Consider the following 57,671-nt stretch of genomic DNA (forward strand, 5'->3'; position numbering starts at 1 on the left):
AATCGTGTGAACTGGTCAGACTGCTGAAAAAGCAAGGACATTCTGTTTCAGTAGTGATGACGGATTCTGCAACGGAATTTGTCTCTCCGCTGACTTTCCAAGCATTAAGCGGCAATCCCGTGTTATCGGATACCTATTCAGGCGCTTCCAATAATGGCATGGCGCACATCAATCTGACGCGCGAAGCCGACGCATTTCTTATTGCGCCTGCAACTGCCAATACGATTGCCAAAATTGCCAACGGATTGGCCGACAACCTGCTGACTACTTTGGCCGCAGCCAGAAAATGTCCTTTGGCCGTTGCGCCTGCAATGAATGTTGAAATGTGGAACAACCCTGCCAACCTGCGCAATATTGCGCAACTGGCTTCAGACGGCATTACCGTGTTTTACCCAAACAATGGCGAACAGGCTTGCGGTGAAACAGGTACGGGCAGAATGGTCGAAGCAGTCGATCTGGCAGATTTGCTAGAGGATTTATGGACACCCAAGCTGCTGAGTGGCAAAAAAGTTCTGATTACAGCAGGCGCAACGTTTGAAGCCATCGACCCTGTCCGCGGCATTACCAATATTTCCAGCGGACAAATGGGTATGGCTTTAGCGCGTGCGTGCCGTGCTGCCGGAGCGGAAGTCACACTGATTTACGGTCAAATTCAGACGGCCTTACCCGCAGGCTTGGCTCATTCTGAACAGGCTGTCAGCGCAGAAGCCATGTATCAGGCAGTTCACCGCCATATCCATGCGCAAGATGTCTTTATTTCCGTCGCAGCCGTTGCAGACTATAAAGTCAAAAATAGCAGCAACGAAAAACTGAAGAAAAACGGCAATCAGCCCCCGGTTATCGAACTGGCGGAAAATCCAGACATTCTCGCATCCGTAGCCGCCCTGCCTTCCCCACCGTTCTGTGTCGGCTTTGCAGCGGAAAGCCATCAAGTTTTGGAATTTGCACGGGCAAAACGTTTACGCAAAAACGTTCCAATGCTGGTAGCCAACCAAGTTTCCGTTTCCATGGGTAAGCCAACCAATCAAATCACCATTATTGATGACCTTGCCGAAACCTCCTTTCCGGAAACATCGAAACGCCAAGCAGCAGATGAAATCGTCAAACGCCTGGCTGAATTGTTGGCTTAATCAAACAAAAGGCCGTCTGAAAGTTTTTCAGACGGCCTTTGTTCAAACACATTACATTACAAACCCAATTCGCGCAGGAAACGAATATCGTCTGCCCAACCGGATTTCACTTTCACCCAAATCTTCAAGAAGACTTTGGTATCAAACAATTTCTCCATATCAAGGCGGGCTTCAGTAGAAATTTTCTTCAATTTCTCCCCCCCCTTGCCAATCAAAATCGCCTTTTGGCTGTCTTTATCAGCCAACACCGCGATATAAATGCGGAACAGTCCGCTTTCCTCTTCCTCAAACTGCTCCACTTCAACATTCATAGCATACGGCAGCTCTTCGCCCAAATAGCGGAACAATTTTTCGCGCACAATTTCCATCGCCAGGAATCGGCTGGATTTATCCGTCACCATATCTTCCGGATACATCGGGATACTTTCCGGCAGATACGGCTTGAGCAGCTCCAGCAGATTGGCAATACGCAGACCATGTTTCGCGCTGACTGCCTCGCTGGCGGCAAACTCAAACTCTTGGCGCACTTCATTGATAAACGCTTCAAGCGCAAATTTATCTTTGGCTTTATCTTTATCGATTTTATTGACCACCAATACCACGGGCGTATGCTTAGGCAACTGTTTCAACACCACGCGGTCGGCATCGGTAAAACGCATGGCTTCCACCACAAAAACCACCACGTCCACACCGCTCAACGCTTCGGTTACGTTTTGATTAAGACGGTCATTCAAGGCATTGCGGTGATTGGTTTGAAAACCCGGCGTATCGACAAACACAAATTGCGCCGTGTCGTCGGTGTAAATACCGGTTACACGGTTGCGCGTGGTTTGTGCTTTTTTACTGGTAATACTAATTTTCTGACCGATTAAATGGTTCATCAACGTGGACTTGCCGACATTCGGGCGACCCACGATGGCCACAAAGCCGCAACGATAATCCGTCGGGTGTTGTGACTCGTTTTGCAAAAAGGTTTCGATATCCATTTATATATGACTTTCTTGATTGTTTCAGACGGCCTTTGCATTTTCTCAAAGGCCGTCTGAAATATTATTTTTTAGATTTTTTCAAAGGAAACTTCTGTTCCAACCATTCCAAGGCTTCACATGCCGCTTTTTGCTCGGCCACTTTCCGACTGCTGCCGCGTGCATTGCAGATAAAGCCGAGTTCGCCCAAATCGCAGGAAATCACAAACATCGCATCGGCCGTCTGCTCCGCCTGCTCTTCGATTCGATATTTCGGCAGGGCAAAGCGGCGTGCCTGCAAGGCTTCTTGCAAAGCGGTTTTACTGTCTTTTTTGCCGATGTTCAAATCCGCACGTTTCACGCGTTCCGCAAACAAATGGCGAACCACTTTTTCCGCCGCAGAAAAATCAGCGTCAAAGCTGACCGCTGCAAACATCGCCTCCATCGCGTCGGCCAAAATCGAAGGCCGTCTGAAACCGCCGCTCTTCAACTCGCCGGCACCCAAATACAAACCGTCGCCGACATTCATTTCCAACGCGATTTCAGCCAATACGCCTTCATTCACCAAAGCCGCGCGCATCCGCGACAACTCGCCTTCCGACAATTTGGGAAACGCGTCAAACAACATCCGCGCCACGGAATAGTTCAAAATCGAATCGCCGACAAATTCAAAACGCTCATTGTGTTTGGCATTGTAGCTGCGGTGGGTCAAAGCCTGCTGAAGCAGCTCCATATTGCGGAACTCATAGCCCAGACGCTTTTGAATCGCTCGATGCGCCTGCTGTTTGAGCAAATCAGGTTTCATTCCATACTTTCAAAAAACAGCCCGAAAATACGCCTCATCCGCAGTGAAACAAAATAAAAAGGCTACATCGGCAACTTTTTTATTTTGGCTCATTGTTTCTCGCGTCCCTCAAGCCGATAAACAATCAAAAGCCGTCATGTTCAAACCTGACGGCACTCGACCGACATTGTACCATCAAACCGCCCCTGCACACATCCGTGCGGAAAAGCGGCGAATCGTGTAAAATCATGCCAAATCATCTCTTTGTCAACTCCATGAACAAATTTGCCCAAGCATTGGCCGCAGCGCTCGACCGCTGCATTGTTACCAACACCGTCGCCGAACAAGGCGAACCCGTCGGTTTCCTCTACCGCGAAGCCCCCGTATTTGAAAACGACAGCGGCTGGCGTATTTTCAGCGGCGACGAAACCGACGAATACACCGACAATCCCGACAACTTCAGTATTGTCAGCCTCTCCGCCATTACCGCAGACAATCCCGACATCGCGCCCCTGCTGACTCAGGCAGAAGGCAGCGCGTGGGAATTGAACGAAGACGGCGAGTTCCAAGCCGTTGCCGATTGGCAGCCGCAAGAATAATCTATCCCCATTTCATTTCAGACGGCCTTCCCTATAACCAGGCCGTCTGAAACCGAGCCGAATCCCTATTTCACCAATATTGAAGGAATCATCATGAACATTATCGAACCCCGCCTCGACGGTACCAACTTGCGCATCGGCATCGTTCAGGCCCGCTTCACCAACGAAATCGGCAGCGAAATGGTCAAAGTTTGTTGCCGTACCCTAAAAGAATTGGGCGTAGCCGAAGACAACATCACGCTTGCCACCGTCCCCGGCGCGCTTGAAGTGCCTATCGCGCTGATGAACCTCGCTTCATCCGAACAATTCGATGCCCTGATTGCCATCGGCGTTGTCATTCGCGGCGAAACCTACCACTTTGAATTGGTATCCAATGAGTCCGGCGCAGGTGTCAGCCGCGTTGCCCTTGACTACAACATCCCGATTGCCAACGCCATCCTGACGACCGAAAACGACGAACAGGCCGTCGCACGCATCGAAGAAAAAGCCTCCGATGCCGCCAAAGTTGCCGTAGAATGTGCCAACTTGGTCAACCATCTTTTGTCAGAACAATACGAAGACGACGAAGAATAAGCTTCTCCCCGTATTGAATACCGCATCTTTTCAGACGGCCTCCCAATCATGACATTGAGGCCGTCTGAATCATTCAATATTTAGCCGACAACCATCGGCCCTCTTCACAAGGAATACCCATGAAAAGCCCACGCCGCCGCGCACGCGAGCTTGCCGTACAAGCCATTTATCAAGCAGGCATCAACAAAACCGCCGCTCCCGAAATCGCTAAAAACATCCACGAACTGTCCCAATCTTCCAATATGGATGAAGAGCTGTTCAACAAACTGTTTTTCGGTGCACAAACCCATGCCGAAGAATACATGGAAAAAATCAGCCCCCTGCTCGACCGCGACGAGAAAGACCTCAGCCCTATCGAACGCGCCGTTTTGCTGGTTGCCTGCCATGAGCTGAGCACCATGCCTGAAACCCCCTATCCTGTCATCATCAACGAAGCCATCGAAGTCACCAAAACTTTCGGCGGCACCGACGGCCATAAATTCGTCAACGGCATCCTCGACCAACTGGCTTCCCGCATCCGCCCTGACGAACCGCGCCGCAAAGGCTAAGATTGACTTCACATTGGGTCAGGATTACCAATCTTTGCCCTGTATAAGCTAATGTGCTTATACAGCCAAACCATCCAAAAGGCCGTCTGAAATTCAGACGGCCTTTTATATTTCGATTTATTCCGATTTTGGTATTTCATAACCAGGGCAGTTTTGTTTATCGCTGTTTGCCCAGATGATGCCGCTGTCGTTGTAATAAACGGTACAAGTTTCATCGGCATTGGTTTCTTTATTGGGTACAGCCTTCAAAATATAACCTGAATCGGAAGGATTAGGCATAGAATCCGTACCTTCGGAAAAACTAATATTGAAATATTGATTCTGCTGTAAATTTCCATCAGGAAACCCTACAAATGTACTTTTTTGAGTGTAATAGCGTTCGAGCTGTTGGGCGTTATGAAGCATCTGTGTGCGGACGGATGCGAGACGCGTTTGGCGGATGTAGTTTTGATAAGACGGATAGGCGATGGTAGCGAGAATGGCTGCAATCAAAACGACTATCAGCAGCTCGATAAGCGTGAAGCCTTGTTGGTATTTCATTTTATTTGTGTCGTTAATAATTGGAATAAGACATGAATATTATAGTCGTTTTCTTGCGGCTTAAATGTTCAGATTCGGAGGGAGTTTGGGAATTTATGTAAACGAGGTACAAGTTCTGAAAAATATTTTCATCCTTTTATTTTTTATTTCAATAAGTTAAACTTCAATTTAAGCCGACTGTCTCTTGGTTGGCCTTAGTCTTTACAGTAAAATCCAGTTGTTTTTTTGTTTCTATCAATACATTTGTCGCTTGTCTGCGACGTTATTTTATTGAATTGGTTCCTTTTATATGTCTAAAGTTTTCAAGTGGGCGGCCGGTACGGCTGTTGTAGTAGCAGCGGCTTTCGGCGGCTGGTCTTTGATGAAGCCTGAGCCTCAGTCTTCTTTTATTACGGAAGTGGTCAAACGCGGTGATATCCGTCAAACCGTATCGGCAACCGGCGAAATCTCGCCTTCCAATTTGGTATCCGTAGGCGCGGAAGCTTCAGGTCAAATTAAAAAACTGTATGTGAAACTGGGCCAACAAGTGAAAAAAGGCGATCTGATTGCAGAAATCGACTCAACCAATCAGCTCAACACCTTAAATACCGAAAAATCCAAACTGGAAACTTATCAGGCAAAATTGGTTTCTGCCGAAATTGCGCTTTCCAGTGCGGAGAAAAAATATAAACGCGAACTTGCCTTATGGAAAGAACAGGCCACTTCCAAAGAAGATTTGGAATCTGCACAAGACTCTTTAGCCGCAGCCAAAGCCAATGTCGCCGAACTGAAGGCCTCCATCAAACAATCCAAAATCTCCATCAATACAGCCGAATCCGAACTGGGCCACACGCGGATTACCGCCACCATGGACGGCACCGTGGTCGCCATTCCTGTTGAGGAAGGCCAATCCGTCAATGCGGCGCAATCTACGCCGACCATTATCCAACTGGCTAATCTGGAAACCATGTTAAACAAAATGCAGATTGCCGAAGGCGATATTACGAAAGTCAAAGCCGGTCAGGATATTTCGTTCACCATTTTGTCCGAACCGGACACGCCGATTAAAGCGAAATTGGACAGCGTCGACCCCGGCCTGACCACCATGTCTTTAGGCAGCTACACCAGCAGCACGGACACGACTTCCAATGCGATTTACTACTATGCCCGCGCCTTGGTGCCAAATTCCGACGGCAAACTTTCCATCGGTATGACCACTCAAAACACAATCGAAATCAACGGCGTGAAGAATGTCTTACTGGTACCGACGCTGACTGTGAAAAAGCATAACGGCAAATCCTATGTCAGCATTTTGGGCGCAGACAATAAAGCGGTAGAACGCGAAGTGACCGTCGGTTTGAAAGACAGCATGAATACCGAAATCAAAAGCGGCTTGAAAGAAGGCGAAAAAGTAATCGTTTCTGAAATGAGCGCAGACGAAAAGAGTAAGAGCAGCGAACGCGCGATGATGGGCGGCGGCCCTCCCCGCTGATTGATTAAGGCCGTCTGAAAGGTTTGGCTGTGTTTCAGACGGCCTTGGTTTCTGTATGTCTATTTTTCGCCCGGAAAGATTATGAGTTTAATCGAATGTAAGAATATCAACCGTTTTTTCGGTAGCGGTGAAAACCGTGTGCACGTATTGAAAGATGTCAGCCTTTCTATTGAAAAAGGCGACTTTGTGGCGATTATCGGCCAGTCCGGCTCAGGCAAATCGACGCTGATGAATATCTTGGGCTGTCTGGATACCGCCACCTCCGGCTCTTATCAAATCGACGGCATCGAAACATCGCAAATGCAGCCGGATGAGCTGGCGGCTTTGCGCCGTGAGCGTTTCGGTTTTATTTTCCAGCGTTACAACCTGTTAAGCTCGCTGACCGCCCGGGACAACGTCGCCCTGCCTGCCGTGTATATGGGCATGGACAGCAAAGAGCGTGCGGAGCGTGCGGAAAAATTATTGGGCGATTTGGGTTTGCAAAATAAAGAAGGCAACAAACCCAGCGAGCTTTCCGGCGGTCAGCAACAGCGCGTTTCGATTGCCCGCGCGTTGATGAACGGCGGCGAAATCATCTTCGCCGACGAACCGACCGGCGCATTGGATACCGCCAGCGGTAAAAATGTGATGGAAATCATCCATAAGTTGCACGAAGACGGACATACCGTGATTATGGTCACCCACGATCCGGGCATTGCGGCAAACGCAAACCGCGTCATCGAAATCCGCGACGGTCAGATTATTTCGGATACGTCTAAAAATCCTGATATTCCGCCAAGCAAAGTAGAGAGGATTAAAGAAAAAGCTTCCTGGTCGTTTTATTACGATCAATTTATGGAAGCATTCAAAATGTCGGTACAGGCGATTATGGCGCACAAAATGCGTTCGCTGCTGACCATGCTGGGGATTATCATCGGTATCGCTTCGGTGGTATCGGTAGTGGCCTTGGGTAATGGCTCGCAACAAAAAATCTTGGAAGACATCAACTCGATGGGCACAAACACCATCAGCATCTTCCCTGGTCGTGGTTTTGGCGACCGTAGAAGCGGACGAATCAAAACACTGACGATTAATGACGCAAAAGCCATCAGCCAACAAAGCTACGTCGCCTCCGCCACTCCTCAAACCAACTCCGGCGGCACCTTGACCTACCGCAATACCGACCTGACCGCCTCGCTTTACGGCGTAGGCGAACAATATTTCGACGTACGCGGCTTGAAATTGGAAGAAGGCCGTCTGTTTGATGATGACGATGTAAAAACCGATGCCCAAGTCGTTGTTATCGACCAAAACACCAAAACCAAACTCTTTGGCGAAGGCGTCAATCCTTTAGGCAAAACCATCCTCTTCAAAAAACGTCCGCTAACCGTCATCGGTATTATGAAAAAGGATGACAACTCGTTCGGCAATTCCGACTCGCTGATGCTTTGGTCGCCGTATACAACGGTCATGCACCAAATTACCGGCGAAAGCTATACCAACTCCATCGTTGTCAAAATCAAAGACGATGCCAACACGCAGGTTGCCGAAAAAAGCCTGACCGAGCTGCTGAAAGCACGCCACGGTACAGAAGACTTCTTTATGAACAACAGCGACAGCATCAAAGAAATGGTTGAAAGCACGACCGGCACCATGACGCTGCTGATTTCTTCCATCGCAGTCATCTCTTTGGTGGTCGGCGGTATCGGCGTGATGAACATCATGCTGGTCTCCGTTACCGAGCGCACCAAAGAAATCGGCGTCCGCATGGCAATCGGCGCACGCCGCAACAATATTTTGCAGCAGTTTCTGATTGAAGCCGTCTTAATCTGTATCATCGGCGGCCTTTCGGGCGTATTGTTGTCCGCAAGCATCAGCCTGGTGTTCAACTATTTTGTTACCGATTTCCCGATGAGCATTTCCATGGCTTCCGTCATCGGCGCAGTCGTCTGCTCCACCGCCATCGGCGTCGCGTTCGGCTTTATGCCTGCCAACAAGGCTTCCAAGCTCAACCCGATTGATGCCTTAGCTCAAGATTGATTATGTTTCAGACGGCCTATTATCTTAAGGCCGTCTGAAATGCCGTTACCCGAAAGATTTTTTATGAAGACGAAACCTTTTTCCCAAGCAGCCTTGTCATTGGCTGTTGCCCTTGCCCTAAGTGCGTGCGCCGCGCCTAAAGCCAATCCGAACCTGACGCTGGAAGCAACCGGCCAAGTCATGAGTGCGGCTGAAACTGCCGAACGCTACGATGTAAACGGCAACTGGTGGGAAATCTACCAAAGCCAGCAGCTCAACGCGCTGATGGAGCAGGCGCTGGCGAACAATATCGATTTGAAACAGGCGGCCATCAGCGTCAACAAGGCTTTGTACCAAGCCAATATTTTGGGTGCGGATTTGGTGCCTTCGTTCAGCGGTTCGTTGGGCGCGAATGCTTCTAAAAACCTGAAAACCGGCAGCCACGGCAATACCTTCAGCAGCCAGCTTGGCTTGAGCTACGAATTGGATTTGTGGCGCAAACTCAGTGCCACTGCCGATGCGCAGGTATGGGAATACCAAGCCACGCATGAAGACATGGCCAACACACGCCTGACTTTGATTAATAATGTCGCCGATGCGTATTTCAATATTGCCTACCTGAACGAAGCCATCGAGTTGGCGCAAAAATCGCTGAAGCAATATCAGGAAATCAACCGCATTGCGAATGCCAAGTTCCGCTACGGCCGGGCCGATTCAAGCCAGCCGACGCAAGCCAAACAGTCATTGTTGAACGCAGAAAACAGCCTGTTGTCTTTGCAAAACAATTTGGATACGCAAAAACAGGTTTTGCGTAATTTATTGAATTTAAGGCCGTCTGAAAACATGGCCGCCGATCCGGCACAATTCCGTCTGTTGCCGGTCAAAGGCGTGAACTTGGACGTACCGATTACCGTTTTGGCCAACCGCCCCGACCTGCGAGCCGCCGAATACCGCCTGCAAGCGTCGCAACAATCGGTCAACGCGCAAAAACGCAGTTGGTACCCGTCGATTACTTTGGGTGCAAGTCTGAGTACGTCTTCCGATAAAGCGAAAAACACGTTCAATATCCCCATGTTGGGCGGTTCGGCCACCATCAATCTGCCTTTCCTCAATTGGCAGACCATGAAATGGAAAGACAAAACCGTACAGGCGGAGATGGATAGTGCCAAGCTGAATTTTGAAAAAGCCCTGACTACCGCGCTCAACGAAGTCAACACCAACTACCTTGCCTACAAAAACGCGCAGGCCGGCCTTGCTAATCAGGAACAGCGTTACCAGTTGGACAAGAAAAACAGCCATTACTATCAAGTCCGCTACCAGCATGGTAAAAACGAGATGAAAGACTGGCTGGAGGCTTTGAATACGGAATACAGCTCGGCGCAAAACCTGCTGAACCAACGCTATGAGGCTTTAAAATACGAAAATATGGTGTATAAAGCCATGGCGGGACGTTATACGCCGAAATAGCATTTTCAGACGGCCTTTGGTTAATTTCCGTCAAAGGCCGTCTGAAACCATTCAAGCAACTGAATTTTCATATATAATCGCGCGTTTATTTGATTTTATCCGGACAACATTATGGCCTTCGCCTCTCTCTTTACGCTTTTGGACGACATTACCGCCGTTTTGGACGACGTAGCGATGATGACCAAAGTCGCCGCCAAAAAAACCGCCGGCGTGGTTGGTGATGATTTGGCGCTCAACGCCAATCAGGTAACCGGCGTATCTGCCGAGCGCGAATTGCCGATTATTTGGGCGGTGGCAAAAGGTTCGCTGGTCAATAAGCTGATTCTGGTGCCGCTTGCGCTGTTGCTTTCCGCTTTCCTGCCTGCGCTGATTACGCCCTTGCTGATGATCGGCGGTGTTTATTTGTGTTTTGAAGGCGTAGAAAAACTGTTGCACAAATTTCTACACCGTAATGAACACGAAGACGGACACGATGCCGAGCCTGAAGTCACAGACGAAAAAACAAAAGTGAAAGGCGCAGTCCGCACAGATTTCATCCTCTCCGCCGAAATCATCATTATCGCGCTGGGCGTTGTCGAAAAATATGACCTGATGACGCGTTCTTTGGTTATGGCCGCCATCGGTGTCGGCATGACGGTGTTGGTCTATGGTTTGGTCGGCATTATCGTCAAACTTGACGACCTCGGTATGATGTTGATGCGCCAAAAAAGCGTTGCTGTGCAAGGTATCGGACGCGGTTTGATTTCATTTATGCCTTGGTTTATGCGCGGCTTGAGCATTGTCGGCACGCTAGCGATGTTCTTGGTCGGTGGCGGACTGATCGCCCACAACCTTGGCTTTTTGCACGATTTCCTCCACGCGCAGCATTGGGACAGCGGCATAATGGAACATATCGCCAATCTGGTGGTCGGAGTAGCCGCCGGTGCCTTGGCTTGCGCAATCGTCCTGCCTGCAATGAAATTGTTTCAAAAAGACTGATTTTGTTTCCCTGCCGTCTGAAAACTTTTCAGACGGCCTCAATACCATTTAAAGCATGAATATTTTCCGTAAACTCGAACAATATTGGCAACACCCGCTGCTTTACTGGCCGCTGGTCATCTTGATTGCCGCCGCGACACCGTTCACTTTCGCCCCGTATTATCATTTCTGGCTGATGCCGCTGTTGTTTGGCGCGCTGATACGCCTGATTGAATTGCGGCCGCGCTTTGCCGTCATGACTGCCTATCTGTTCGGATTAATCGGTTATACGGCGCAGTTTTATTGGATACACACTGCCTTGCATGATGTTTCGGGTTTGCCGGATTCATACGCCATCCCCCTCACCTTCCTGCTGCCGGCATTTCTTGCGCTTTATCCGGCTATCTGTTTTTGGGTGTGGAGAAAATGCAACCTATCTCGCTGGGCCAAAACCGGCCTGCTGTTGCCAATTTTATGGACGCTGGCAGAATTTGCCCGCGAACGCTTCCTGACCGGATTCGGCTGGGGCGCAATCGGCTATTCCCAAATCATCAAAGACAGCCCGTTGGCAGGTTTCGCGCCTTTGGGCGGCATTCACATGGTTACGCTGGCAACCGCGTTCCTAAGCGCATGGCTGGTGTTGCTGATTGACAACCATGGCCGTCTGAAACACCGCCTGATGCCCTTATTCCTTATCGTTGCGCTCTGCTCCGTCGGCTACATTTCCCAACAAACCGAATACACCCGCCCCGACGGCAGCACCAGCACCGTCGCCCTGATTCAAGGCAATATCGAGCAAAATCTGAAATGGAAAGAAGAACAAATCATTCCGACCATTCAGAAATACTACGAACAAATCAGCAAAACCAGTGCCGACATCGTCATCCTGCCTGAAACCGCCCTGCCGCTGATGCGCCAAGACCTGCCCGAAGGTATCTTGGAACAATTCGCCGAACAGGCTCAAAGCAACGGCAGCGCATTGGCCATCGGCATCAGCCAATATACGCCCGACGGCAACGGCTACGAAAATGCAGTCATCAATTTGAGCGACTATCACAACAGCACTTCCGATGTCATCCCCTACTACGCCAAGAACCACCTCGTTCCATTTGGCGAATACAAACCCTTGCCCGCTATTACCGAGCGTCTCTATAAAATGATGGATATGCCTTTGGCCGACTTTCAAAAAGGCGGCGACAACCAAGCGCCTTTGGTGATGAAAGATCAAAAAGTCGCCTTCAATATCTGCTATGAAGACGGTTTCGGCGACGAACTCATCGCAACGGCCAAACGCTCCACCCTGCTCGCCAACATCAGCAATATGGCGTGGTACGGCAAATCCAATGCCATGTATCAGCAGCTTCAACAGTCCCAAGCGCGAGCAATGGAACTGGGCCGCTACATGGTTCGCGCCACCAATACCGGTGCGACCGCCATTATTTCCCCTAAAGGTACGATTGTTGCTGAAGCCCAACCGGATACAGAAACCGTCCTCGAAGGCCACGTCAAAGGCTACATCGGCGAAACGCCTTACATGAAAGCAGGCGGCTCAACCTGGCTTATCAGTATTTTGGCCGTTATCGGCGTATTCCTTATCCTGATTGGCCGGAAGAAACCAGAATAAAAAATTTTTAAGGCCTTGTTATACAAGGTCTTTTTTATTACTAAAACTATTTACATACAGAAATGTTTGTAATATACTTACCTAAAACCTAGCAAATCACTCAAATTTTCTAAGACAATCAAACCTTGCGATTCAAGCAGTAAAAACTATTGAATCTATCGTTAATTTACAGAAAAAATCCAACCCATAACAAAACAAACCACAGGCAGTGTTATACTGCTTGTCACACAATAAACAAAAGCCGTTTTCAGACGGCCTAATCAAGGAGAGCATCCTTTTATGAATAAAGCTTTTGCATTACCCGTTATCCACAGCGGCAACGGTAGCCTCGAGCAATACATTCATACTGTCAACAGCATTCCCATGCTTACCGCGGAAGAAGAAACACAACTGGCCGAACGTCAACAAAAAGGCGATCTCAACGCCGCCAAACAGCTTATTCTGTCTCATCTTCGTGTCGTTGTATCCATTGCTCGCGGTTACGACGGCTACGGCCTCAACCAAGCCGACCTGATTCAAGAGGGCAATATCGGCCTGATGAAAGCCGTCAAACGCTATGAACCAAGCCGCGGCGCGCGCCTGTTTTCGTTTGCCGTGCATTGGATTAAAGCAGAAATCCACGAATTCATTTTGCGCAACTGGCGTTTGGTCCGCGTTGCCACAACCAAACCGCAGCGCAAACTGTTCTTCAATCTGCGCAGCATGCGTAAAAACCTGAGCGCCTTGTCTCCAAAAGAAGCACAAGAAATCGCCGACGATTTGGGCGTCAAATTGTCCGAAGTCTTGGAAATGGAACAACGCATGACCGGTCACGATATCGGCATTATGGCAGAAAACAACGATGACGAAGACAACTTCGCCCCTATCGACTGGTTGGCCGACCACGATGCAGAGCCTAGCCGTCAGTTGTCCAAACAGGCCCACTACGCCCTGCAAACCGAAGGTCTGCAAAACGCCTTGGCGCAACTGGACGACCGCAGCCGCCGCATCGTTGAAAGCCGCTGGTTGCAAGACGATGGCGGTTTGACCCTGCACGAATTGGCTGCCGAATACGGCGTATCTGCCGAACGCATCCGCCAAATCGAAGCCAAAGCCATGCAAAAACTGCGCGGTTTCTTGGCAGAAGAAGCAGAAGCCGTTTAAGCCTTTCATTATAAAAAGGCCGTCTGAATCTTTTCAGACGGCCTTTTCGATGGCAAACCTCATTGCATCTTCTCCCCCAACACATTCATTTTAAAGCCCACTTAAGCTATAATACCCACCACACACACTACCCGGTCATACCATAACCATGCAACTTACCGTCGTCGGACTCAATCACCAAACTGCGCCCTTGAGCATACGCGAAAAACTGGCATTTGCAGCTGCAAATCTGCCGGATGCCGTGTCCAACCTCGCGCGCAGTGAGGCGGCGGAAGAAGCAGTTATTCTTTCTACCTGCAACCGCACCGAGCTTTACTGCGTCGGCGAAACCGAAAAAATCATCGACTGGTTGGCACAATATCACGACCTGCCTGCCGAAGAAATCCGCCCTTACCTCTACACCTTGGATAATAATGAAACCGTCCGCCACGCCTTCCGTGTCGCCTGCGGCTTGGACTCCATGGTCTTGGGCGAACCGCAAATTCTTGGTCAAATCAAAGATGCCGTCCGCGTTGCGCAAGAACAGGAAAGCATCAATACCCACTTAAACGCCCTGTTTCAAAAAACCTTTGCCGTTGCCAAAGAAGTACGTACCGACACTGCTGTCGGTGAAAACTCCGTCTCCATGGCTTCTGCATCGGTCAAAATGGCAGAGCAAATCTTCCCTTCCATTTCCGATCTGAACGTCCTCTTTATCGGCGCAGGCGAAATGATTGAACTGGTGGCCACTTATTTTGCCGCCAAAAATCCCAAGCTCATTACCGTTGCCAACCGTACACACCAGCGCGCGCAGGAATTGTGCGACAAACTCGGTGTCAACGCCGAAGCCTGCCTGCTGAACGAATTGCCCGATATTCTTCACGATTACGACGTGGTTGTTTCTTCCACTGCCAGCCAACTGCCCCTTGTCGGCAAAGGCATGGTCGAGCGCGCATTGAAAAAACGCCACAACATGCCTGTTTTCCTGCTGGATTTAGCCGTGCCGCGCGATATCGAAGCCGAAGTCGGCGAATTGGAAGACGCATATCTCTATACCGTAGACGACATGATGGACATCGTCCAAAGCGGTAAAGATGCGCGCAAAAAGGCAGCGGCGGCGGCTGAAAGCATGGTGGAAGAGAAGGTCAGCGAATTTATCCGCCAGCAGAAAAACCGTCAAAGCGTTCCGCTTATCCGCGCCTTGCGCGACGAAGGCGAGCGCGCACGCCGCCAAGTATTGGAAAATGCCATGAAGCAACTGGCAAAAGGCGTGTCCGCCGAGGATGTCCTTGAACGCCTCTCCATTCAGTTGACCAACAAACTGCTCCACTCTCCGACACGCACGCTCAATAAAGCGGGCTCGGACAACAGCGAATTAATCGATGCCGTGGCGCAGATCTACCATTTGGATCAACACGATTGACTACAATTTAAAGGCCGTCTGAAAAAAGCGAACCGACCGACAGGTCATATTCCAAAGCTTTCAGACGGCCTTAAAACAATAAAATCCCAATTATCATTTTTTCATTTAAAATGAAATGCTTGAAAAAAAACTGTTAAAGTGTAAAAATCCTACCTTATACATTTAAACAGCATTCAAACAATAAAACTGCCTGCCGGCTCAAACGCATGCCGACAATACGATAGGCACCGGCAAAAGGAACTTTCGTGAATATTAAAACAAACACATATCTGGCCCTCGCTGTCCTCTCAGCTTCCCTTCTTTCAGGTTGCGACAAAGTCAGCACCTTTTTTGGCAAAGACGAAAACAAAGAACTCGTCCAACGCATAGAAACCAATACCGATGACGGAAAAGTCGGCATGTTGTTGCCCGACTTCGCCCAACTGGTGCAAAACGAAGGACAGGCCGTCGTCAATATTCAAGCGACACCGGCAAAACGCACTGCGACACCGGATGACGACCACAGCATGGACCTGAGCCAATTCCCCGACAACGATCCATTTTACGAGTTCTTCAAGCGCCTTGTTCCCAATATGCCCGACATGCCGCAAGAAGATACCGAAAGCGACGCTTTGAATTTCGGTTCCGGCTTTATTATCAGCAAAGACGGTTATATCCTGACCAATACCCACGTGGTTGCCGGCATGGGCAACATTAAAGTCCTGCTCAACGACAAACGCGAATACACGGCCAAACTGGTCGGCTCAGACGCCCAATCCGACGTTGCCCTCTTGAAAATCGAGCCGCAAGAAGATTTGCCGGTTGTCAAAATCGGTAATCCGAAAGATTTGAAACCGGGTGAATGGGTAGCAGCCATCGGCGCGCCTTTCGGCTTTGACAACAGCGTAACTTCAGGCATCGTCTCCGCCAAAGGTCGCAGCCTGCCGAATGAAAACTACACGCCGTTCATCCAAACCGACGTTGCCATCAACCCAGGCAACTCTGGTGGCCCGTTATTCAACCTCCGCGGCCAAGTAGTCGGCATCAACTCGCAAATTTACAGCCGCAGCGGCGGTTTCATGGGCATTTCGTTTGCTATTCCGATTGATGTTGCCATGAATGTGGCCGATCAATTGAAAGCCAACGGCAAAGTCCAACGCGGTCAATTAGGCGTGGTTATTCAAGAAGTTTCTTATGATTTGGCCAAATCTTTCGGTTTGGACAAAGCAAGCGGCGCGCTGATTGCCAAAATCATGCCGAACAGCGCAGCGCAACAAGCCGGTTTGCAAGTCGGCGATATTGTCCGCAGCGTAAACGGAGAAGAAGTCCGCGCCTCCAGCGATTTGCCGGTCATGGTCGGCTCGATTATGCCGGGTAAAGAAGTGACTTTGAGCATTTGGCGCGGTGGCAAACAAACCGATGTCAAAGTCAAACTTGGCAGTGCAGCCGAGCAAACGGAAACATCGGCCAAAGAGACCGAACACCCGCAACACGATGGCGGCCATGACGGATTTACCGTTGAAAACGCAGGCCTGACTTTGCAGGTTGAAAACGCAGACGGCAAACAACGCTTGATCGTTCTGCGCGTTAGCGGTGCGGCCGAACGTGCCGGCCTCAAACGCGGCGACGAAATCATTGCCGTCAGCCAAATCAGCGTCAATGACGAATCCACTTTCCGTAGCGCATTGGAAAGCTCAGGCAAAAACGTACCGCTTTTGGTACAACGCGAAGGCAATACTTTGTTCCTCGCGCTAAATCTACAGTAGTCCGATTTTTCAGACGGCATGATGATATGTTAGATGATAAAATACCCATCTGTCAGAGGCGGTGGGTATTTTGTTATCCGTCTTCCAACTTAGGCCATCTGAAAATATTTTACCGCTTATATACAATATAATTATGCAACTTATTAATTATTCAAATTCTATTTTATCCATCGTCCCGGCAGCCATTGCGCTCGCCTTGGCCATTGCCACACGCCGTGTATTGCTGTCCTTGGGTGTCGGCATTATCGTCGGCTCATTCCTGCTGGTAGGCGGTAATCCGCTTGATGCCTTGGTTCACTTGAAAGACATGGCCGTCAGCCTGACTTGGGCGGACGGCGATTGGTCTTTGGGCAAACCCAAAATCCTGCTCTTCTTAGTGCTTTTGGGGATTTTCACTTCCCTGCTGACGCATTCCGGCAGTAACCAAGCATTTGCCGATTGGGCAAAACAGCACATCAAAGGCCGCCGCGGTGCGAAGCTGCTGACTGCCTGCCTGGTATTCGTTACCTTTATTGATGACTATTTCCACAGTCTTGCCGTCGGCGCGATTGCCCGCCCTGTAACCGACAAATTCAAAGTTTCCCGTGCCAAACTGGCTTACATCCTGGACTCCACTGCCGCACCGATGTGCGTTTTGATGCCGGTATCCAGCTGGGGCGCATCGATTATTGCTACTTTGGCCGGCCTTTTGGTAACGTACAACATCACAGGCTACACACCGATGGGCGCATTCGTGGCCATGAGCCTGATGAATTACTATGCCGTCTTCGCATTGATTATGGTGTTTGTCGTTGCCTGGTTCTCTTTCGATATCGGCTCAATGGCTCGCTTGGAACGCGCCGCTTTAAACGAAATTCATGATGAAACCGTTGACACCGGCCATCCCAACGGCCACGTATTCGCGCTGATTGTACCGGTTTTGGTACTGATCGCCGCCACGGTTTCCGCCATGATTTACACAGGTGCGCAAGCTTCTGAAACCTTCTCTTTGCTCAGCGCATTTGAAAATACCGATGTGAACACTTCCCTCGTGTTCGGCGGCACTTGCGGCGTATTGGCCGTCATCCTCTGTACCATCGGCACCATCAAAACCAGTGATTACCCCAAAGCCGTTTGGCAGGGCATCATCTCTATGCGCGGTGCCATTATCATCTTGATTTTGGCATGGATCATCAGCACCGTTGTCAGCGAAATGCACACCGGCGAATACCTCTCTACCTTGGTGGCAGGCAATATCCACGCAGGCTTCCTGCCCGTGATTTTATTTCTGCTCGCAGGCGTGATGGCCTTCGCTACCGGTACAAGCTGGGGTACATTCGGCATCATGTTGCCGATTGCCGCCGCCATGGCTGTCAAAGTCGAACCAGCGCTGATTATCCCCTGCATGTCCGCCGTCATGGCCGGTGCCGTATTTGGCGACCACTGCTCGCCGATTTCCGACACCACCATCCTCTCTTCTACCGGCGCACACTGTAACCACATCGACCACGTTACCTCGCAATTCCCTTACGCACTGACCGTTGCCGCCTCTGCCGCTATCGGCTACCTGATTTTAGGCATGACCGGCTCTGCGCCTTTAGGTTTTGTGGTAACCGGTATCGTGATGGTTGTGTTGATTTTCATCTTAAAAGACAAGAACAAAGCAACTGCCTAATTCAAAACCAATATTCAGACGGCCTGAGATATTCCGAAACACTCAGGCCGTCTGAATATTGCAATTACCCATATATCCATTATTCAGGACAAAACAATGAATACGCCCCATCTTCCACGCGGCCCCGTCATGGCCGACGTCGCCGCCTACCATCTGACCGAAGAAGAAAAACAACGTCTGCTCGACCCTGCCGTCGGTGGCGTTATTTTGTTCCGCCGCAACTTTGAAAACGTCTCCCAGCTCAAAGCTTTGGTTCAAGAAATCAAAGCCGTCCGCACCCCTGAACTCATCATCGCCGTCGACCACGAAGGCGGACGGGTTCAACGTTTTATTGACGGCTTCACCCGCCTGCCGGCCATGAACGTATTGGGCGAAATTTGGGACAACGAAGGCCAAGAAGCCGCCTGCGCCCAAGCAGAACAAGTCGGCTGGGTTTTGGCAACCGAACTCTCCGCCTGCGGTATCGACCTATCCTTCACGCCTGTATTGGATTTGGACTGGGGTCAATGCGCCGTTATCGGCAACCGCAGTTTCCACCGCGACGCCAACATCGTGACCCAGCTTGCCCTTGCCTTACAAAAAGGCCTGAACAAAGGCGGCATGAAATCTTGCGGTAAACACTTCCCCGGCCACGGCTTTGTCGAAGGTGACAGCCATCACGTTCTGCCTTGCGACGAACGCAGCCGCGAAGCGCTCGAAGCCGCCGACCTTATCCCCTTCCGCGCACTGAGCCAGGCAGGCATGGCCGCAGTCATGCCTGCCCACGTTGTATACCCGCAAATTGACAGCCAACCTGCCGGCTTCTCCGAAAAATGGCTGAAACAAATCCTGCGCCAAGAAATCGGATTTAACGGCGTTATCTTTTCAGACGACCTGACCATGGAAGGCGCATGCGGTGTCGGCGGTATTAAAGAACGCGCGCGACTTTCTTTTGAAGCAGGCTGCGATATTGTACTGGTGTGCAACCGTCCGGACTTGGTCGATGAATTGCGAGACGGTTTTCACTCGCCGGCAAACGCCGACTTGGCCGCACGTTGGCAATACATGGCCAACACATTGACCGTACAAGAAGCTGCCGACATCATGGCAACCGAAGCATTCCAAGCCGCCCAACAGGCGACCGCCAAACTGGCAACGCCCAAAGACATCGCAGGCGGTGTCAAAGTCGGCGAAGCATTCTGATTCAAGTCTGTCTGAAACATTGACGGCAAATAAAAAAGGAAGACTTGAAAAAGTCTTCCTTTTTTGATTCAAACCGATTAACGGTGTTGCGGATTGTAACGGCTTTCCAATCGCAGGAATACCCAACCCAAAACGCTTGTCAGCACCAAATAAATCAGCGCAATCGTATAAAGCGGTTCTTCATAGACAGAATAGCGGCCGGTAATCGTGCTTTGTACATAAGCCAACTCAGCCACGCCGATGACGGACAACAATGAGCTGTCTTTCAACAAAGTAATAAATTCACTGGCCAGTGGCGGCAACATACGGCGCAACGCTTGAGGCAAAATCACATAACGCATTGCCTGAGTATAGGTCAGACCCAAAGAACGTGCAGCTTCCATTTGGCCTTTATCAATTGATTGAATACCGGCACGGAAAATTTCACAAATATACGCACCCGAGTTCGCAACCAAAGCCAAAGAGCCGGCAATTAGCGCGCCATAAGAACGGCGCAGATCAACAGCTGCTTCGCCGCTAATCAGCACACCGTCGGCCGGGTGAACGAAAAATGGGAACCAAACATAAGCCCAAATCACAATTTGTACAAACAATGGCGTACCGCGGAACAGCGTCACATACCAAAAAGAAATCTTACGCAATACCCAAGCCAAAGCACGCATCGGTGCACCGGCTTTTTCCGGATTGATCAAACGCGCCAATGCCAGCAGCAAACCCAAAACCGAGCCGCCTGCCGTTGCAACCACCGTCAGTCCCAGGGTCGTCAACACACCGTATAAAAACATCCAGCGGTATTCATAAATAATATCAAAACGAAAATCCATAAATCTTCCGTCGGTCAAAATCGGTAACTAATCCGAATATTTTTTAAAATGAAGCTTGATATTTTACAAGAAAATACATTGCTTGAACGGTTTTTTGTTAAATTATTCCGCCCAACCCTGCTTTTTTTACATTTCCAATGAATTGCAGCCCCTTTTCGCCTTTGCCCATCTAGGACATTTTCCGTATAAAAAACAAAGCGCAAACCCGAGACAAAATTGACCGAAACGCAAAAACAGCGGATAATCCGCCCATTCTTCAAACATCTTTCAGACGGCCTTCTCTCTTCCCTTAAAGGCCGTCTGAAAACATTTTAAAAAGCATAAAACATGAAAGCACCCGAACTCTTATTACCGGCAGGCGGCCTCGAACGCATGCGTGCCGCCTACGATTACGGCGCAGATGCCGTTTACGCTGGCAGCCCGCGTTACTCCCTGCGCGCCCGCAACAACGAATTTGCCAAACTCGACGTTCTCGAGCAAGGCATTAAAGAAGCGCACGAGCGCAACAAAAAATTCTTCCTGACCGTCAACACGCTGCCGCACAACTCCAAGCTCAAAACCTTCGTTTCCGATATGGAACCCTTGATTGCCATGAAACCCGACGCGCTGATTATGGCGGATCCGGGTTTGATCATGACCGTGCGCGAAAAATGGCCGGAAATGCCGATTCACCTGTCCGTTCAGGCAAACACCACCAACTACTGGGGCGTGAAATTCTGGCAAAACATCGGTGTCGAACGCATTATTCTGTCGCGTGAATTGAGCATGGAAGAAATCGCCGAAATCCGCCAAGAATGCCCCGACATCGAACTCGAAGTCTTCATTCACGGCGCATTGTGTATCGCCTACTCCGGCCGCTGTCTGCTCTCCGGCTACTTCAACCACCGCGACCCCAACCAAGGCACCTGCACCAACTCTTGCCGTTGGGACTACAAGGTCCACAACGCCGTCGAAAGCGACGCGGGCGATGCCCAGCTTCTGCAAGGTTTCAACTTTGAAAAAGCCCAAGAAGAAGCCAACCAAAACTTCGAAGGCATCAACGGTCAAAAACGCCATCCCTACGCCGACAAAGTTTTCCTGATTGAAGAGTCCAACCGCCCGGGCGAAATGATGCCGATTATGGAAGACGAACACGGCACCTACATCATGAACTCCAAAGACCTTCGCGGCATCGAAGTGGTTGAGAAACTGGCCAAAATCGGCGTGGACAGCCTCAAAGTCGAAGGCCGTACCAAATCGCTCTATTATGTTGCACGCGTGGCCCAGTCCTACCGCAAAGCGATTGACGATGCCGTTGCAGGCCGTCCGTTTGATTACAGCCTGTTGAGCGAACTCGAAGGCCTTGCCAACCGCGGCTACACCAGCGGCTTCCTCGAGCGCCACCAAACTCAGGATTACCAAAACTACCTGACCGGCCACTCCATCGCCAAACAAAGCCAATATGTCGGCCACGTTACCGAAATCGATGAAAACGGCTGGGCGACCATCGAAGTTAAAAACCGCTTTGCAGTCGGCGATTCACTCGAAATCATCCACCCGAGCGGCAACCAAACCATCAAATTGGAACAAATGACCCGCAAAGGCCAGCCTGTCGATGTTGCCCCAGGCAACGGCATTCAGGTCAAAATCCCCAATATGCAGGGCAAAGAAAAAGCTTTGGTTGCGCGGATTATGAATCCTTAAGCATCAACCAAACAAAGGCCGTCTGAAAGTTTCAGACGGCCTTTTAAATGATCTATGCTGTTTTAAGCTTGTTCTTGCAATACGGCGGCGATCAATTCTTCCGCACCATCATCTGCCAGTTTCTTGGCGACAGCGCGACCCAAGGCATCGGCGTATTCGGCAGGTGCTTGCGCGTCCGCCTGCAAGATTACCGAGCCGTCGGGATGGCCGACCAAGCCGCGCAAGGTCAGCAAGCCGTTTTCTTCAGTGCAATATGCGGCCAGCGGCACTTGGCAGCTTCCGCCCAAAGCACGCGCCAATGCGCGTTCGGCCGTCACGCAGGCGTGTGTGGTATCGTGGTTCAGCGGCTTCAAGACTTCGTACAAATCTTCGCGATGCGCTGCAATTTCGATACCCAATGCGCCTTGTCCGGCGGCAGGCAGGCTGTCGGATTCCGACAAAATCATGCGGATGCGTTCGTCCAATTCCAGACGCTGCAAACCGGCGGCGGCCAAGATAATCGCGTCGTATTCGCCGTTATCGAGTTTGGACAACCGGGTTTGCACATTGCCGCGCAAAGGTTTGATGACCAAATGCGGATAGCGCGCGCGCAACTGGGCTTCGCGGCGCAGGCTGGATGTGCCGACGACGGCGCCTTTGGGCATTTCTTCCAAACGCGCGTATTGGTTGGACACAAACGCGTCAAACGGATTGGCGCGTTCGCCAATGGCTGCAAGCGCGAAACCTTCAGGCAAATCCATCGGTACGTCTTTAATCGAATGCACGGCCAAATCAGCCCGGCCGTCATACAAAGCCTGTTCCAACTCTTTGACAAACAAGCCTTTACCGCCGACCTTTGACAAAGTTCTATCCAAAATCTGGTCGCCGCGCGTGGTCATGCCCAAAATCTCGACTTCGCAATCGGGATACAGGGCTTTCAGACGGCCTTGGATGTGTTTTGCCTGCCACATGGCAAGCAGGCTTTCGCGACTGGCGATAACGAGTTTTTTCGGGTTCATAATGGTTGCCTGAAAGATGGAAAACGGCATGAAGTCTATCATATTTTGGGCGGTTTTTCAGACGGCATGGGGGTGAATATGTTATATTTACACCTAAAAACCAAATTTTCCGGACAACATGAAACGCGCCAAAAAATATCCTTTTTTATCCTTACAGCGGCAACGTTTTCATCTGAACTTTGAAAACGCCTCTTCCGCCGTTGACCTTCCGAGCGAACGTAATTTTTACCGCTGGGCATGGTCTGCCTTGAAAAACGAATACCGCCGCGCAGACATCAGCCTGATTCTTCTGGACGAAGAAGAAGCCCGCGCCTACAACCGCGACTACCGCGGCAAAGATTACGCCACCAATGTATTGAGTTTCGCGCTCAACGAAGGCGAAATCCTGCCCGACCAGTTTTCAGACGGCCTGTATGGCGATTTGGTGATTTGTCCGCAAGTGGTTTTGAAAGAAGCCAGCGAACAAGGCAAAACACCCGAGCAGCATTTTGCCCACCTGACCATACACGGCACTTTACACCTGATGGGCTACGACCACATCGAAGACGATGAAGCCGAAATAATGGAAGCCGAAGAAATCCGCCTGATGCTGGCGGCAGGTTTCCCCAACCCCTACCAAGAGGACGAATATTAAAATGGACGGTACGCAGTCGAAACCCAAGTTTTTCGAACGCCTGATCTCCCGACTTGCCGGCGAGCCAGACTCCGCCGAAGACGTATTGACCCTGTTGCGCCAAGCGCACGAACAGGAAGTTTTTGATGCCGACACACTGACCCGGCTGGAAAAAGTATTGGACTTTGCCGAACTGGAAGTGCGTGATGCCATGATTACGCGCAGCCGCATGAACGTATTGAAAGAAAACGACAGCATCGAGCGCATCACGGCCTACATCATCGAAACCGCCCATTCGCGTTTCCCCGTCATCGGCGAAGACAAAGACGAAGTTTTGGGCATTTTGCACGCCAAAGACCTGCTCAAATATATGTTCAACCCCGAGCAGTTCCACCTTAAATCCGTCTTGCGCCCTGCCGTTTTCGTTCCCGAAGGCAAATCACTGGCCTCCCTTTTAAAAGAATTCCGCGAACAACGCAACCACATGGCGATTGTCATTGATGAATACGGCGGCACATCCGGCCTGGTAACCTTTGAAGACATCATCGAGCAAATCGTCGGCGACATCGAAGACGAGTTTGACGAAGACGACAGTGCCGACAATATCCACGCCGTTTCTTCCGAACGCTGGCGCATCCACGCCGCAACCGAAATCGAAGACATCAACGCCTTTTTCGGTACGGAATACAGCAGCGAAGAAGCCGACACCATCGGCGGCCTGGTCATTCAAGAATTGGGGCACCTGCCCGTACGCGGCGAAAAAGTCATCATCGGCAACCTGCAATTTACCGTCGCACGCGCCGACAACCGCCGTCTGCACACCCTGATGGCCACACGAATTAAAGAAAACACGGATAAACCATGATTATTCTGGATCACGTCTCCAAACACTATCAAACACGCGACAACAAAGACTTTGTCGCCGTCGAGCCGACCAGCCTCGAAATTAAACAGGGGGAAATCTTTGGCCTGATGGGCTATTCCGGCGCAGGCAAATCCACCCTGCTGCGCCTGATTAACTTATTGGAACGTCCGGATACAGGTACCGTCAGCGTATGCGGCCAAGAGCTGACCGCGCTCAACGCCACGCAACTGCGCCACGCCCGACAAAACATCGGCATGGTATTCCAACAGTTCAACCTGTTGAGCAACCGTACCGTTGCCGAAAACGTCGCCTTTCCTTTAGAAATTGCCAAATGGCCGTCTAAAAAAATCCAAGCGCGTGTTGAAGAATGTTTGGAAATCGTTGATTTGCAAGACCGTGCCAACCATTACCCGTCCCAACTTTCCGGCGGTCAAAAACAACGTGTCGGCATTGCCCGCGCGCTGGCGCCGCAACCTCAAGTCATCCTTGCCGACGAACCCACTTCCGCCCTCGACCCTGCCACTACGCGCAGCGTTTTGAAGTGTTTGGAAGACATCAACCGGCGTTTCAACGTAACCATCGTCATCGTTACCCACGAAATGAGCGTTATCCGCCGCCTGTGCGACCGTGCCGCCCTCTTGGACAAAGGCCATCTGCTGGAAATCGTTGAAGTACACGGCAACCAAATCCATGCCCAATCCGAAATCGGGCAAGAACTGATTCGAGAGGACTAATATGGCAGATTTAACATTTGAAAGTGCTGTTGCGACCATCGTCAGCATGAAGGGCGAAATTATCCAAGCCTTGGGCGAAACCTTTATTATGGTCGGCCTATCGACTACTTTCGCCGTTATCTTCGGTACGGTTTTGGGCGTATTGCTGTTTGTAACGTCTAGCCATCAGTTGCACTACAACAAACAGCTGAATTTGTTTTTGGATAACCTGGTCAACCTGATGCGTGCCTTCCCTTTCGTCATCCTGATGATTGCCATGATTCCTGTTACACGCGCCATCATCGGCACAACCATCGGCCCGGTTGCCGCCTCATTGGTATTGAGCGTATCCGGCTTGTTCTACTTCGCCCGCCTGGTCGAGCAAAACCTGCGCGAAGTGCCTAAAGGCGTGATTGAAGCGGCCTCCGCAATGGGAGCCTCCCCCATGAGCATCATCTGCAAAGTGCTTTTGAATGAAGCACGCGCAGGTATGGTTTCCAGCATTACCGTACTGGCTATTGGCCTTCTGTCGTACAGCGCGGCGGCAGGTATGATCGGCGGTGGCGGCTTGGGCGACCTTGCCATCCGTTACGGCTACTACCGCTATCAAATGGAAGTCATCATCTTCATTGTTGCCATCCTGGTTTTACTCGTTATCCTGATTCAAGGCATCGGCAACAGATTGGCACGCAAACTGGACAAACGTTAATTAAACCTGGCCGTCTGAAATAAACTTACTATTTTTCAGACGGCCTGTTCTCTATTTAGGACATATATTCCCATTAAGTTTACAAAAAAGCATCCTCATATTTCCAAAATAGATTTACAATCCCTCTTTTTTGACGGCGGCAGCTTGAGGCCGTCTGAAACCGTTTTATCATCCATCTGGAGCAAAATTATGCGAATCAACCCATTCTTCAAAACCCTTTCTGCTGCTGCGCTGGCCATCGTATTGGCTGCCTGCGGCGGTCAAAAAGACAGCGCGCCGGCTGCCTCTGCCGCTTCTTCTTCCGACAACGGCACAGAGAAAAAAGAAATCGTCTTCGGTACAACCGTCGGCGACTTCGGCGATATGGTAAAAGACCAAATCCAACCGGCTTTGGAGAAAAAAGGCTATAAAGTCAAACTGATTGAGTTTACCGACTATGTGCGCCCCAACCTTGCTTTGGCTGAAGGCGAATTGGACATCAACATCTTCCAACACAAACCTTATCTGGACGACTTCAAAAAAGAACACAAGTTGGACATCGTTGAAGCCTTCCAAGTACCGACCGCACCTTTGGGCCTGTACCCTGGCAAATTGAAATCTTTGGACGAAGTGAAAGATGGCGTCAGCGTTTCTGCACCTAACGACCCGTCCAACTTTGCCCGTGCATTGGTTATGTTGAACGAATTGGGCTGGATTAAACTGAAAGCCGACGTTGATCCGCTGACCGCATCTAAAGCAGATATTGCCGAAAACCCTAAAAATATCCAAATCGTAGAACTTGAAGCCGCCCAACTGCCGCGCAGCCGTGCCGACGTTGACTTTGCCATTGTTAACGGCAACTACGCCATGAGCAGCGGCATGAAACTGACCGAAGCCCTGTTCCAAGAGCCAAGCTTCGCCTACGTTAACTGGTCTGCCGTCCGTACTGCCGACAAAGACAGCCAATGGTTGAAAGATGTAACCGAAGCCTACAACTCTGACGAGTTCAAAGCCTACTCACAAAAACGCTTTGCTGGTTACAAATACCCTGCGGCATGGGGTGAAAACGCAGCAGCAGGTGCTCAAGCCGAAGCCGCCTCTACTGCTTCTGCAACCAAATAAATCTCTCTTTAAAAAAAGGCCGTCTGAACGTTCAGACGGCCTTTTTCTATCATCACTCACAAAGTCAAAAAATTATTTTTTATTGATAACAATCACTTATATAATTTATTATATTAAACCGAATCAACTGTTGTAAAAATATTCAATAAAAATCTATGTTTTTATTCAATATAATCAATCACTAAATGAATTATTCTACTTTTTTATAATATTCACTGGTAATGTTCCGCTTATCCTGATATTATACCGTTTATCTAAAGACATCCGGTTATCTGCTTTTTAGACCGCTCATCTTAATTGCTTTAAACCACTTTGTCGGATTTTCCCATAATGTTGTGTTTCTCCGTTTCGAAGGGGTTTGAGCGGTCGAAATACCGTATTGCTTAGATATTAAAGCTTCGTGCTTTGAAATGAGTGAATTTTTGTTTTAAGTGTCGTAATCTCTTGCTAATTACTCCCAGCTGCAAGAGTTTCAGGGTTGTCTATTTGGACAACCCTTCTTTTTTATACTCCATTGTTTCAATAACTTAGACTTTCCCTTATTCATATATTCAAACCAACTGGCAAAACCATTCTTTTTCCCACCTCAAATCTTCTTCAATTCATTATTCGGCATTACCAGCCAAACCTGTGCATTTTTGACTTGGGCCGCTGCTCGGATGGCCGCTTCATCCATAATAGAAAATGCAGTCGAAAAAGCATCGGCAACCGCCGCACTCTCCGCCATAACGCTCATGCTTTTATAGCGCGGCTGGCTTCCGCCTGTGCGCGGGTCAAACAGATGGGTAAATTTGCCTGCCTCGTCCATTACCGTGCCATAGCCGCCCGATGTGGCAAACGCTTGATTTTTCATGGCAATGGTGGTCAGAATTTGGTCTTCTTGGTCAGGATTGCGGATGCTGACATTCCACTCGCGCTGGTTGGCATTATCAAAGCCGTAAATCTCCCCCATATCAATCAATGCCTGAGAAACGCCTTGCTGCTTCAACAATTCGGCTACTTTGTCGGTAATATAGCCTTGGGCAATGCCGTTAAGCGACAAGCCCATGCCTTTTTGGGCAAAACGGATTTCTTTGGTATCAAAATCGACTTTATTGAAGTCCACCAATTTAAGCGTATCTTTGATGCTGCGTTCGGACGGCGGCGTTTCGGTTTTCGGATTCCGTCTGAAATGGTCGGCATACAGATTCCACAAAGGCTGAATGCTGGGATCAAATGCACCTTGCGTCAGCCGATGAATATCCCGGCTGATACTGAGCAGCTGCAAAAAATCGGATGGCGGATTTTTCAGACGGCCTTCTCGGTTTAAGTGGCTGATCAGGCTGTCGTCCCGATACAGGCTGAAGATTTTTTCCAATCGTGAAACTTCCGCCAATACTTTGTTGATCAGTATCTCTGCCTGCCTGCGCTCAACGCCGAACAAACGCAATTCCGCACCCGAGCCTAATGCAATCCCTTTCCAGATAACAGGCTGCCCTTCTTGATTCGGCCCGGCTGAATGAGTCGGCTGATTGGTTTTTCGGCTGATGACAAAGGGAATGCCGGCACCGGCGGCAAGTGTGGCGGCGATGGCAATGAAGCGGCGGCGCGTTAAAGGGGTGGACATGGCGTATTCCTTGGATTTTTTATTTTTACATTGAAAGCCTGCATCATTAAATATCAATCGGCAGCCTTCAACACAAAGGCCGTCTGAAATGGTTTCAGACGGCCTTTATTGATTGTTTTATTTGAAAATATATTCGTCGGGCATCTCTGCGAAACCGACAACTCTGCCGCCTTTTTCTTTGGCGAATTTTTCAGCTTGTGCCTTGTCGGCAAAAGGAAGCGCATCTTCCGCCCCCATGCCGCCGATAAAGCTGCTTTCGATAACGTAATAGGCCTTTTTCGCATCTATCCATTCGGTGTCGGCATTGGGTTTTTCCCAATCTTTGACTTTACCCATATCGGTAACATAGATGACATGAATGCCTTTCGGCTCTTCAGGCAGCTTGGTGTAGCCGAACATCTGCTTGATGGTGGAAAACCAAACTGGTTTTTCAGGTTTGCCGTTCAAGAAGATTTGCGCTTTAGGGCCGTTGTGTTCAGTTAAATTCATGCTGCAGTAATGACCGACCGCACTGTCGCTGATTTGTTGGGGCGCAGGCGGAGGGCTGTTGTCCTGCTTGCTGCAGGCTGCCAATGCGATGAGTGTGAAGGTAGTCAATAATATTTTTCTCATATTTGTCGCTTTCCGAAAATCCAGGCGGCTAAAATCAAAGGAATGATAACCCATAATACCTGAGCCGTCAGCAAAACAGGCATACTCAGGCTGATTTGTTCGCTCAAACCCGCCATGCCGGCATACATGGCTGTATTTTCGTAACCCGTCAGGTTCAGCAGGCGATAAATGTCTGCGGGGTTGAACAAAAGAACGGTTTCCACTATAGGCGCGGTAATGACTTGTTCGGTATCGGCAACCAAAACACCCAAAAGCGCCATATCGAAAATAACGACAAAAAACAGCCATACGCCGATGGCGATACCGGCGGCGGTACCACGTTCTTTAACTTTTGCGCTGATCAAATAGCCCATGGACAAAAAGGCTGCGCCAAGAATCACGCTGGCAGCAATCAAAAGGGCGAAAGGCTGCCATGCGGCAATATCAAAACCGCCGTTGGCAAGCTGAAGGGTAATACCTGCCAACCCGTAACCTGCCGTGGTAGCAAGGGCAAGGATGATGAGGTGGCCGATAAATTTACCGGCAAGGATTTGGTTGCGCGAGATGGGGTAACTTAACAGCAACGCCATTGTACCGCGCTCGATTTCGCCAATCAGTGCATCATAAGAGAGCAACATTGCAATCAGCGGAATCAGGAAAATAGACAGGCTGGACAGGCTGACTACAGTTACCGTCAAGGGATCAACCTTGACCGAACCGGTAGGCGAGCTACCGAGAAAGCCTAATGACAGTGCCAATGCGGCAAGCAAAAGTGCGGCAGCAAGAACCCAACGGTTGCGCAGGCTGTCGCGGACTTCTTTGCCGGTAATAATCCAAACGGGGTTCATACGTCTTCCCTCTTCAAGAATTGCGCGTACATATCGTCAAGTGTAGGCGTGTGGATATCGATGTAGGCAAGACTGCCCAAATCACCCAATTCGCTCAAAAGAGCCATGCGCTCTTCTGCTTTACATTGCGCTTGGTATGACAGGCCGTCTGAAAGCGGATGCCAACGCTCGCTCAACGGGCGCGCTTCTTTCAAGCGGACGTTGACGGTCAGCGGCAGGCCGCTTTGAACATGCAACTCATCCATGCTGCCGTCGGCAACTTTCACGCCGTTTTTCATGACGATGATGCGGTCGGCGTGGCCGTCAAGCTCGGCCAGTGCGTGGGTGCTGAGCAATACGGTTGCGCCGCGCCCATTGAGTTCGCGCACAACTTCGTAAAACATTTGACGCGAAGCCGGGTCAAGGCCAGTAGTCGGCTCGTCAAACAGTAAGACTTTAGGTTCGCCCAACAAGGCTTGTGCCAAAGCGAGGCGTTGGCGCATACCTTTGGAGTAAGTGCCGACACGGCGGCGTGCGGCCTGGGAAATGCCAACACGCTCGAGCAATTCACGGTTTTTACTCAGGGGCTGTTTTTTAAGTTTGGCATAGAAATCCATGGTTTCGATACCGGTCAATGAAGGGTGCAATGCAACCGTTTCAGGCAGGTAACCGATTTGGCTGCGACGCTGCGCCCCTGCTTTACTGCCGGTCGGTTCTCCCAAAAGCATCACTTCGCCCTCGGTCGGCGTAATCAGGCCGAGTATCAGCTTCATAATGGTGGACTTGCCTGCACCGTTGTGTCCTGCCATGCCGACGCTCTCGCCAGCCTTGAGAACCAGATCGACTTGGTTGACGGCCTTTTGGCTGCCAAACTGCTTGGTCACGTTTCTCAATTCAACGTGGTTGGTACTGCTCATGGATATTCCTCTAGTGAATGTTTCAGACGGCCTTTGATATTGGGCCGTCTGAAAGGTTACATATTGGCATTTCCGCCTGTCAGCGCACCGTTTTCGGCATTACCCCATTCGGATTGGTGCGTTTTTGCTTCATGCAGCAATTCGTCCTTCATGGCTTCGTATTTGGTTGTCGTTTTATTGCGGACGGGGTTCATCAAAGGCTTGCTGTCAATTACGCCGCCGGGCAGGATGGCGGGAAATTGCGATTGCGCCCATTTGACAATGCTGATGGCAGGGCTGTTCATCAATAACCGGGCAACGGGTGCGCGCCAGATGATTTGGTCGATAATCCCGTTGGGACGGTAGGCACTGTCGCCGAAGCCATCGCCGTCAAGGTCAAAAGCGCTGTTATCGCTCCAATAGTTGCCGCGACCACCCTCGCCCCAATCGAGGAAGCGGGTGCTGACATATTTAACCTGGCTTTCGTTGTTAATAAATGAATTTTCGTACAGGGTTGTGCCTTCGATGGCTGCGGTGAAGTGGATACCGATTTGGCAGTTCTCGAAATGATTGGCAAAGATTTTATCGTAGTTGGCATTGTAGGCAAACACGCATTTGCCTGCCTTGTTGATCACATTATCGTGAATTTCGGAATAATTGACGTAGTTGAGCATAATGCCTTGGTCGCGACTGCCAACGGCAATGTTACCATACACTTTCAGGCGTTCAGAAAACATCAGCACATAACCCATATTGTTGCCGACGGAGATATTGTTGCTGACTTCGCTGTCATTGGTGTACATATAATGGACGGCAAAGCGCAAGTCGCTAAAGCGGTTGCCTTTGTAGGTATTATGAGTGCTGGTATTTGAAAAAATACCGTCACGGCCTTTGGAAATATCGTTATCGACCACTTGCGCACCGGGCGCATTCCAGACGGTTACGCCGTTGCCACGTTCGTTGACGCGCAGGGTTGCATCGCCGATGATTTTATTTTCCCGCACCATGGATTCTGCCGCACCGTGAATATACACGCCGACAGAGTTGTCGATGATGTTGTTATGCTCCACCAGCGCGCGCGTTGCCGTCTCTTCTAAATAGATACCGGCATCCATTGCCGGCAAACTCATGCCGGAATGGGAAACGGTCAGATTGCGCAAAGTTACATCAGGAGCATGAACGGCAACCGTCCTCCCGCTCCGGTCGCCGACAATCTTGGCGGAACGGTCGGCAGGGCCTTCGATGGTAATGGGTTTGTTGATATAGAGTTTGGTTTTGTATGTACCGGAGGCAAGCTTGAGCGTATCGCCGGCTTGAGCGCGCGCCAAAGCATCATTGAGATTGTCTTGTGCGGATACGTTGATGACTGCGGCAAAGGCCGTCTGAACCATGCTGCCAAGCAGCAATACGAGTGCGGCACGTTGCCATTTGGAACGATGGATTTGTGTGTGCGTCATAATCATATCTCTGTTTCAGACGGCCTGCTTGCCGCATGATAAACCGATGCGGAAACAGGTATTTTGGTGTTATAGCAAAGCTGTCTGATGATGGCTTTCATTTTGTGGACATATCGGCCGACAAACAACTTTGCTATAAAGGCCGTCTGAAAGAATGTTTTTTCAGACGGCCTGAAGAATTAAATCATCAAACCGAAATTATTTTGGTTTAACAATCATTTGGCCAGACATTTCCATGTGCAATGCGTGGCAGAACCATTGGCAGTAGTACCAGTGTACACCTGGACGGACAGCCTTGAAGGTTACAGAAGATGTAGCTTGCGGGCCAATCTCCATAGCAATGCCATAACCTTCCAAAGTAAAGCCGTGAGTCAAGTCTTCAATGGTCTCAACGTTGGTTACATATACGGTAACTTCGTCGCCTTGGTTCACTTCAAATTGAGGAACGCTGTAAGCAGGCGCAACGGCAGTCATATACACGCGTACTTTGTTGCCTTCGCGTACGACTTTGGCAGCTTTTTCCAGCTCAACACCGTCTTTTTGAGCTTGTTCCAGAGCTTCTTGCCAGAACCATGGGTCTTTGCGGTCCCAAGTTTTGCTTGGGTTCACTTTAGACGCAGCAACCAAGCACAAGTCGTGCGGTTCGGCAAAAGTCGGATTGTCATGCACCAGACGCATTTCGTCGCCGGAGATGTCGATCAATTGGTCACACTCAGGTTTCAAAGGACCGGCATTCAAGAAGCGGTCTTTAGAGAACTTGTTCAAAGATACCAACCATTTACCGTCGGCTTCTTTGGTTTCGCCCATGGTAGTGTGGTTATGGCCAGGTTGATAGTGAACGTCGAGTTTTTGTTTAATCGGATCAATTTTCTCGCCTTTATAGGCTTTAATCGCGTCATCGATGTTCCATTTCACCATTTGGCTGTCGATAAACAATGTAGTATAGGCATTGCCGCGACCGTCAAATGCAGTGTGTAATGGGCCAAGACCCAGTTGAGGCTCGGCTACGACAACATCGCGCTCTTTGATTTTGCCTGAAAACAAGTCATCCAGTTTGCTGACATCCAATACGGTAACGGTTGGAGACAGTTTACCGTTGAGCATGATGTATTTGCCGTCAGGGCTTGCATTACAGCCGTGAGGAGAGTTAGGAACCGGGATGTAACGAGTATATGGAGAGTTGGCTTCTGCACGGCCGTCCAACATTTTCACGCCGTTAACTTCTTTGAAGTCGCCTTTTTTGATGCCTTCTTCGATGGCGGCCAGGTTAAATACCACACACCAGTCTTGCTCGTTAGAAGAAGCACCTTGTACAGTCAGAGCGCGCTCAGAGTTATAGCAGGTAGAGAAAGAGTATTTACCTTGGTAGTCGGCATCGCCATTATCCAAGTTACCGTCTACCAATACTTGCCATGCGATGTCCATGGTTTCGCCGTCAATTGCTGTATAAACGGCATTCCAAGTTTTAGGATCATCCCATTTGCCTACGCCGTCAACAGGAACGATATGCTCGCCGTTGGCAAAAACGTAACCGGTTTTCGGATAACGTTGCGGACGCAGACCGTGGATACCTGAAGCATTAGGAATATCGATGATTTTATCGGTTTTCATTACATCCAAGCGGATACGGCAAACACGGGTGTTTGCTTTATCGTTGGCATATGCATAGCGACCGTCGTAAGTCTGATCGGTAAAAGACAAGTGCGGGTGGTGCAAGTCGCCGTTAGGGTAGCAGCGCAGACCGCTGTCTTGCAGGAATTTACGGGTTTCCGGCGTAATTTTTTCATTCAAAATACGCAGGCTCTCGTTGGTACGCCCCCAACCGGTAGCGCTGTCCATATTGAATACAGGGATACGCATCAACTCACGCATAGAAGGTACGCCGATCAAGCGCATTTCGCCTGATTGACCGCCTGACAAGAAACCGTAGTATTGGTCAAGCTCGCCCGGACCGACTTCGGAAGTTTGTTTACCCGGCTCGGCAGAATGAGCAGCGGCTTTTTCGGCAGGTGCAGCACCGGAAGCAGCAGCTTTATCACCCTCGCCGTTAGAGCAACCGGCCAAGCCCAACAAACCGGCACCGGCAATACCTGCACCGGAAGCAGCGGCAGTACCTAAGAATGAACGACGGCTTAAGCCGTTTTGTTCTAATTTTTCGTCTGACATACGACACTCCTTGGATAAAATCCGGCGGCCGATTTTTCAGACGGCCTGCCGATGAAAAACTTTCTAAGTCGGGCTGCCGATACAGCCCTCTTTTTTATTGATAAATTACTACTTGTCGACACTGATTGCCGATTCTTTTTTAACAAACTGGACGACTTGTTCTTGGGCATTTTGCGTTGATGCCGCATCATGCTGATCAGCTTTTGCCGCCGCTTGTTTTTGTTTTTTCTTATTCGTTGCCACTACTTGAGGACAACGCGTATCGTGATGATACATTACCTGACAATGCAGACATTGGATACATTCGTTCGGATGAATGTCGCCTTCAGGTGCGATTGCCTGTACTGGACATTCGTGTGTACAAATCTGGCATGGATTACCGCACATTTTATAACGGCGCAGCCAATCAAACACACGGAAGCGACCCGGCAATGCGATACCTGCACCCAAAGGACACAGATAACGGCAGAAGAAACGTTCGATGAACAAGCCTGCAATCAGCAAAGCGGCAGCGAACAGAACAAACCACCATTCACGCATGAATTTCAAAATAATTGCAGTTTTGAAAGGCTCAATTTCAGCAAATTTTTCAGCCGTACCCAAATCGTACAGGGAAATTGCCAACAAGGCGAAGAAAATTACATATTTAATCGCACTCAGACGGGTATGCAACAAGTGTGGCACGGTAATTTGTTTCAGACCCAATTTTTTGGCGATACGGTTGGTTAACTCTTGCAATGCACCGAAAGGACACAGCCATCCACAGAATGTACCGCGGTTCCACAACAGCATGGTCGCCGCCGTAAAGAGCCACAGAATGAATACCAGCGGATCCATCAGGAAAAATTCCCAGTGGAACTCAGTCAAAACAGCTGAGAACAACGTCAAAGTATTCACTACCGATAATTGTGCCTGAGCATACCAGCCGATATAAAACAGCGTAAAGGTCAGGAAACAGAGACGGAATCGGTCATACCATTTTTCGTAACGGACAATCCAATCTTGGAACAGGAATACCAACAGAAGAATTGTCAAAGCAATACCGACAACCACGATTTGACCTTGTTTGGCTTTCCAAACCTGTTTCCAAAGTTGGTTGGATACGCCCTCCTCAGCCGTTGCATCCTCTGCAATACCTGTACTTTCTTCAGGAGCAGAGGCTGCCGCAGCCACCGGCTCAACCGGTGCGCTTATTTCAACCGGCGGTGCTTTAGGATCGTCAACGTAGTAGCCTTTTGGCAATTCATAATCCAAATCGGCAGTTACAAATGCCTTATCATTTACGCTCAATACGCGTTGAATCATCAATTGCAAACGCCATGGCTCAGCACCATCAAATTCCACACCTTCGGGGATAGTGAACCAAGAAACTTCTTTAAATGCAGGCGCACCTTCGGCGGATAAAGCAACTACACGTTCATGTTGCGCATCGGTAAAGCGGAAGCTGGTATCGCCTTGAATCATTTCAATACGGTCAAAGATACCGCCGCGGACATAACCCGAACCTTTCCAAGAATAGCGACCCTCGCCGGCCACCATCACGGCTTCTTGGCCCGGTTTCAAACGTTTTTGCAGGTTGTTCCAACCGGCTTCACCTAAAAGGCTTTTACCGATGGAAGGTTGGCTGACCAAGGCAACATACAGATCAATAAATGTATCGTTACCATCGCCCTGCTCTGCATGATCTGCCACACCCGCTTTACCGCTTTTCTCAAACAGTTTATTGATTTCGTCGATAGAAATATGCAAATGACCGACGGCTTTTTGTTCCAAAAGCGCATTCCATGACAGGATATCTTGTTTATCTTGATTGGCAACGCGACGCGGACGGGTTTGAACGGCAGGCTCGGCAGACTGTTCGCCGGAAGCAGCTGCCGTACCGGCTTGAACCGCTTTATCTGTACCCAAATGATATTGATGGATTACTGCTTTAACAGAGCGCTGAATACTGTCATTGATAACCATCAGGGTTACAGTCGCGCCACTAATAATATCCCCTGGTGCAACACCTGGTTGAGGCGGGTTTTTAATAAAATTTAAGCCGATATATTTGTAAATGAATTTATCGACACGGGATTGCGGGATACCGATCAGCATAATCGGCTCATGGTGTTCAACCAATTTCGCGCCGGCAATAGTGCCATCATTGGCCAAGGCAACCATCGTATCGATCGGTTTGCTCGAATAACCGCGCGTATTGACCACGTCAGTCGTGATATAAACCAAGCCAAGCTGCTCTTCGCCCTTGTACACGCGAGCAACCAAGGGCTTACCTTCAGGCTTACCGTAGCGGTCAGCACCTGGGAAAATTTCAGACGGCTGAACTTTTGCCAAGAAATCAGGCAAGCGTTCCGCGTAAGCAGGCAGGCTTACCATCATCATGAAAAATACAGCGAACAGCATAAGGATTCGTTTCCAAATGCCACTTAAACACTTTACTTCAAGGCAGGACATGGCTATTCCCGATATATCGATACTCTAAACACTGATATTATATGAATCATCTATCAGCAATAATTTGATTAAAATCAAAATTACAAATCTTAAAACCAGATTCTATATGCTAATAATACTTTAGAACTATATTGAACAATCCCATCTTCGGTAGACATGAAACATAGGAAAATCAACCCGATTCAACAAATCTTCTTATATTATTAATTTATTTATAATAATACTCAAAACAATTCCCAAAATTCTATTCAGCATATATTAAAGCAGAATACAAAGATTCGATTTTAATTTCAATAGGCCGTCTGAAAATAATCTAAAAAACTTTAGTCCCCCATTCTTTCAACACAAAATATACTTTCCGTACAAACAAAAAGAGCCTGTATAACACAGGCTCTTTTTTCAGACTAATCTTAAGTCAGATTAGAATTTGTGACGCAGGCCAACAGTACCAGCAGTTTTCTCGTATTTATAGTCGCCTTTGCCTTCTTTCAACCAACCAGCTGACAACAGGGCAGAAGTGCGTTTAGAGAAGTCGTAGTCAGCACCAACGATAACTTGGTTGTAAGCGCTGTTCTTTTGTTTCACGCCTTCTTCTTTAACTTTGAAGCCGTGAGCGTAAGAAACACGAGGAGTCACGTTGCCGAAGCGGTAAGCAGCAGTTGCACCAACTTCAGTACGTTCGTTTTTCTTAGCACCAGCTACGTCAGCTTTGAAGCCTTCGTATTGACCTACAACAGCAACCATCAGGTTGTTAGCATCATAACCAGCAGTCAGACGGTGAGCTTGGTGATCTTTGTAAGTACCAGCAGCCAAAGTAGTGTTGTGGTTGAATGCATCCAGGTAACCAGAAGTCAAGTCAGCACGTTTAGCATAAGAACCAGCGTAGCGACCGAAGAAACCAGAATTTTCGTAGTTCAAGCCCAAGTCGTAAGATTCACGGCTTTTTACAGCGTGATCGTATTTATCGCTAGGATTAGCATTGTCGCGAGGTTGGTATTGTACGCTTGCGCTGAAACCACCAAACACAGGAGTGTCGTAACGTACAGATACTTTACGAGTATCTACACGTTTGATTTTACCCAATTGCAGAGCGTCTGCGTTAGCATTACTAGATTCCCAAGGGTCGAAGCTGTCGCTGCTGTTTTTCAGAGAAGTATCCAATTTACCAGCACGAACTTTACCGAAACCGCCTTCCAAGCCCAAGAAAGATTCACGGGTCGCGAAACCAGAATCACCACCGGCGATAGAAGTGTTTTGTTCAACTTGCCAAATAGCGTTCAGGTTGCTACCCAAGTGTTCGTGGCCTTTGAAGCCGATGCGAGAACCATAGTCAGCAATCTCAGTAGCAGTTTTAGAAGTAGTCTTACCTTCTTTTACTTTAGAAATTTCAACGCCGGCTTTAACTTGACCGTACAGAGTCACATCAGCCATAGCTGCAACAGGCAGAGCTGCCAAAGTCAGAGCAATCAGAGATTTTTTCATTGCTGTATTCCTTTTCTATTGTGAAGAAATAACTTAAGCAGACCGGACAATCCGCTTAGGCTTACATTATCGCTGGAATCAGCGATTCCATGACTGTTACTATAATTGCTCCTCTCTAAAAAAACAAACTTTATTCAATCCACCCCCACCACCCTTGAAACCCAGCAAAGGCAAACACAGCCTAAAAAAAGGAAATTTATTATTTAAAATCAATGATAAATTTCTTTTAAAACCAATTGTGCATTTTTACAACACTTTATTAATTTACACATCAATCACGCTATTTTGTTGCTTTTATACCAACAGTCCGCAGTCAGGCCGTCTGAAAACCATTACCCAGAACACTCATCCACTCGGGTAGAGATAGTTGCGTCACGCCAAATTCACCAGGATAGTCAACACCGGTTAAATACAGGCCATCAGACATAAAAGTTGGCGGAGCCATCAATCTACTTTTTGCGTGAAAGACCGACTCAAACTCATCTACACTGATTCTGCCGCTACCCACATACACTAATGCCCCCATAATATTGCGTACCATATGATGTAAGAATGCATTCCCATGCAAATCAAGGCACAGATAACGAGAAGTTCCACTAATCTTTGTACTATATAGTGTCTTTATAGGGGATTTCGCCTGACATTCGGCCGCTCGAAAGCTAGAAAAGTCATGTTCACCCTCCAATAAGGCAGCAGCCTGCCTCATTAGATTTAAATCTAATTTCAAATGCGTCCACCCCACCCTGCCGACTAACAACGGAGAGCGAACCGGAGATGACTCCAGTAAATAACGGTAATGCCGGCCATAAGCATCAAATCGGGCATTGAAATGCGGTGCAACTTTTTGTGCAAGCAATACAGCCACACCGTCAGGCAAATGCGCATTGACTCCACGCACCCACGCTTGCTCCGGACGGCTTACAGATGTATCAAAGTGTACAACCTGAGCTGTCGCATGCACGCCCGTATCCGTCCTTCCCGCAACAATCGTATTAATCCGCTCTCCTGCTATTGAAGTTAATGCCTGCTCTAAGGCCGTCTGAACAGTCGGCAGGTCTCCGGCCTGTTTTTGCCAACCATAAAAACGGCTTCCGTCATAAGAGAGGGTTAAAGCCCAACGCTGAACGGAACTTCCTGTTGTATTCGTTTGTTCGGTCATTTTTGATACTTCTTATAAATTGATATTGTTGTCCACGCTCAAATAACAAATATTAAAAGGCGTGATCATCACACGCCTCTCATCATGTATTTCAGACGGCCTTTATCTTCGTTCACCATATAGAACTGCCATGCAATACTGTCATATCTAAAAATGGATTCGGCCCAAATCTCATCTTTTAATTTACCATAAAAAAGATGCCGTCTGAAACGGCATCTTCATTTGACTGACACTTATGCGCCAAGTTCTTTCATCAGTTTTTGGGCTTTATGCAGAATATCGCCTTCAGCTTCTTCAATCAGCCCTTGCAATGTTTCTCGGGCTGCCTCAGGATCACCAATCTCGATATACATCTTAGCCAAATCATATTTAGCCTCGAGCGGAGCAGTCATACCGACTGATTCTGAAACAAAGCCTCTTTCGCTATTGCTTTTATCGGCAGCCACTGAAACATCTTCAGCTTCCCATTCCAATGCACCTTCTTCAATCACAAACTCGGAAGCAGCTTCTTTTTTCTCTGCTTCTTCTTTGGTTTCTTGAATTTGCACGTCCTGATCTTGCTTGACATCAAATGGCAGCACATGGTCGTCTGAATTTTCAGGCGTTTCTACTGTAAACTCTAGCGGCTCTTCATTTCGCTCAGGCATAACAACAGATACCGGCTGATACGGATTTTCCGGCTCAGGCTCGTACACGCTTTCTGTCGACTCAATATTGTCCCAATCCGCATGACGGCGTTGCTCTGTTTCTGCATCATGCGTTACCGCACTGGAAAGAATGCCTGCCTGACTATGGTCAATTTTACCCAAGTCGAGTTTGACATCGTCAACATTGGAAGATTCTTCTACTTCATTGATAACGATATCATCTTCAAAATCATCTTCGACAAGCAAACCTTCTTGAGTTTTTTCAGACGGCATTACTTTGCTTGCGACAACCGCAGCAGCGGCTGAAGCAGCAACACTTTTCTGTACAGGCTTTTCTTCACCCTTACGACTTACAGACTCGGCTTTCGGTTCGTCTTTACGTTTACCGGCAGCTCTCAACAACAGCCAAGCAGCAATAAGGGCTGCACCGCCTGCCAACAGCCATTTCCACAAATTGCCGTCTGATTCACTCTCTGCCGGCTCTGCAGCAGAATCAGTCGTAGCAACAGGTTCTGAAGCCAATACATTCTCTTGATTATCGGAAGCCATAACATCTTGAACATCAGAAGCAGGAGCTGCTGATGCTGCATTTTCATTGACAGCCGCAGATGCTGCTTGCTCTGTTTGCGCAGCTGAAGCTTGTTTCACTTCTTCCTGTTGCTGAAGATTTGCGCCGGCATCTTTAACCTGAGTTTCAGTCTGAGCATCAGGCGGAGTAACAGGTTTTTCTGTTTTAGCTTCTGTCGCATTGGCGGCTTCATTGCCTTTTTCCGGCGCCGTATCGGCTTTAACAGGCGCAGATGCAGCCAAGCGTTGCAACTCACTACGGCTCGGGATATTCAGCACTTTACCTGCCAACATACGGTTGGCATTGTTATCAATAAACACATCCGGATTGGCATTAACCAACGCTTGAATGGTTTGATCCAAGGTCATACCTTGCGGACGGATGCTGGACGCAATGGCAATCAGGGTTTCACCCGTACGCACCAAATGCTGTCTGCCTGAACGTACGGCCATATCGTTTTTAGCAGAGGCCGTCTGAACTTGTTTTTTCTCAGCCTTACGTTGCACATCTTTACGCACTTGAGCTACCTGATTGCCTGCTGCTTTATTATTTTTTGTTGCAGGCTGTTGGGCATTGCGTGTCGGCTCGAAGGATTGGGATTCGGCAGCCTGACGGGTGCGGACGGATGCCGCATCTTTAGCGTCGTATCCGGCCGGATCAATGATGGCAGTGTATTCACGCGATTGCGCGCCGACACCTACTTGGAAAACCAAAACAGGATCTTTAATGGCTTTGGAAGAACGAATCGTAACGACTGCCTTATCGCCTGATTTGCGTACTGCCGCACGCAAATTGCCATTTGAAATAGTGGCCTTGCCGCCGTTAAGCAGAGCCTGGGCTTCCTCGCCTGTTACGGTAATACTGCCTGTAAAAGGTTCGCCCAGATGAGATTGGACATTCAAGCCGCCCAAACCTGCTGAAGCACCGAGCGATGTCATCAAAGCGATAGAAGCTGTAATTAATTTAATATTGTGATGTTTTTTCAAAACTGATCCCCTGTTCGGAAATTATGGTACTGACCAATGTGCGCGCATTTAACCATATATTTACTAGATATTACGTCATGATATATTTTTAACCCATTTCTGCCAAGCAATACAGGCCATTCAGCCTGAAATTCCTTGGTAAATCTATTACTTTTGCATGCTTGTGTTTCTTTTTTACAAATTTCTCCGACCCAAAACAAATATTTTATATAAATATATGCGGCATTAAAGTCATGAGGGAAGGTGCAAAAAAACACATCTGCCTGTATGATTAGCATTTACTCAATTAGTTTCATCATTAACATATGAAAGTTTTGAGCGACTTATTCGCCGTATTCTTATTTTTCATTACATACATCATCACCAAAGACATGATTGCCGCAACGGCTGTTGCGGTTATAGTTGGCATTGCCCAAGCTGCGCTGACCTTTTGGAAACACCGCAAACTGGACACCATGCAATGGATCAGCCTGATTTTGATTGTCTTTTTTGGCGGTGCAACGATTTTACTGAAAGACAACCGCTTCATCATGTGGAAACCGACCGTTCTGTTTTGGATCGGCGCGATCGTCATGCTGTTTAGTCATCTTGCCGGTAAAAACGGGCTAAAAGCCGTGATGGGTAAAGAAATGCAGCTTCCTGATTTTGTATGGACGCGCCTGACTTATGCATGGATTGGCTTCCTGATTTTTATGGGGGCTGCCAATCTCTTTGTCTTTACGTATTTTCCAGACCAATGGGTCAATTACAAATTGTTCGGCACATTGGGTTTCACAATCATTTTTTCTATCGCACAGGGCATGTATCTGATGCGTTTCCAGCCTAAGGAGGATCAATAATGGAATATTTCATGCTTTTGGCCACTGATGCCGAAGATGTCCACGAAGCACGCATGGCGGCACGCCCCGCGCATTTGGCACGTTTGAAAGAATTGAAAGCGCAAGGCCGTCTGCTGACTGCCGGCCCCAATCCCCTGCCGGATAATCCGGAACGCGTCTCCGGCAGCCTGATTGTGGCTCAATTTGAGTCTTTGGACGCCGCACAAGAATGGGCCGAACAAGACCCTTACGTCGATGCCGGCGTATACGCCGAAGTCTTGATCAAACCCTTTAAAGCCGTGTTCAAATGAGCAATATGCGTCAAATGATTGAAGAACGCCTGCAGGCACTTGAGCCTGAGTTCTTCGATTTTGAAGATGAGAGCCATCTGCACGCCGGCCATGCCGGCAATAAAGGCGGCGGGCATTATGCGATATTGGTGGTCAGCAACGCATTTGAAAATATCGGCCGCCTCCAACGGCAACGTATGATTAAGCAGCTTTTACAAGACTTGTTTTCAGACGGCCTGATTCATGCGCTCAGCATCAAAGCAGCCACGCCGGATGAATACTTCCATTAAGATTACCGCCCAAACTTTGATTTCCAATCATTAATTTAGAAGAGAAATACGATGAAAAAAACCTACTTTGCTTCAGCCTTGATGCTCGCTCTGACTTCCGGCACTCTGTTTGCCCAAACTTTGGTTACCGTCAACGGTCAAGCCATCGACAGCAGCGTTATCGATGACCAAGTTGCTTCCGTACGCGCCAGCAACCCGAACATTCAAGATACGCCTGAATTGCGTCAAATGCTGACTGAACGTCAAGTTATCAGCACTGTGGTTACCCAAGAAGCCAAAAAATTAAAGTTGGATCAAAGCGCTGAATTCAAAGCGGCACTGGAGCAAGCACGTGCCGATGCCGCCAAGCAAGGAGCGGATAAAAAGCCTACATTCAAAACCGAATGGGCGGCTTTTGAAAATGACTTGCTAGGCCAAGCTTTCGCGGCACACATTATCCGCCAATTTCCTGTTCAAGAAAAAGATGTCAAAGCCGCTTACAACGATTTCAGCAACTTCTATAAAGGCACCCAAGAAGTCCAACTGGGTGAAATCGTAACCGACAGCAACAGCAATGCCCAAAAAGCCATTGCCGACTTGGACGCGAAAAAAAGCTTTGTTTCGGTATTGAACCAATATTCAATTGATGAAGCAGCCAAAAAAGCCGGCGGCATCCCTAAAGCTTATGTTCCGCTCAAAGATTTGCAAGAATCAGCACCTCCGCTTTATGAAGCCGTCAAAGACCTGAAAAAAGGCGCGCACACTAAAACGCCGCTGCAAAACGGTAATCTGTATGCCGTCTTCTACGTCAATGACCGCCGTAACGTTACCGTTCCTTCTTATGAAGCCTCTAAAAACGAGATTGGCAGCGATTTACAGGGTGCCCGTGTCAATGCGGCCATTCAATCATTGCTGAAAAAAGCCAGCATCAAAGTCAACAAATAATATAACGTGCCCGCCGTTTATAGCGGCGGGCAATAAGGAATCCACATGAACATCAAGCCCAAAACTGCCGTTTTGGCCATCCTTACCCTGTCAACGATCGGTTTGGCAACCGCCAAAGCGCCTGATATCGATCCTGCCCGCATCGACAGCATGGTTGCCGAAGTATTGAGACAGGCCGACCAGCATCCCAACCAGACTGCCAAACCCGATGGTCAGGCAATCCGCAAAGATGTGGTTACACGCTTGCAGACTTTGGAAATCTTGAAAAATGAAGCCTTTAAAGCTGGTTTGGACAAAGATGCGGAAGTGCAGAATCAATTCAAAAACGTTGAAGCTGAGTTCTATGCCAACCAATACGCTGTTTATCTAGAACGTCAAACCGCAGTTGACGATGCCGAGTTGCGCCGTTTCTACGACCAGCAAACACGCATTATCAAGCTGCAACAAGTCAGCTTTGCCTCAGCCGACGAAGTACGCGCCGCGCAAGAACTGCTGCTCAAAGGCTTGTCATTCGAAGAGCTGATGAAGCGCTATCCCAACCCCGAACAAAAATTCGACGGCTTCATTTCTCCGCAACAGCTTCCTCCCCAACTGGCCGTTGCTTTTGCCGACATGACCCGAGGCGACGTAACGCATGAGCCGATTCAGATGGAAAACCGTTTTTATCTGTTTAAACTCAGTGCAGTAGAGCATGATCCGAATGCCGAACCTTTCGAGCTGGTACGCAACCAAATTGCCCAAGCTGTCAAACAGCAAAAAGTTAATAATCAGATCGAACGCATCTTAAAAGAAAACGGCATTAATCCGTAAATTGATTCAATGGTTTCAGGCCGTCTGAAACCATACTCCAAACCAAAGGGCGTGTCTTTTACGCCCTTTTTTACAAACTTTTTTTATTCAAAAACATCATGCGCGCCGTTATTCAAAAAGTTACCCAAGCCAAAGTTGACGTTTTGTCCGAAAACTCCCGCGAAACCTGCGGCAAAATCGACAACGGATTTATGATATTGCTCGGTGTTACCCACGCCGATACGGAAGCAGACGCCAAATACATTGCGGACAAAACCGCCAACCTGCGTATCTTTGAAGACGAAAACGGCAAATTAAATTTATCGCTCAAAGATGTCGGCGGCTCGATATTATTGGTTTCCCAATTTACTCTTTACGCCGATGCGCGCAGCGGCCGCCGTCCGTCCTTCTCCAATGCCGCCCCTGCCGAACAAGCGGATAAACTCTATCAATATACCGCGCAACTTTTGCGCGAACATGGACTGACTGTCGAAACCGGCAGATTCCAAACCCATATGCAGGTTTCTCTTTGCAATGACGGGCCGGTTACCTTATTGCTTGATTCGCAAAAAACATTCTAAATCCCATCAAAAAAGGCCGTCTGAAAGATTTCAGACGGCCTTTTCATTTCTAATCATCACTAAATCAAGCCTTGCGCTTTTACCCAGTTCACAATATCTGCCTCAACGGCTTCAGGCGAACCCGGATTGTCGATTTTAACTCCGTACTCATCCGCACCCAGCTCTTCCAAAATCTCCAGCTGCGAATCCAGCATTCCGGCTTTCATATAATGCCCCTGACGCGACAGCATACGCTCTAGATTGATTGCTTGAGGCGGAGTCAGATGGATAAAAGCCACCTTCCCTTCCGCACCACGCAGAATATCGCGATAGTGATGCTTGAGTGCGGAACAAGTAACGATGGAATATTTTTCCCCGTTTTTTGCCTGCTCTGTCATCCAGTCACGCAAATTGCCCAGCCAAGGATAGCGGTCTTCGTCCGTCAGCGGAATACCGGCACCCATTTTGTCGCGGTTGGCTTGAGTATGGAAATCATCGCCTTCGGCATAGGGACATTGATCAAGATATTTTTGCAACGAGAGTGCGGCCGTGGTTTTACCGCAACCGCACACACCCATCATGACAAAATGTGTCGTCATTTTTCTACTCCTTGTTTATCTGGATTTTAACGGTATTTGAAAACAGGCGGATTGTGTTATCTCAAAAACACTATCCGCCGGCCGTTTTCGATTAAACCAAGATAAACAACACTGACGATAAAGCAAAACCGATGAGTGCGATAAGTGTTTGGTTGACCGTCCATGTCTTCAAGGTCGTCGGCACATCCATATCCAACAGACGGCCGACAAGCCAGAAGCCTGAGTCGTTAAAGTGGCTGCAACCGACGGAACCCGCTGCCGTCGCCAATACCACGCAAGTAATCTGCCAATCGCTGAAACCTGCCGCCGCAACGGCCGGTGCCATCAATGCGGCAGCGGTAGTCAGGGCAACAGTCGCAGAACCTTGCGCAATACGCAAAGCCAAAGCCACCAAGAAACAGCCCAGTAAAACAGGAATACCCAAGTCAGCCATGCTGTCGGCCAAAGCCTTACCGATACCGGAAGCACGCAATACGCCGCCGAACATACCACCTGCACCGGTAATCAAAATAACCGAGCAAACCGGGCCCAATGCGCCATCGATGGTTTTCTCCAAAGCGCTGGCTTTTTCGCCACGTTTGCTGCCCAATACATACAGGGCCACCAAAACAGAAATCAGCAAAGCAATCGGTGTCGAACCGAGCATTCGTGCAAACTGCACCCAGCCTTCATCCGCACTGACCATTTTCTCGCTGATCAGAGTAGACAAACCAGTATTCAAGAAAATCAACAACATAGGAATCAGCATAATGCCGATGACTGTAGATGCTTTTGCAGACGCTTTCGGTTGGTCGTTATCTTGCGTACCGCCGCTGAGCAGATCAGGAACGGGCACATGAATGCTGCGACCCAAAACTTTACCCAATAAATAGCCGCTGAAATACCAAGTAATCAAGGTAACCGGCAAACCCAAAATCAGCAGTTGACCAATATTTGCACCATAAAATTCAGAAGCGGCAATCGGGCCGGGATGAGGCGGAAGGAAGACGTGCATGACGGAAAATGCGCCAATAGATGCCAACGCATAGGGCAAAACAGTTTGCTTCATGCGGCGTGCCGTTGCAAACACAATCGGCAACATCACCACCAAGCCGGCATCAAAGAAAATCGGAAAACCGAAAATCAAAGAAGCCACGCCTAAGGCAAACGGCGCACGTTTTTCACCAAAAATCCGAATCAGCGCATCCGCCAAAGACTGGGCACCGCCGGAAGTTTCCACCAAACGGCCGAGCATTGCGCCCAAACCGACCAGCAACGCCACGCTGCCGAGCGTGCCGCCAAAATTTTTGACCAACACATCATTAACGATACTACCCATAGGCAGGCCTGTTACGATAGCAGTCAGCAGGCTGACCAATACCAGCGTCAGCAAAGCATGAACACGCAGTTTCACAATTAAAATCAAAATCAGCAAAATTGCTGCCGCCGCAATACCGAGCAAGGTACCGGCACTCAGCGTTTGAGTCCATCCATCCATTTTGAAGCCTTTCTCTGTAAGAAAAATACAAATTTATTAATGTTTTTTAACATATATGAATACGATAACACATTTACCCATGAAATCGTACGGCTAAATCCGGCCAAAATATAAGCACCTATTTTTCCAAACCCTTTTTGTAAGATGCTTGAAAATAAGGAGGACAAAGAAAAACAAGAACAATAAAAAGGCCGTCTGAAAAGTAGTTTATTTTCAGACGGCCTGACATTATGCTTCTCAATAAGATAGAAACAGATGGCTTTTTCAATGATCTGAAACCAAGCCCCTCAGTTATACCTTAGTAAAAATTACCTTGTTTTCCAAACGTGATTTCGGCAATTTGGCATTAAAATTATCTTCGGCGCGATAGCCCAATGCAACAACGGCAACAGCACGATAACCTTTTTCAGCCAAACCAAATTCTTGATCCAAAACAGCCATATCCACCCCTTCCAACGGAACGGCATCCACACCCAAGGCCGCGGCGGCAAACAGGGTAAAGCCCAAATTAATATGAACTTGTCTCGACAACCATTGGGTTTCGTCTTGCATTTGGTCGCGGTGGATACCCAAGAAAGTGCGGCGCGCATTATCGCCCATTTGCTTATTTTCGGCCGTAGCAAAACGTCCGGCTTTATCTTCCTGTTCCAACACGCCTGCCAAATAGTCCTCATCGGCATGCACCCGCGCCGCAAATACGATTACATGAGAAGCGTTGATGATTTTGGGCAGGTTGTACGGAAAATTTTCTGCAGATTTGGCTACCCGTGCTTTCCCTGCTTCATTATCTGTAATCACAAAATGTCAAGGTTGGATATTGACGCTGGAAGGACTGTAGCGCAGTGCCGCTTCGATTTGGGCAAAATCTTCGGCTGAAATTTTTTTGGAGGCATCAAAAGATTTGGTGCTGTAACGTTTTTGTACGATATCCTGAACATTCATCATGTTGTTCCTTAAAATTTAAAACTGTCATAAACACAAAGGCCGTCTGAAAAATCCTTCAGACGGCCTTTATTCTCAAATTTCCGCCGGCGGCTGCGGTGTATCTTCATCTTCCTGCTGCGTTTTCACTTTGGCAAAGCGGCTGAACCAAATGCCTGCTTCATAGAGCAGAATCAGCGGAACGGCAAGCAGGGTTTGGGAAATTACGTCAGGCGGCGTGATGATTGCGGCCACGATAAACGCACCCACGATAACATACGGACGGGCGTTCTTAAGCTGAGCGGTCGAAACAATGCCCATTTTGGCAAGCAACACCACAACAACAGGCACTTCAAACGTCGTACCGAATGCGACAAACATGCCCAAAATAAAGGACAGGTATTTGTCGATATCGGTCGCCATATTGACGCCGACAGGGGTTACACCGGCCAAGAATTTGAAAATAACGGGAAACACCAGAAAATAGGCAAACGCCATACCGACGAAGAAAAGCGTTACGCTGGACAACACCAGCGGCGTAATCAAACGTTTTTCGTTTTGGTATAAGGCCGGGGCGACAAACGCCCAGACTTGATACAGCGTGTGTGGCAACGACAGCAGAAACGCCGCCATCAAGGTAACCTTGACCGGCACAAAAAACGGCGCGATCACATCGGTCGCAATCATGCTGGTATCTTTAGGCAGATTGGCCATCAATGGTTCGGCAACAAAAGTATAGAGCTGCTGGGCAAACGGCATCATGCCCAAGAAGCAGACGACGATGCCGATGACGATCCACATCATGCGGCGGCGCAGCTCGAGAAGATGCTCGATAAGCGGTTGGACGGGTTGTTCGTGTTGAGGTTCGGACACCGGTTGACTCACTTTTTACTTACGGACGCGCAGTTTGGGTTTGGCGTGGAATTTCGGGCGCATATCGCGCTTGCGGCTCATCGCCTGCTTACGCAGAGATGTCGTATGCAGCGGAGGAACATCGGCGGCAGGAGCTTCGACATAGCTGACTTCAACCGCCGGAGCGGGGGAAACCGATGCGGTCAAATACTCACGCCAAGCACGGTCTTGCTCGGACTCGGCATTTTCAGCCCCGACAGGCTCTTGAGTTTGCGCTGCCCCACCCTCTTCAGGAACTTGGGCCGCACTTTCATTTTCAGTGCTGCTTGGCGCCAAATCAGGCAGAGGATTACCGAACTCGTCCACACCAAAATCAGCTGGCGTTTTTTGTTCGGGCAGGCGCTCCCACGGCTTGAGGCCGTCTGAAATATCATTCAGATTCTTTTGTGCATCGTCGCCCAAGTCTTTAATACCATCGCGAAACTCCGAAGCGGCAGCTTCAAATTCCTGCTTGACTTTGCGCAATTCGTCCAACTCAGCCTGAGTATTGAGCTCCTGCTTGACGTTGTTGACGAAGCCTTGCAATTTACCGACCAAACGCCCGGCCGTGCGCGCGGCTTGCGGCAGACGTTCGGGGCCTAACACTATCAGGGCAACAACGCCGACCAGCAGCAATTCGCCCAAACCGAAATCAAACATGGATTATGCTTTGTCTTCGTCTTTTTTGTGTTCGATGACTTCGTCTTTTTTGGCATCTTTGCCGTCTGTACCTTCGTTCAGGCCTTGTTTGAAGTCATGCACTGCGCCGCCGAGGTCTTTGCCGACGTTGCGCAATTTTTTGGTACCGAATACCAAAACGACGATAATCAGTACGATAATCCAGTGCCAGAGAGAGAAGCTACCCATGATAAATCCTTGAATTTGTTTAATTTAAAAAGAGATAATAATTATGCGGGCGTACCCATAATATGGATATGCAGGTGGAAGACTTCCTGTCCGCCGCCTTTGCCTGTGTTGATCAGGGTTTTGAAACCGTCGGTCAAACCTGCCTCTTGGGCGATTTGAGGGACTTTCAACATCATTTTACCCAACAGGGTTTGATGTTCGGCAGTGGCGTGTGCCAGTGAATCGAAGTGTACTTTCGGAATCAGCAGCAGATGTACCGGCGCGGCAGGACGGATGTCTTTGAAACAAAGCATCTCATCGTCTTCGTAAACGGTTTGTGCCGGAATATCTTTGGCGGCGATTTTGCAGAAAATACAATTATCCATAATGGCTCCAATGGCCGTCTGAAAACGGGCGTAACGGGTTTCGCTAAACAAAGTGAAATCGTTTTTGCCCCAAAAGACGGATTCTGAAACAGGTCAAATACGGGATTGTAATATAAATTCAAGATTCTTTGCGAGAAGCTTTTTCCACTAATCCCGACAAACCTTGACGGCGCGCAAGCTCGTTGACCACATCTTCGGCGCGCAATCCGTGATGCGCCAATAAAACCATGGTGTGAAACCACAAATCCGCCACTTCGTAAACCAAATGTTCGCCGCCGCCATCTTTAGAGGCCATCAAGGTTTCACCCGCTTCCTCGATGACTTTTTTCAGAATCTTGTCTTCGCCTTTGTGCAACAGTTGGGCAACGTAAGAAGCATCGGGATCGCCGCCTTTGCGCGAATCGATGACGTTTTGAATTTGGGTAAGGATGGTATCGGTCATGGTCGGTTTCTCTTATTTCTTTCAGACGGCCTTAAGGATGTTTATGTCCGTAAATTGCTTCTTCGTCTTTCAACACGGCATCCACTGTCTGCCATGCGCCCTCTTGCCAAACTTTGTAAAAGCAGCTTTCACGCCCGGTATGACAGGCAATGCCGCCGTTTTGTTCAATCAACATAACCACTGCATCGCCATCGCAATCCAGGCGCAATTCGTGTACTTTTTGCGTATGCCCGGACTCTTCGCCCTTCATCCATTGTTTTTGGCGGGAACGGCTGTAATAGTGGGCAAAACCGGTTTCTACGGTTTTTTGCAGGGCTTCTGCGTTCATCCAGGCAACCATCAGCACACGGTGTGTCTGCCAATCTTGGGCAATCGCGCAAACCAAGCCCTTTTCATCAAATTTTACGGCATTCAGCAGCGTTTCGTTTATATTCGACATTCGTGTTTTTCTCCCATATTTTTCAGACGGCTTGGGTAGCAATCACAAACGCACTTCGATTCCTGCTTCGCGCATGGCCAGTTTTGCTTCGCGGATACTCGCTTCGCCAAAGTGGAAAATACTGGCAGCCAATACCGCATCAGCCTTCCCTTCTTTAATACCGTCCACCAAGTGTTGAACCGAACCGACGCCGCCGGAAGCAATGACCGGAATATCGACCGCTTCACTGACCGCGCGTGTCAACGGCAGGTTGAAACCTTGCTTGGTACCGTCTCGGTCCATGCTGGTCAGTAAAATCTCGCCTGCACCGCGCCGCTGCATTTCGACAGCCCATTCCACCGCATCCAAACCGGTCGGATTACGTCCGCCGTGGGTAAAGATTTCCCAACGGGTGTTTTCAGGGTTGACCGCTTTGGCATCCACGGCAACGACAATCGCCTGAGAACCAAAAAAACCGGCCGCTTCGTTGACCAAATCAGGATTGGTTACAGCGGCCGTATTGATGCTGGCCTTATCGGCACCGGCATTGAGCAGGCGGCGGATATCGGCAACCGTACGCACACCGCCGCCGACTGTCAATGGAATAAAAACTTGTGATGCGACTGCCTCAATAACGTGCAAAATAGTGTCGCGATTGTCGCTGGAGGCAGTGATGTCCAAAAAGGTCAACTCATCCGCGCCTTCATCGTTGTAGCGTTTGGCAACATCAACCGGATTGCCTGCATCGCGTAAACCCAAAAAGTTGACACCTTTTACCACGCGACCGTCTTTTACATCCAGACAAGGAATAATTCGTTTTGCCAATGCCATACTCAATACCTCTTATCCGTTCTCAGGCCGTCTGAAACCGTCAGGCCAAAAATTTGCCCAACCAATCCGGCAAATGTTGCAACAGCTGAAAATAACCAATCCCCGCTATCATTGCCAAAACGCAGGAGATGATGAAATTACTGTCGATGCGACCGACGATGGAAAAAATCAAACCGGCAAATGCCCACACTATCCCATTGAAAATCATCCAATAGGTATCGATAATCGGCAAATCAAACGCCGTCAGCTGTCGCAGTATCACTGCAATCAGTGTAAACCACAAACTTTCGCTTAGCGGATACACTTCGCGATCGGATGACCAGATAATCCAAAAACCCAAAACAAATGCTTCAAGCATACTAATCCCTTAATAAAATATCGATTGGGTTGTTTTTATAATTATTTCAAACAGATATAAACCCATGACCTATACAGTCAATCTCTTTGAGTGCATTTTTGTGTGCTGCGTCAGCCGCTGCGTTTTAATGGCCTGCAAGGTCTTATCCGCATAATCCGACACATTTAAGCCAAAGAATCGGCCAGTTTTTGTGCCTGTGCGAAATCAATACTTCCCTCATAAATTGCGCGGCCGGTAATCGCACCGCTCACACCCTCTTTTTCAACGGCACACAATGCGTGGATATCGTCCAAATTCGTCAAGCCGCCGGACGCAATGATCGGGATATTCACTGATTGGGCCAATTTGACGGTAGCCTCGATATTCACGCCGCTCATCATGCCGTCGCGGCCGATATCGGTATAAATAATGCTGTTGACGCCATCGTCTTCAAAACGCTTGGCCAAATCGACGACATGATGTTCCGTTACCGTTGCCCAACCGTCTATCGCCACCATACCGTCTTTGGCATCCAGGCCGACAATAATCTGCCCCGGAAATTCCTTGCATGCTTCGCGCACAAATTCAGGATTTTTTACTGCGGCCGTACCGATAATCACATCGGTCAGCCCCAAATCCAAATACTTTTCAATGGTGCCCAAATCACGGATACCGCCACCAAGCTGTACCGGAATATCTTTGGCTACGGCGGCCAAAATTTCTTTAATCGCCGGAAAATTTTGAGGAACGCCTGCGAATGCGCCGTTCAAATCAACCAAATGCAAACGGCGTGCACCTTGGTTGCGCCAATGCAAAGCCATCTCTGCCGGCGAATCGGAAAACACCGTCGCCTGCTCCATCAAACCTTGTTTCAAGCGGACACAGTGTCCTTCCTTCAAATCAATGGCAGGTATCAACAGCATTTTTTTCTCCTCTACTCAACTTCAGTATATTTTACACAAATTAGCGATTTTTAGCAGATTTATGTTAAAAGCCTCAAATCTGCCAATTTAAAAAATTACGCAGCAGCAGCAATCCTGCCTGATGGCTTTTCTCCGTGTGGAACTGTGTGGCAAACACATTATCCTTACCGACAATGCAGGCAAATTCATTCGGATATTCGCTGACGCCTAAAACAATCTCTTCATTTTTCGGCGCAAAATAATAGCTGTGAACAAAATAAAAATACTCGTTCTGCCCAATGTCTTGAAATAAAGGGTGCTGACGGGTTTGACGTACTGTATTCCAGCCCATATGCGGCACCTTCAGACGGCTTCCCTGTGCATCGGTTTGATTGGGCAAAAACCGTTTTACTTGACCTTCAAACCAACCCAAACCATCTGTATCGCCTTCTTCGCTGTGTTCAAACAATAATTGCGCACCTACGCAAATTCCAAAAAACGGCTTGTTTTTCAGGCCGTCTGAAACTGCCTCGCCCAAACCGCTTGCCTTCAGCGCAGACATACAGTCCGGCATGGCACCCTGCCCCGGAAAGATAACCTTATCTGCCGCCATCACCTCTTCAGGGCGCGAAGTCAGATAAATTTCGGCATTTTGATTGGATAAGACCTGCGCCGCCTGAACAGATTTCAATACTGAGTGCAGGTTTCCCATTCCATAATCGACAATCGCTACTTTCATTGCTTCTCCTCAGGCCGTCTGAAAACATTTAATGATTAATATAATAATAAGAATGATTGTAGCAAAAGATGGTTTAAAACAAAATATTGCCACCATACAAGATGAATAATAAAGGCCGTCTGAAATTCCAATCGGTTTCAGACGGCCTTTATTCATTCAAACGCTGCCTTATTCTTCTGATGCGGCTTCCGCTTCTTCTTGAACAGATTCTTCGCTCAGCGTGCCTTTAGTAGAAGGCGTTTGACCAATCATGCGCGGATCGTATTCGACTGCCATGCGCAGGGCGCGGCCGAAGGCTTTGAAAACGGTCTCGGCTTGATGGTGCGCATTACGGCCGCTCAAGTTATCGATGTGCAAGGTCATCATGCTGTGGTTCACAAGGCCGTGGAAAAATTCTTCAAACAAATCGACGTCAAAACGGCCGATCAGGGCGCGGGTAAAGTCGATGTTGTATACCAAACCGGGGCGGCCGGAAAGGTCGATGACCACACGGCTCAACGCCTCATCCAGTGGAACATAAGCATGGCCGTAACGGGTAATGCCGGCTTTATTGCCAAGCGCCTGTTTCAGTGCCTGACCCACCACGATACCGATGTCTTCAACCGTGTGATGGTCATCAATGTGCAAATCACCTTTGCAGGTAATATCCAAGTCAATCAAACCATGACGCGCCACTTGGGCAAGCATATGCTCAAGGAAAGGAACGCCGGTATCCAAGCGGTATTTACCGGTACCGTCAAGATTGAGGCTGACGGTGATTTGGGTTTCGCAGGTATTGCGGGTAACAGTAACAAAACGGCCTTCAGTTGAAACACCAGCTTCGGCTGTTTCGACAGTTTGTTTTTCCAAACGCGCCGCTTCAACTGCTGCTTTTTCTTGGTCTTTGCCGTGATCACGGTTCAGCCAGCCTTTGCGTTTGTGCATACCGGATTCCAACTTCGCAGCCAGGCTCGGACGGATGCCGCGCGCAGACTCGTCGCCTGCTTGTTGTTCCAAACGGCGTTTGAGCTGAGACAAAGAGGCGGAATTTTCATAACCGCACGCGCGTGCGAGTTTGGTCAATGAGCCGGCTTCTTCAACCAGTAACAGAAAATTGGTCAAATGCAGTTGAGCTTTATTCATAATGATAGTTTCCTTGAAATCAAAGATTGGGGTAAAGGTTTTTAATAACGGCCAAGACGGCATCATTTTGCGCTGCCGAGCCTATGGTTATGCGGACACACTGATCCAAAAGCGGATGGCTGCCATGCAGTTTTTTAATCAGTATGCGGTTTTGCTTCAATGTTTCAAACAGCTCGTTCGCATCAAGAACGCGAACGGTAATAAAGTTGGCTTCGCTTGGAAAAACTTCCAAACGGTTTAATTTCAACAATTCATTCATCACGCGCGAACGCTCATTTTTTAATGTATCAATGTTTTGCTGAATGATTTGATGATGTTTCAATGAGAATTTTGCCGCCGCCAAGCTTAATTGATTCATATTGTAAGGCGGAAGAATTTTAGCCAGTTCACCCATAATGCTTGGACTTGCCGCCGCATACCCCATCCGCAAGCCGGCAAAGCCGATTTTACTAATGGTACGCATTACAACCAGGTTTTCGACTTCGCCCGCCCACGGAAGGAAGCTGTCATGATGAAACGCACCATATGCCTCATCGACAACCACAATGCCGGTAGCCGCACGAATAACCGCCTCTACTTCTTCTCGTTTAAAGCACACACCGGTCGGATTATTGGGGTAAGCAATAAAAATTAATGACGGCTGGTGTTGCTCAATGGCGGACAAAACGGCAGGGAGATTTAAAGAGAAATCCGGATTTAAGGAAACGCCGACATATTCCATGCCATAAAGCGCGGCATTATGACGATACATAACGAAACTTGGCTCAATACCCAATACACGCGCATTTGGTTTGGCAACCAGCATAGTCAAAAACTGGATAAGCTCGTCGGAGCCGTTACCCAACACGATTTCCGCTTTATCAGGAATACCGAAAACCTCCCTCAATTCTTCATAAATGCCGCTCTTGGCAGTATGGGGATACAAATGAATCGGCGCCTGCTTTGCCAAGTCCGCCCATTCCAATAATAAAGATTCATATCCGGCGAAAGGATGATGTGGACACTCCATGGCGTCCAACTTAATAAAACCTTCCGGCAAATCAGCAACCTGATAGGCTGTCATTACTTTAATATCATCACGGATAACATCAGCAACGCAATTCATGGTTTTCTATCCTCCTGAGATAAAGTATTTAGAATAATAGCACAATCTTTATTAAATATATATATAAATAAGACTATAAAACAAGATAAAGTTTCATTCGTTTGAAGAAAAAACAATAAATCCTTTCTTCAGCATCTTTAAGCAATATTCTTGGCTTACCCTGCCTTTTTAGCGGTATAATTTTAAGTTTTCCAGTACGGCTTTACGCTCTCAATATTGTGAACAATACACGCACCCCATTACCTTATCTTGCAACTTCCATAAGCCTTATCCTGCTGATTCTGCTTTCCTTGTCATGGGAATTGTGGATCGCGCCATTGCGCGAAGGCGGCTCATGGCTGGCACTGAAAGCCCTACCCCTGTGCCTGCCGTTGACCGGCATTTTGAAAAAACGCATCTACACTTATCAATACAGCTCCATGCTGATTCTGATTTACTTTGCCGAAGCCTGTATGCGCCTGGCTGACACAGCCGTCGCCAGCCGGATTTGCGCCGCCGTTTCCGTATTATTGTGCATTGCCTTTTTCCTTGGCTGCCTTGCATTTATCAAACAACAAAAACACACATCAAAATGACCTACCACACACTTTCAGACGGCCTGACTGAATCTTCAGTGAAAACCTTTTGGCCTTTATGGCTCAGTTTCCTTTGGATTTGCGCCGCCCCTTTTCTCTCACTCTACCGAGTCGGCCCACTGCCCAGCTTTTATCTGGAAGCCATCTCACTAAGCGGCTCATTGGTACTGACATTGATTAGCGCACACAAAGGCCTGCTGAATATCCGCCTTCCTGCACTCAGTATCGGCTTGTTTGCCATGGCCGCATTTTGGTCGCTCCAAGCACGCCTCATGCATTCCA

59 protein-coding genes (2 of these 59 running past the window's edge) are annotated in these 57,671 nt (G+C 48.7%); 28 read left to right on the forward strand and 31 right to left on the reverse strand.

All coding sequences use genetic code 11. From position 1 onward, the window contains the following. Window positions 1–1,130, forward strand: the 3' portion of a protein-coding gene (coaBC, locus tag FOC66_RS05900; protein WP_003748552.1) for a bifunctional phosphopantothenoylcysteine decarboxylase/phosphopantothenate--cysteine ligase CoaBC. 49 nt of this gene lie to the left of the window's left edge; only the last 1,130 of its 1,179 coding nucleotides appear in the window; its start codon lies beyond the left edge, outside the window; its stop codon occupies window positions 1,128–1,130. 56 nt (window positions 1,131–1,186) lie between these two features. On the opposite strand, the gene era is transcribed toward coaBC, so the two are convergent. Together era and rnc are read right to left on the reverse strand one after the other, a co-directional pair. Then, window positions 1,187–2,116 (reverse strand): GTPase Era, encoded by a 930-nt coding sequence (gene era, locus FOC66_RS05905; protein WP_003748554.1) that lies wholly within the window; start codon window positions 2,114–2,116, stop codon window positions 1,187–1,189. A gap of 64 nt (window positions 2,117–2,180) precedes the next feature. Next, a complete protein-coding gene (gene rnc / locus FOC66_RS05910; protein ID WP_003748556.1) occupies window positions 2,181–2,900 on the reverse strand; it encodes a ribonuclease III in 720 nt (239 codons plus the stop codon). A 254-nt stretch (window positions 2,901–3,154) separates the two neighbouring features. On the opposite strand from rnc, the gene FOC66_RS05915 reads away from it, so the two are divergent. The 3 genes from FOC66_RS05915 (at window position 3,155) to nusB (ending at window position 4,599) form a co-directional block, all read left to right on the forward strand. Then, entirely contained in the window at window positions 3,155–3,478 is a 324-nt protein-coding gene (locus FOC66_RS05915) for a DUF2185 domain-containing protein (RefSeq protein ID WP_003748560.1), read from the forward strand. A 93-nt stretch (window positions 3,479–3,571) separates the two neighbouring features. After that, the gene (ribH, locus tag FOC66_RS05920; RefSeq protein WP_003748562.1) at window positions 3,572–4,051 is read left to right on the forward strand and encodes a 6,7-dimethyl-8-ribityllumazine synthase; all 480 of its coding nucleotides are present in this window, start codon (window positions 3,572–3,574) and stop codon (window positions 4,049–4,051) included. A 119-nt stretch (window positions 4,052–4,170) separates the two neighbouring features. Beyond that, window positions 4,171–4,599: a transcription antitermination factor NusB gene (nusB, locus tag FOC66_RS05925; RefSeq protein ID WP_003748564.1), complete on the forward strand. Its 429-nt coding sequence runs from the start codon at window positions 4,171–4,173 to the stop codon at window positions 4,597–4,599. Window positions 4,600–4,716: 117 nt separating this feature from the next. Here nusB and FOC66_RS05930 read toward each other — a convergent pair whose 3' ends face one another. Beyond that, window positions 4,717–5,139 carry a type IV pilin protein gene (locus tag FOC66_RS05930; RefSeq protein ID WP_003748566.1) on the reverse strand — a complete coding sequence of 141 codons (423 nt, stop codon included), beginning with the start codon at window positions 5,137–5,139 and terminating at the stop codon, window positions 4,717–4,719. 289 nt (window positions 5,140–5,428) lie between these two features. Between FOC66_RS05930 and FOC66_RS05935 the strand changes: the two genes are divergently transcribed. The 10 genes from FOC66_RS05935 (at window position 5,429) to nagZ (ending at window position 19,782) form a co-directional block, all read left to right on the forward strand. Further along, complete coding sequence (locus FOC66_RS05935; protein ID WP_003748567.1) at window positions 5,429–6,610, forward strand: efflux RND transporter periplasmic adaptor subunit; 1,182 nt, start codon at window positions 5,429–5,431, stop codon at window positions 6,608–6,610. Window positions 6,611–6,691: 81 nt separating this feature from the next. Continuing rightward, window positions 6,692–8,629, forward strand: coding sequence for a MacB family efflux pump subunit (locus FOC66_RS05940; RefSeq protein ID WP_003748569.1), 1,938 nt, complete (start codon window positions 6,692–6,694; stop codon window positions 8,627–8,629). A gap of 63 nt (window positions 8,630–8,692) precedes the next feature. Then, a complete protein-coding gene (locus FOC66_RS05945) occupies window positions 8,693–10,075 on the forward strand; it encodes a TolC family protein (protein ID WP_003748570.1) in 1,383 nt (460 codons plus the stop codon). Between the two features lie 111 nt (window positions 10,076–10,186). Further along, window positions 10,187–11,053, forward strand: a complete 867-nt coding sequence (locus FOC66_RS05950; protein ID WP_003748572.1) for a DUF808 domain-containing protein — start codon at window positions 10,187–10,189, stop codon at window positions 11,051–11,053. Between the two features lie 55 nt (window positions 11,054–11,108). Further along, window positions 11,109–12,656, forward strand: coding sequence for an apolipoprotein N-acyltransferase (lnt, locus tag FOC66_RS05955; RefSeq protein WP_003748574.1), 1,548 nt, complete (start codon window positions 11,109–11,111; stop codon window positions 12,654–12,656). A 279-nt stretch (window positions 12,657–12,935) separates the two neighbouring features. After that, on the forward strand, window positions 12,936–13,799 hold the full coding sequence (rpoH, locus tag FOC66_RS05960; RefSeq protein WP_003748576.1) for an RNA polymerase sigma factor RpoH: 864 nt from the start codon (window positions 12,936–12,938) through the stop codon (window positions 13,797–13,799). Window positions 13,800–13,947: 148 nt separating this feature from the next. Next, window positions 13,948–15,201: a glutamyl-tRNA reductase gene (hemA, locus tag FOC66_RS05965; RefSeq protein ID WP_003748579.1), complete on the forward strand. Its 1,254-nt coding sequence runs from the start codon at window positions 13,948–13,950 to the stop codon at window positions 15,199–15,201. A gap of 245 nt (window positions 15,202–15,446) precedes the next feature. Beyond that, window positions 15,447–16,946, forward strand: coding sequence for a DegQ family serine endoprotease (locus FOC66_RS05970; RefSeq protein WP_003748581.1), 1,500 nt, complete (start codon window positions 15,447–15,449; stop codon window positions 16,944–16,946). A 133-nt stretch (window positions 16,947–17,079) separates the two neighbouring features. Then, entirely contained in the window at window positions 17,080–18,600 is a 1,521-nt protein-coding gene (locus FOC66_RS05975) for a Na+/H+ antiporter NhaC family protein (RefSeq protein WP_003748583.1), read from the forward strand. 96 nt (window positions 18,601–18,696) lie between these two features. Further along, window positions 18,697–19,782 (forward strand): beta-N-acetylhexosaminidase, encoded by a 1,086-nt coding sequence (nagZ, locus tag FOC66_RS05980; protein ID WP_003748585.1) that lies wholly within the window; start codon window positions 18,697–18,699, stop codon window positions 19,780–19,782. 77 nt (window positions 19,783–19,859) lie between these two features. Here the strand turns inward: nagZ and FOC66_RS05985 are convergent, their stop codons facing one another. After that, a complete protein-coding gene (locus FOC66_RS05985; protein WP_003748587.1) occupies window positions 19,860–20,606 on the reverse strand; it encodes an amino acid ABC transporter permease in 747 nt (248 codons plus the stop codon). A gap of 327 nt (window positions 20,607–20,933) precedes the next feature. Here FOC66_RS05985 and yegQ point away from each other — a divergent pair, with 327 nt between their 5' ends. Continuing rightward, window positions 20,934–22,289: a tRNA 5-hydroxyuridine modification protein YegQ gene (yegQ, locus tag FOC66_RS05990; protein ID WP_003748589.1), complete on the forward strand. Its 1,356-nt coding sequence runs from the start codon at window positions 20,934–20,936 to the stop codon at window positions 22,287–22,289. Between the two features lie 62 nt (window positions 22,290–22,351). Here yegQ and hemC read toward each other — a convergent pair whose 3' ends face one another. After that, window positions 22,352–23,287, reverse strand: coding sequence for a hydroxymethylbilane synthase (gene hemC / locus FOC66_RS05995; RefSeq protein ID WP_107810756.1), 936 nt, complete (start codon window positions 23,285–23,287; stop codon window positions 22,352–22,354). Between the two features lie 118 nt (window positions 23,288–23,405). On the opposite strand from hemC, the gene ybeY reads away from it, so the two are divergent. The 5 genes from ybeY to FOC66_RS06020 all read left to right on the forward strand — a co-directional run bounded on the left by ybeY (window position 23,406) and on the right by FOC66_RS06020 (window position 27,288). After that, on the forward strand, window positions 23,406–23,921 hold the full coding sequence (gene ybeY / locus FOC66_RS06000) for an rRNA maturation RNase YbeY (protein ID WP_003748592.1): 516 nt from the start codon (window positions 23,406–23,408) through the stop codon (window positions 23,919–23,921). Between the two features lies 1 nt (window position 23,922). Further along, a complete protein-coding gene (locus tag FOC66_RS06005) occupies window positions 23,923–24,765 on the forward strand; it encodes an HlyC/CorC family transporter (RefSeq protein WP_003748594.1) in 843 nt (280 codons plus the stop codon). Beyond that, window positions 24,762–25,499 (forward strand): methionine ABC transporter ATP-binding protein, encoded by a 738-nt coding sequence (locus tag FOC66_RS06010; RefSeq protein ID WP_003748596.1) that lies wholly within the window; start codon window positions 24,762–24,764, stop codon window positions 25,497–25,499. The genes FOC66_RS06005 and FOC66_RS06010 overlap by 4 nt, the downstream gene beginning before the upstream one ends. A 1-nt stretch (window position 25,500) precedes the next feature. Next, window positions 25,501–26,187, forward strand: a complete 687-nt coding sequence (locus FOC66_RS06015; RefSeq protein WP_003748598.1) for a methionine ABC transporter permease — start codon at window positions 25,501–25,503, stop codon at window positions 26,185–26,187. 189 nt (window positions 26,188–26,376) lie between these two features. Then, window positions 26,377–27,288 carry a MetQ/NlpA family ABC transporter substrate-binding protein gene (locus tag FOC66_RS06020; protein ID WP_003748601.1) on the forward strand — a complete coding sequence of 304 codons (912 nt, stop codon included), beginning with the start codon at window positions 26,377–26,379 and terminating at the stop codon, window positions 27,286–27,288. 586 nt (window positions 27,289–27,874) lie between these two features. Here the strand turns inward: FOC66_RS06020 and FOC66_RS06025 are convergent. The 10 genes from FOC66_RS06025 to FOC66_RS06070 form a co-directional block, all read right to left on the reverse strand. Then, a complete protein-coding gene (locus FOC66_RS06025; protein WP_003748603.1) occupies window positions 27,875–28,894 on the reverse strand; it encodes an FAD:protein FMN transferase in 1,020 nt (339 codons plus the stop codon). A 117-nt stretch (window positions 28,895–29,011) separates the two neighbouring features. Beyond that, window positions 29,012–29,506, reverse strand: a complete 495-nt coding sequence (locus FOC66_RS06030; RefSeq protein WP_003748604.1) for a nitrous oxide reductase accessory protein NosL — start codon at window positions 29,504–29,506, stop codon at window positions 29,012–29,014. Next, window positions 29,503–30,333: an ABC transporter permease gene (locus tag FOC66_RS06035; protein WP_003748606.1), complete on the reverse strand. Its 831-nt coding sequence runs from the start codon at window positions 30,331–30,333 to the stop codon at window positions 29,503–29,505. Before FOC66_RS06035 ends, FOC66_RS06030 begins: the two co-directional genes overlap by 4 nt. Further along, on the reverse strand, window positions 30,330–31,229 hold the full coding sequence (locus FOC66_RS06040) for an ABC transporter ATP-binding protein (protein WP_003748608.1): 900 nt from the start codon (window positions 31,227–31,229) through the stop codon (window positions 30,330–30,332). The genes FOC66_RS06035 and FOC66_RS06040 overlap by 4 nt, the downstream gene beginning before the upstream one ends. A gap of 56 nt (window positions 31,230–31,285) precedes the next feature. Next, the gene (locus tag FOC66_RS06045) at window positions 31,286–32,665 is read right to left on the reverse strand and encodes a nitrous oxide reductase family maturation protein NosD (RefSeq protein WP_003748611.1); all 1,380 of its coding nucleotides are present in this window, start codon (window positions 32,663–32,665) and stop codon (window positions 31,286–31,288) included. A gap of 198 nt (window positions 32,666–32,863) precedes the next feature. After that, on the reverse strand, window positions 32,864–34,831 hold the full coding sequence (gene nosZ / locus FOC66_RS06050; protein ID WP_003748612.1) for a TAT-dependent nitrous-oxide reductase: 1,968 nt from the start codon (window positions 34,829–34,831) through the stop codon (window positions 32,864–32,866). A 108-nt stretch (window positions 34,832–34,939) separates the two neighbouring features. Then, window positions 34,940–37,234 (reverse strand): NosR/NirI family protein, encoded by a 2,295-nt coding sequence (locus tag FOC66_RS06055; protein WP_003748614.1) that lies wholly within the window; start codon window positions 37,232–37,234, stop codon window positions 34,940–34,942. A 471-nt stretch (window positions 37,235–37,705) separates the two neighbouring features. Further along, window positions 37,706–38,767, reverse strand: a complete 1,062-nt coding sequence (gene porB / locus FOC66_RS06060; protein ID WP_003748616.1) for a trimeric porin PorB — start codon at window positions 38,765–38,767, stop codon at window positions 37,706–37,708. Window positions 38,768–39,080: 313 nt separating this feature from the next. Continuing rightward, entirely contained in the window at window positions 39,081–39,926 is an 846-nt protein-coding gene (gene truA, locus FOC66_RS06065) for a tRNA pseudouridine(38-40) synthase TruA (RefSeq protein WP_003748619.1), read from the reverse strand. 233 nt (window positions 39,927–40,159) lie between these two features. Continuing rightward, window positions 40,160–42,079, reverse strand: a complete 1,920-nt coding sequence (locus FOC66_RS06070) for a FimV/HubP family polar landmark protein (RefSeq protein ID WP_050787155.1) — start codon at window positions 42,077–42,079, stop codon at window positions 40,160–40,162. A gap of 353 nt (window positions 42,080–42,432) precedes the next feature. Here FOC66_RS06070 and FOC66_RS06075 point away from each other — a divergent pair, with 353 nt between their 5' ends. From FOC66_RS06075 to dtd, 6 genes are all read left to right on the forward strand, one after another. Then, window positions 42,433–42,966 carry a septation protein A gene (locus FOC66_RS06075; RefSeq protein ID WP_003748625.1) on the forward strand — a complete coding sequence of 178 codons (534 nt, stop codon included), beginning with the start codon at window positions 42,433–42,435 and terminating at the stop codon, window positions 42,964–42,966. Then, window positions 42,966–43,256 carry a YciI family protein gene (locus FOC66_RS06080; protein ID WP_003748627.1) on the forward strand — a complete coding sequence of 97 codons (291 nt, stop codon included), beginning with the start codon at window positions 42,966–42,968 and terminating at the stop codon, window positions 43,254–43,256. The genes FOC66_RS06075 and FOC66_RS06080 overlap by 1 nt, the downstream gene beginning before the upstream one ends. After that, window positions 43,253–43,525: a BolA family protein gene (locus tag FOC66_RS06085; RefSeq protein WP_003748629.1), complete on the forward strand. Its 273-nt coding sequence runs from the start codon at window positions 43,253–43,255 to the stop codon at window positions 43,523–43,525. The genes FOC66_RS06080 and FOC66_RS06085 overlap by 4 nt, the downstream gene beginning before the upstream one ends. 51 nt (window positions 43,526–43,576) lie before the next feature. Then, on the forward strand, window positions 43,577–44,449 hold the full coding sequence (locus tag FOC66_RS06090; protein ID WP_003748631.1) for a peptidyl-prolyl cis-trans isomerase: 873 nt from the start codon (window positions 43,577–43,579) through the stop codon (window positions 44,447–44,449). Between the two features lie 45 nt (window positions 44,450–44,494). Beyond that, window positions 44,495–45,259 carry a peptidyl-prolyl cis-trans isomerase gene (locus FOC66_RS06095; protein WP_003748633.1) on the forward strand — a complete coding sequence of 255 codons (765 nt, stop codon included), beginning with the start codon at window positions 44,495–44,497 and terminating at the stop codon, window positions 45,257–45,259. A gap of 98 nt (window positions 45,260–45,357) precedes the next feature. Then, window positions 45,358–45,819 carry a D-aminoacyl-tRNA deacylase gene (dtd, locus tag FOC66_RS06100; protein ID WP_003748635.1) on the forward strand — a complete coding sequence of 154 codons (462 nt, stop codon included), beginning with the start codon at window positions 45,358–45,360 and terminating at the stop codon, window positions 45,817–45,819. A 59-nt stretch (window positions 45,820–45,878) separates the two neighbouring features. Here dtd and FOC66_RS06105 read toward each other — a convergent pair whose 3' ends face one another. The 16 genes from FOC66_RS06105 to hisC all read right to left on the reverse strand — a co-directional run bounded on the left by FOC66_RS06105 (window position 45,879) and on the right by hisC (window position 56,814). After that, complete coding sequence (locus FOC66_RS06105) at window positions 45,879–46,397, reverse strand: gluconokinase, GntK/IdnK-type (RefSeq protein WP_003748636.1); 519 nt, start codon at window positions 46,395–46,397, stop codon at window positions 45,879–45,881. Between the two features lie 91 nt (window positions 46,398–46,488). Next, a complete protein-coding gene (locus FOC66_RS06110; protein WP_003748638.1) occupies window positions 46,489–47,874 on the reverse strand; it encodes a GntP family permease in 1,386 nt (461 codons plus the stop codon). Window positions 47,875–48,165: 291 nt separating this feature from the next. Next, window positions 48,166–48,672 carry a nitroreductase family protein gene (locus tag FOC66_RS06115; RefSeq protein ID WP_003748640.1) on the reverse strand — a complete coding sequence of 169 codons (507 nt, stop codon included), beginning with the start codon at window positions 48,670–48,672 and terminating at the stop codon, window positions 48,166–48,168. A gap of 6 nt (window positions 48,673–48,678) precedes the next feature. Further along, window positions 48,679–48,819, reverse strand: a complete 141-nt coding sequence (locus FOC66_RS10725) for a nitroreductase family protein (RefSeq protein ID WP_231288104.1) — start codon at window positions 48,817–48,819, stop codon at window positions 48,679–48,681. A gap of 72 nt (window positions 48,820–48,891) precedes the next feature. Beyond that, window positions 48,892–49,668 (reverse strand): twin-arginine translocase subunit TatC, encoded by a 777-nt coding sequence (tatC, locus tag FOC66_RS06120; protein WP_003748643.1) that lies wholly within the window; start codon window positions 49,666–49,668, stop codon window positions 48,892–48,894. 15 nt (window positions 49,669–49,683) lie between these two features. Beyond that, window positions 49,684–50,346, reverse strand: a complete 663-nt coding sequence (gene tatB / locus FOC66_RS06125) for a Sec-independent protein translocase protein TatB (protein WP_003748645.1) — start codon at window positions 50,344–50,346, stop codon at window positions 49,684–49,686. A gap of 3 nt (window positions 50,347–50,349) precedes the next feature. After that, complete coding sequence (gene tatA / locus FOC66_RS06130; protein WP_003679438.1) at window positions 50,350–50,553, reverse strand: Sec-independent protein translocase subunit TatA; 204 nt, start codon at window positions 50,551–50,553, stop codon at window positions 50,350–50,352. A gap of 41 nt (window positions 50,554–50,594) precedes the next feature. Next, a complete protein-coding gene (locus tag FOC66_RS06135) occupies window positions 50,595–50,918 on the reverse strand; it encodes a histidine triad nucleotide-binding protein (RefSeq protein ID WP_003748648.1) in 324 nt (107 codons plus the stop codon). A 118-nt stretch (window positions 50,919–51,036) separates the two neighbouring features. Then, on the reverse strand, window positions 51,037–51,360 hold the full coding sequence (locus tag FOC66_RS06140; RefSeq protein ID WP_003679440.1) for a phosphoribosyl-ATP diphosphatase: 324 nt from the start codon (window positions 51,358–51,360) through the stop codon (window positions 51,037–51,039). Window positions 51,361–51,391: 31 nt separating this feature from the next. Further along, complete coding sequence (gene hisI, locus FOC66_RS06145) at window positions 51,392–51,799, reverse strand: phosphoribosyl-AMP cyclohydrolase (protein ID WP_003748650.1); 408 nt, start codon at window positions 51,797–51,799, stop codon at window positions 51,392–51,394. A gap of 42 nt (window positions 51,800–51,841) precedes the next feature. Beyond that, window positions 51,842–52,609: an imidazole glycerol phosphate synthase subunit HisF gene (hisF, locus tag FOC66_RS06150; RefSeq protein ID WP_003748652.1), complete on the reverse strand. Its 768-nt coding sequence runs from the start codon at window positions 52,607–52,609 to the stop codon at window positions 51,842–51,844. Between the two features lie 40 nt (window positions 52,610–52,649). Further along, window positions 52,650–52,967, reverse strand: coding sequence for a hypothetical protein (locus FOC66_RS06155; protein WP_003748653.1), 318 nt, complete (start codon window positions 52,965–52,967; stop codon window positions 52,650–52,652). Between the two features lie 164 nt (window positions 52,968–53,131). Then, window positions 53,132–53,869, reverse strand: coding sequence for a 1-(5-phosphoribosyl)-5-[(5-phosphoribosylamino)methylideneamino]imidazole-4-carboxamide isomerase (gene hisA / locus FOC66_RS06160; RefSeq protein WP_003748656.1), 738 nt, complete (start codon window positions 53,867–53,869; stop codon window positions 53,132–53,134). Window positions 53,870–53,942: 73 nt separating this feature from the next. Next, a complete protein-coding gene (gene hisH / locus FOC66_RS06165; protein ID WP_003748657.1) occupies window positions 53,943–54,587 on the reverse strand; it encodes an imidazole glycerol phosphate synthase subunit HisH in 645 nt (214 codons plus the stop codon). A 168-nt stretch (window positions 54,588–54,755) separates the two neighbouring features. Next, window positions 54,756–55,709, reverse strand: a complete 954-nt coding sequence (hisB, locus tag FOC66_RS06170; RefSeq protein WP_003748659.1) for an imidazoleglycerol-phosphate dehydratase HisB — start codon at window positions 55,707–55,709, stop codon at window positions 54,756–54,758. Between the two features lie 19 nt (window positions 55,710–55,728). Beyond that, window positions 55,729–56,814: a histidinol-phosphate transaminase gene (gene hisC / locus FOC66_RS06175; protein ID WP_003748661.1), complete on the reverse strand. Its 1,086-nt coding sequence runs from the start codon at window positions 56,812–56,814 to the stop codon at window positions 55,729–55,731. Between the two features lie 218 nt (window positions 56,815–57,032). Here hisC and FOC66_RS06180 point away from each other — a divergent pair, with 218 nt between their 5' ends. Beyond that, a complete protein-coding gene (locus tag FOC66_RS06180) occupies window positions 57,033–57,389 on the forward strand; it encodes a DUF2069 domain-containing protein (protein WP_003748664.1) in 357 nt (118 codons plus the stop codon). Beyond that, window positions 57,386–57,671, forward strand: partial view of a PglL family O-oligosaccharyltransferase gene (locus FOC66_RS06185; RefSeq protein ID WP_003748665.1) — the start only. Its footprint extends 1,547 nt past the window's final position; only the first 286 of its 1,833 coding nucleotides appear in the window; its start codon is at window positions 57,386–57,388; the stop codon falls past the right edge of the window. The genes FOC66_RS06180 and FOC66_RS06185 overlap by 4 nt, the downstream gene beginning before the upstream one ends.

It is taken from the genome of Neisseria mucosa (assembly GCF_013267835.1).
In the GTDB taxonomy this organism is placed as follows: Bacteria; Pseudomonadota; Gammaproteobacteria; order Burkholderiales; family Neisseriaceae; genus Neisseria.

Bases quoted from the DNA above. Each gene is read 5' to 3' on its own strand.
- FOC66_RS06110 (WP_003748638.1), bottom strand. From the start codon at position 47,874: ATGGATGGATGGACTCAAACGCTGAGTGCCGGTACCTTGCTCGGTATT.
- FOC66_RS06155 (WP_003748653.1), bottom strand. From the start codon at position 52,967: ATGCTTGAAGCATTTGTTTTGGGTTTTTGGATTATCTGGTCATCCGAT.
- FOC66_RS06075 (WP_003748625.1), top strand. From the start codon at position 42,433: ATGAAAGTTTTGAGCGACTTATTCGCCGTATTCTTATTTTTCATTACA.
- porB (WP_003748616.1), bottom strand. From the start codon at position 38,767: ATGAAAAAATCTCTGATTGCTCTGACTTTGGCAGCTCTGCCTGTTGCA.
- FOC66_RS06005 (WP_003748594.1), top strand. From the start codon at position 23,923: ATGGACGGTACGCAGTCGAAACCCAAGTTTTTCGAACGCCTGATCTCC.
- truA (WP_003748619.1), bottom strand. From the start codon at position 39,926: ATGACCGAACAAACGAATACAACAGGAAGTTCCGTTCAGCGTTGGGCT.
- tatB (WP_003748645.1), bottom strand. From the start codon at position 50,346: ATGTTTGATTTCGGTTTGGGCGAATTGCTGCTGGTCGGCGTTGTTGCC.
- FOC66_RS10725 (WP_231288104.1), bottom strand. From the start codon at position 48,819: ATGATGAATGTTCAGGATATCGTACAAAAACGTTACAGCACCAAATCT.
- FOC66_RS06080 (WP_003748627.1), top strand. From the start codon at position 42,966: ATGGAATATTTCATGCTTTTGGCCACTGATGCCGAAGATGTCCACGAA.
- hemA (WP_003748579.1), top strand. From the start codon at position 13,948: ATGCAACTTACCGTCGTCGGACTCAATCACCAAACTGCGCCCTTGAGC.
- FOC66_RS05930 (WP_003748566.1), bottom strand. From the start codon at position 5,139: ATGAAATACCAACAAGGCTTCACGCTTATCGAGCTGCTGATAGTCGTT.
- yegQ (WP_003748589.1), top strand. From the start codon at position 20,934: ATGAAAGCACCCGAACTCTTATTACCGGCAGGCGGCCTCGAACGCATG.
- FOC66_RS06015 (WP_003748598.1), top strand. From the start codon at position 25,501: ATGGCAGATTTAACATTTGAAAGTGCTGTTGCGACCATCGTCAGCATG.
- FOC66_RS05945 (WP_003748570.1), top strand. From the start codon at position 8,693: ATGAAGACGAAACCTTTTTCCCAAGCAGCCTTGTCATTGGCTGTTGCC.
- FOC66_RS06095 (WP_003748633.1), top strand. From the start codon at position 44,495: ATGAACATCAAGCCCAAAACTGCCGTTTTGGCCATCCTTACCCTGTCA.
- lnt (WP_003748574.1), top strand. From the start codon at position 11,109: ATGAATATTTTCCGTAAACTCGAACAATATTGGCAACACCCGCTGCTT.
- hisA (WP_003748656.1), bottom strand. From the start codon at position 53,869: ATGCTGTTGATACCTGCCATTGATTTGAAGGAAGGACACTGTGTCCGC.
- FOC66_RS06085 (WP_003748629.1), top strand. From the start codon at position 43,253: ATGAGCAATATGCGTCAAATGATTGAAGAACGCCTGCAGGCACTTGAG.
- FOC66_RS06020 (WP_003748601.1), top strand. From the start codon at position 26,377: ATGCGAATCAACCCATTCTTCAAAACCCTTTCTGCTGCTGCGCTGGCC.
- FOC66_RS06140 (WP_003679440.1), bottom strand. From the start codon at position 51,360: ATGACCGATACCATCCTTACCCAAATTCAAAACGTCATCGATTCGCGC.
- tatA (WP_003679438.1), bottom strand. From the start codon at position 50,553: ATGGGTAGCTTCTCTCTCTGGCACTGGATTATCGTACTGATTATCGTC.
- FOC66_RS06025 (WP_003748603.1), bottom strand. From the start codon at position 28,894: ATGTCCACCCCTTTAACGCGCCGCCGCTTCATTGCCATCGCCGCCACA.
- hisH (WP_003748657.1), bottom strand. From the start codon at position 54,587: ATGAAAGTAGCGATTGTCGATTATGGAATGGGAAACCTGCACTCAGTA.
- FOC66_RS06045 (WP_003748611.1), bottom strand. From the start codon at position 32,665: ATGACGCACACACAAATCCATCGTTCCAAATGGCAACGTGCCGCACTC.
- nusB (WP_003748564.1), top strand. From the start codon at position 4,171: ATGAAAAGCCCACGCCGCCGCGCACGCGAGCTTGCCGTACAAGCCATT.
- FOC66_RS06070 (WP_050787155.1), bottom strand. From the start codon at position 42,079: ATGACATCGCTCGGTGCTTCAGCAGGTTTGGGCGGCTTGAATGTCCAA.
- FOC66_RS06135 (WP_003748648.1), bottom strand. From the start codon at position 50,918: ATGGATAATTGTATTTTCTGCAAAATCGCCGCCAAAGATATTCCGGCA.
- FOC66_RS05935 (WP_003748567.1), top strand. From the start codon at position 5,429: ATGTCTAAAGTTTTCAAGTGGGCGGCCGGTACGGCTGTTGTAGTAGCA.
- hisI (WP_003748650.1), bottom strand. From the start codon at position 51,799: ATGTCGAATATAAACGAAACGCTGCTGAATGCCGTAAAATTTGATGAA.
- hisC (WP_003748661.1), bottom strand. From the start codon at position 56,814: ATGAATTGCGTTGCTGATGTTATCCGTGATGATATTAAAGTAATGACA.
- FOC66_RS06010 (WP_003748596.1), top strand. From the start codon at position 24,762: ATGATTATTCTGGATCACGTCTCCAAACACTATCAAACACGCGACAAC.
- era (WP_003748554.1), bottom strand. From the start codon at position 2,116: ATGGATATCGAAACCTTTTTGCAAAACGAGTCACAACACCCGACGGAT.
- FOC66_RS06105 (WP_003748636.1), bottom strand. From the start codon at position 46,397: ATGACGACACATTTTGTCATGATGGGTGTGTGCGGTTGCGGTAAAACC.
- hisB (WP_003748659.1), bottom strand. From the start codon at position 55,709: ATGAATAAAGCTCAACTGCATTTGACCAATTTTCTGTTACTGGTTGAA.
- dtd (WP_003748635.1), top strand. From the start codon at position 45,358: ATGCGCGCCGTTATTCAAAAAGTTACCCAAGCCAAAGTTGACGTTTTG.
- FOC66_RS05985 (WP_003748587.1), bottom strand. From the start codon at position 20,606: ATGGATTTTCGTTTTGATATTATTTATGAATACCGCTGGATGTTTTTA.
- FOC66_RS05975 (WP_003748583.1), top strand. From the start codon at position 17,080: ATGCAACTTATTAATTATTCAAATTCTATTTTATCCATCGTCCCGGCA.
- hemC (WP_107810756.1), bottom strand. From the start codon at position 23,287: ATGAACCCGAAAAAACTCGTTATCGCCAGTCGCGAAAGCCTGCTTGCC.
- rpoH (WP_003748576.1), top strand. From the start codon at position 12,936: ATGAATAAAGCTTTTGCATTACCCGTTATCCACAGCGGCAACGGTAGC.
- FOC66_RS06090 (WP_003748631.1), top strand. From the start codon at position 43,577: ATGAAAAAAACCTACTTTGCTTCAGCCTTGATGCTCGCTCTGACTTCC.
- FOC66_RS05950 (WP_003748572.1), top strand. From the start codon at position 10,187: ATGGCCTTCGCCTCTCTCTTTACGCTTTTGGACGACATTACCGCCGTT.
- ybeY (WP_003748592.1), top strand. From the start codon at position 23,406: ATGAAACGCGCCAAAAAATATCCTTTTTTATCCTTACAGCGGCAACGT.
- rnc (WP_003748556.1), bottom strand. From the start codon at position 2,900: ATGAAACCTGATTTGCTCAAACAGCAGGCGCATCGAGCGATTCAAAAG.
- ribH (WP_003748562.1), top strand. From the start codon at position 3,572: ATGAACATTATCGAACCCCGCCTCGACGGTACCAACTTGCGCATCGGC.
- FOC66_RS06035 (WP_003748606.1), bottom strand. From the start codon at position 30,333: ATGAACCCCGTTTGGATTATTACCGGCAAAGAAGTCCGCGACAGCCTG.
- hisF (WP_003748652.1), bottom strand. From the start codon at position 52,609: ATGGCATTGGCAAAACGAATTATTCCTTGTCTGGATGTAAAAGACGGT.
- nagZ (WP_003748585.1), top strand. From the start codon at position 18,697: ATGAATACGCCCCATCTTCCACGCGGCCCCGTCATGGCCGACGTCGCC.
- FOC66_RS06030 (WP_003748604.1), bottom strand. From the start codon at position 29,506: ATGAGAAAAATATTATTGACTACCTTCACACTCATCGCATTGGCAGCC.
- FOC66_RS05915 (WP_003748560.1), top strand. From the start codon at position 3,155: ATGAACAAATTTGCCCAAGCATTGGCCGCAGCGCTCGACCGCTGCATT.
- FOC66_RS06055 (WP_003748614.1), bottom strand. From the start codon at position 37,234: ATGCTGTTCGCTGTATTTTTCATGATGATGGTAAGCCTGCCTGCTTAC.
- nosZ (WP_003748612.1), bottom strand. From the start codon at position 34,831: ATGTCAGACGAAAAATTAGAACAAAACGGCTTAAGCCGTCGTTCATTC.
- FOC66_RS06040 (WP_003748608.1), bottom strand. From the start codon at position 31,229: ATGAGCAGTACCAACCACGTTGAATTGAGAAACGTGACCAAGCAGTTT.
- FOC66_RS05940 (WP_003748569.1), top strand. From the start codon at position 6,692: ATGAGTTTAATCGAATGTAAGAATATCAACCGTTTTTTCGGTAGCGGT.